Origin of the sequence: Companilactobacillus sp. HBUAS59699 (genome assembly GCF_036913575.1) — a bacterium.
GTDB lineage: Bacteria > Bacillota > Bacilli > Lactobacillales > Lactobacillaceae > Companilactobacillus.
Genome location: NZ_JAYKTV010000001.1, coordinates 519,044 through 576,714, shown reverse-complemented (window position 1 = coordinate 576,714; position 57,671 = coordinate 519,044). Strand labels below are relative to the sequence as shown.

Here is a 57,671-nt window from a genome sequence, read left to right as displayed (position 1 = left end):
TCGTTGCTCCAGCTTTTCCTTGCAAAACATTTAGTTCTTTAAGGACCGCAACGGAAATCGAAACGGATGTTGCCGCAAAAATAATACTTAAAAATAAACTTTCGGAGTTTGACATTTTATAAAATATCCCTATACCATAAGCCATAGACATAGGAACGATGACACCGATTATTGCGACCAAAAAGCTCGGTTTCAAGTATTTCTTGAGAAGTTTTAAATCACTCTCAATACCAGCAATGAACATCAGAATAATAACCCCAATTTCGGAGAAAAAATGAATAAATTCGTTCGGCTGAATCCAATTTAGAATTGCCGGTCCTAGCACAATTCCCACAACGAGCTGTCCGATGACCGCAGGTATACCAATTCGAGAAGAGTAGTGGCCCACCAGAGTAGTTACTATTAAAATAAGTACCAAAATACCTAAAAATTGCATAATAAATAACCTCCAAAAAAATAAGCCTCAAAATAGATCTTCCTAGCTATTGAGTTGGGGAGAAATACTTTGAAGCTGTTATAACCGATGTGCACAATCCGTGTTTTTTAATATTAACATATTAATTTTATTGTGAAAACCTTGAAGCATCGCCGATGGAAGCGCAAACTCAATTCACAATATTTTTTCTAATTTTTTATTTCAAAAATTTTGTGATTAATATTGTATTAGCGCCAAGTAATAAATTTCACAAATTGGAATATTAAAAAAGCAGGCTCAAAAAAATTTTTTGAACCTGCTTTTGGCATAATTATTGCTATAACATCTGCATTGGTCCGCCGTCAATACCCTTTGTAAGAGTCATTTCCGTGTCTGGATCAATATTTGTTTCTGATTTAAGAATTTCTGATAAGTGGCGTTTTAAATCTTCTTCGTCCATTTTAGATTTTAAATGCCATGCATCATTGTCACCGTTAGTTGTGATTTTTCCCAACTTATCAATACCCTTAATATTTCTTGGGTCGATCAAGTTTTCAGGTGAAGTTTTTATTTCGATAAAGTAATTTGTATACCAGTCAAAAAAGTTCATAAATTCTTTCATGAGGTCCCCTCCATAAAGCTTTTTGTAAATATCCCTGTATTTATTATAATAGAGTAGTTTGATAGAGATGGGGAATTTTTTACAAAAATCATAATAAACTTTTTGGGAGAGAATAATAATGAATCTTGAGTATAGACAAGTTACTGAAATAAGTGAAGATGATTACAAATTATTGTTAGATGCCGATCCTTACAAAGAAATCGTTGATAGCTACATTAGCCGTTCGACAGTTTTTGAGGTTTCTAACGTTGATAAGTTAGTAGGGATAGTCGCAATGTTGCCAACAAGACCAGAGACTCTGGAAATTGTTAATATTGCCGTGGCTCCTGAACAACAGAACCTAGGTATTGGTACATTGATTTTACAAAAGATGATTACCAGTGCTAAAGCTGCAGGGTATAGTACTTTAGAAATCGGTACAGGTAGTAATTCTTATCAACAGTTGCACGTTTATCAAAAAGTTGGATTCAGGATGAATTGGATCGATCATGATTTCTTTGTAAAGAATTATCCTCAAAAAATTATTGATAAGTATTTGACTTTTGATGGGTTTGTTTTGAGGGACATGGTAAGGTTGACTATGAAATTGAAATAGAGGGATGGACGGGCCGCTTCCGGTCAGCAGTAATTCCATCAGTTGCGGGACCAGTTCGAGCCAAAAAGCGGTCTCGAACTTCGCTTGACTGCTTTGCTAAGACCGCAAATCAGTCAAGACGTCCGTGCTGTAAATGCGGAAAAACCACCCGCATTAACACCACAATCGCTACTGATTCCATTACTGCTGACCTCCAGCTAAATATATTGTATTTAAAAAGTCTCTTTGTCAAATCGTATTGATGAGTGATTTTGGGCTTGAAAACATCCCTTAAATGAGATACTTTTTTATGCGTATATGAGTATAGTTCTTTTGATGTGGTTTTTATACAAGCTTTTAGCAATTAGTAAATCATATGCAATTTTAATACTAATATTTGTTCATCTTTGTTTAATGAGTATTATTCTTATATTCAAAATACCAAATATTGATGAAAAGAGAAATCACGATTAATAAAATACCAAATAATGTTCCCTTTGTGGAAATCGTTTTTTTTGATTCAATTGCATAATTTAAATTACCAATATAAAATAAAACAGCGGATTGCATTATAAAAGAAATATAATGATTTTTGAAATAATTCAATAAGTATTTTTTTGATTTAGAGAAATTCATAATATACCCTCCCAGTGTTTTATATACTATAATTATGGGATTTGTTGCACCGGTAAATACTGTTTATGCTTCCAACGGCATGAATAACAATGAAAATATAGAAGAACCAAATAAACAATTAGGAAATTAAGCATTGGATAATGAGACGTTAACATTACAAAGTATGCTAGATAATTCGAATATGAATACGGCAGAGAAAATTGTAGTAACAAATTCATTTTTGAATGGATTAAAAGATGAATTTAATACTAGATTTATGCCAAGATGACGATATTATACTATTCATCAAGATTTATCAAAAGAACAAGTTAAGAAAGTAGCGAATAGTGGTAATAAAATTGCAACGTTGGGTGGATTGCTTCCAGGAAGTATTGGAACATCCGCAGGATTAATTTATGGAAATTATTATGGTATGTTCACTACTGCTGCTATTAATGGTTGGGGAATTAGAATTTCAATAACATCTGATTCTTACAATCCACTAGTACAGGTACTACATTTAAAGTGTCTTATTTGAAATGAGTTTCGTCACTTAAATTCTAACATGAGAACAGTGATGTTCTTTTGCTTTGCTTAAAAAAGTTGGTATTAATTATTCATCAATACCAGAAAGTATAGAACCTTTAAAAATGCGTATCACTGAAATTAATCGTGATACGCATTTTTTGTTTGATTATTTTGATCAGATAGAAAGTATAAGAATTACTTATTACGCGGTAATAATCTAATGTGGAGCCAATTCAAAAGTAATACAAGATTAGCTGAGGATGGACAACAATGGAATCCGCCGTGCACGTTTACTTAGCGATTTATCGCTTAGTAAACTGGACGTCCTGGAAGACTATAGGCTTCCAGGCGAGGTTGAAAACGTAGTTTGAAACCGGTCCGACGGCAGATGGAATTGTTGCCCACCCTCAGCGGCAAATACCCCGAACAAACAACGAACAAACAGTGAACAAGCAAATTACATAGTTGGTTCGATATCAGGATCTTGGTCGTCTTCATTATCGTTTTTCTTATGCAAGTTACTGTGACGGTAACCATAACTAAAGTAAATAATTAAACCGAAGGTGAACCAGGCAGCGAAGACCATCCATGTTACAGCTTGTAATTGTGTCATTAAAACAACACACATGATGAATGAAACTATAGGAATAACAGGATAGAGCGGTACTTTGAATCCAACTGGCAGTTCATCGTAGTTATCTAATTTTCTTAAGAAAACAACTCCGATCGAAACGGTTGCGAAGGCAAACAGTGTACCGATGTTTACTAATTCAGCGATCTTATCCAAAGGAATGAACATTGAGACTAAACTAGCTAATATTGCAAAAGTATAAGTATTAAATACAGGTACGTGGGTTTCTTTGTTTATTCTGGATAGTGGTTTGGGAAGCAAACCATCACGACTGATGGCAAAAATCAAACGGGTTCCACCATATGACATGACTAATAATACAGTTGTCATTCCAGCAACAGCACCGAATGAAACGATACCAGCGACCCAATTTTGATTCATTAATTGTAATGCGTATGCGACTGGATCAGCTACGTTTAATTTGGTGTAATGAACCACACCAACTAGTACGGCTGCCACAGCCGCATAGAGAACAGATGCGATAAGTAGTGATGAAACGATTCCTATTGGCATGTCTCTTTGAGGATTTTTCACTTCTTCAGAAGCAGTTGAAACAGCGTCGAAACCAATATAAGCATAGAAGGCCACGGCTGATCCTGCTAGCACACCTTTAAATCCAAATGGTAATAGTGGGCTGTAGTTTTTAGGTTTGATATAAAATATCGCTACAACAATGAATAAGACAATAACAATGACTTTGGTGGCAACTAAGATCGAGTTTAATTTGGTTGATTCTTTAATACCCTTGGCCAAAATAAAACCGATTACGAGAGTAATAATACCGGCTATGACATTTATACCGCCACTTTTACCCGGCGTGCCCATTGAAACTGATAGAAAATCAGGCAAGTTGATACCAAAACCGGAGAGCAAACTTTGAAAGTAAGCCGACCAGCTTACAGCTACAGATGAAACGGCGAAGAGGTACTCTGAGACTAGCGCCCATCCGATGATCCAAGCAATTAATTCTCCAAAAACGGTGTAAACATACGCATACGCGCTTCCAGCAACGGGAATCGTTGAAGCAAATTCTGAATAACACATGGCTGCTAATGCACAGACAGCAGCTGATAAGATATACGCGAACATTGTTCCAGGACCGGCATAATTTGCCGCAATTATTCCTGGAGTTATGAAGATACCGGCACCAACGATTGCACCAACTCCCATGGCGGTCAATCCCCAAGCATTAAGATCACGACTTAATTCATCTTCAGACTTGGTGTATTTTATTTCGAATTTCTTTTTAGCTAACAACTTTGCAATTTCCATAACGCCTCCTCCTTATATTTTTTATCAGCTAGATTATAATTGGTATAAATTGTGAAAGTCAATCAATATGGATTATATATATATTTATAAAAATGATTTCATTTGCCTTGTATAAAAGATTAATGTATACTATCGGTGGAATTTGAAAAGAACTTTATTGTGAAAATAAATTAAATTATAAAAATTGGTATAGCATATATGAGGTAATTATTTTGAAGAATATAATACGCATTTCAATTGCTGGGGCTAATGATTTAAAGATTTTTGAATTAGTAAATAATTTTCAGGATAACAAATTTTTCTTTGATCTGTATGGTGTCGGTGAAGCTGAATACGATTTTGGGGCAAATGTAAATTATATAGCTGCCGATTCTGATGAGGAAGTGGCAAAATTGGCCGTCGCTGATGTCTTGAACGGTACGGATATACTCTTCAAAGGATTGATTCAAACACACACGCTTTTGAAAGAAGTGTTGAAAAAAGAATATAATCTCGTTGATCAAAAACTACTGTCACATATTGCGATAGTGGAGGTTCCATTATTAGGGCGACCGATATTACTTACAGATGCTGCGATGAATATTGATCCGAATTTAGATCAGGAACGTTTGATAATTGACAATGCCATTAAGGTTGCTCATTCAATCGGAATTTCTCAACCCAAAGTATCGCTACTCAGTTCAGCTGAGAATATTAATCCTAAGATGCCATCTTCAGTTAAGGCACGAGATTTAACTGATTTTTACAGTAGTAAAGAAATCGATGCTACAGTTTATGGACCATTATCTTTGGATATTTCCTTGTCAAAAGAAATATCCCAGGAGAAGAATTTTACTGGACCAATTCAAGGAGATGCGGATGTCCTAGTTGTTCCTAATATTGACGTTGGTAATGTCCTTTACAAATCATTGACGATGTTTGCGAATGCCAAGGTTGGTGGAATAGTTGTTGGTGCTAAAGTCCCAATAGTGTTGACGTCACGCGGTGATTCGTTAGATAACAAAATATTATCTTTGAAATTTGCTTTAAAAACTATTTAAAGTGGGTGTAAGGCTATGGTCAAAACAATAATTATTAATCCTGGATCTACCTCGACTAAGATTGCTATGTTTGATAATACTGATTGCCTTCTTAACAAAAATATTGAACATAATAATTCTGAAATACTTAAGTTTCACACCTTAATAGAGCAGGAGCCGTTCAGAATCAAAAAAATAGAAGAATATCTCGATTCTGAAGGTGTTGATCTAAATCAAATTGATGCTTTCGTAGGAAGAGGCGGCTTAATGCGACCGATACCAGGTGGGACTTATGAAGTTGACACTATGATGGTTGATGATCTTAGCTCGGGAAAATTTGGCATTCATGCATCGAATTTAGGCGGGATAATTTCAGATTATTTTGCTAAAAAATTCAATAAAAAAGCTTTTATTGTTGATCCGGTAGTTGTAGATGAATTTGAACCAGTGGCATATCTGAGTGGGTTCAAAGGATTAGAGCGACGAAGTGTTTTTCATGCGTTGAATCAAAAGGCGGTCGCCAGAGAAGCTTTGAAAAAAATCAATAAAAAATATCCTGAATCCAATGTAATAGTTGCACATCTGGGTGGCGGGATCAGTATAGGTGCTCATAAGCAAGGTAGAGTAGTAGATGTTAATAATGGTTTAGACGGTGAAGGGCCATTTGCACCGAATAGGACGGGTCAAGTAAGTGTAATGAGCGTGGTGGACTACATTTTTGAACACAATGTTGACCGTGAAACTATGAGAAAGAAAATCACCCAAACCGGTGGACTAGTTTCGTATCTACAAACCAACGACCTGCGTGATGTTGAAGAAAAAATCGATTCCGGTGATAAGTATGCCCAATTAGTTTTTGACAGTTTGGTGTATCAAATATCAAAAGAAATAGCTAAACAAGCGTCAGTCTTGAATGGAGTAGTTGATTTAATAGTTTTGACTGGTGGATTAGCTTATTCGAATTTATTGGTTAAAGCGCTATCACAAAAAAATAAATGGATTTCAAATGTAGTAGTTATACCGGGTGAAATGGAAATGCAGGCATTGAACCTAGGAGCACAACGAGTACTTACTGGAACTGAAGATCTTAAAAACTATCAAAAAGAATCGGAGGCTTTAGCTAATGCCAAAAGAATATGATCTAGTTGTTATTGGTGGCGGAATCGGTGGATATTCTGGAGCAATTAAAGCTGCCAAAGCAGGACTGAATGTTGCCTTAGTGGAACGAGATTTAATCGGCGGGACTTGTTTGAATCGTGGTTGTATTCCTACCAAAGCTTATCTCAAGAGTGCACAGGCAATCCGTGAATTTGAAGGTATCTCAGAGTTTGGAATTGAAACGGACGCCAAGTATAACGTAAAATTTTTGAAGGTGAAACAGCGTAAGGAAGAGATAGTTGGTAATCTGCGCAATGGAGTACAGTCACTGATAAAAATGAATAAGATCGACTACTTTCAAGGTGAAGGCAGTGTATTAGGAACTTCCATTTTTACCCCTAAATCGGGATCAGTTATGATCAAGCCACAGGGGGATGCGGATGAAATAATTCTGACTCCGAAGAATGTCTTGATTGCCACAGGTTCACGACCAGCCAGTTTACCTAATATTCCGGTTGATGAAAAAAACATTTTAACTTCCAATGGGATTTTGGAATTAGAGAAATTGCCTAAGTCGATCGCAATCATTGGTGGAGGAGTGATCGGCGTTGAATGGGCATCGTTACTACATTGGATGGGTGTCGACGTGTCAATAATTGAATTTCAAGATCGATTGATAATCAATGAAAGCCAAAAGGTTTCGGCTCAACTTAAGAAGGAATTTGAAAAACAAGGAATCAAGATCCACTTGTCAACTAAGGTGGAATCAGTTGTTATAAAGGATGGTCTAACAAAAGTTACTGCAGAGGCTGGTGATAAAAAAATCGAAATTGATTCAGAAAAGGTCTTGATGGCAGTCGGAAGACGACCAAATGTTGAAGATATTGGTTTGGAGGCTGCTAATGTTGATTTTGATAAACACGGAATAAAGGTAAATGAATACTATCAAACTAGTGCCGAAAATATTTATGCGGTTGGGGATGTAATTCCCACACTTCAACTAGCCCACGTGGCTGCTGCAGAATCAGAACTAGCGATTGATAAGATCCTCGAAAAAAATGTCGTTCCCTTGGAATACGAAAATATTCCTCGAGGTATTTATACTTATCCAGAAATTGCCAGTGTCGGTATTACTGATGGTAGTGATGGTCATGAAGGTAAGGCAAAACATGGACAATTCGATTTTAAATTCAATGGTAAATCAATGATTATGAATGAATCGATTGGTCAAGTGGAAGTCTTTTCTGACAAGGATAGCGATGATTTGATCGGTGTTAGTATCGTTGGTCCACATGCGACTGACTTGATAAGTGAACCTTCGTTAGGCATTTATCTGAATGCTACGCCGGGTGAATTAGGCTCTACAGTTCATCCTCATCCGTCATTATCAGAAGTTATTATGGAAGCGGCTCGTGATGTAGATAGTAATTCTCTCAATAAATAATCGATAGGAGAATAGCGATGAAACTAAAGGATAGTAAATTAAACAAAGATCAATTGCTCCAAGCTTATCGAATGGTAAAAGAAGCACGTATGCTTGATGAACGCCTTTGGCAACTTAATCGTATCGGTAAATCAACATTCAATATTTCAGGTCAAGGCGCAGAAGTCGGACAAGTAGCGATGGCTTTGGCCTTTGAACCAAGCAAGGATTACTTCTTACCATATTATCGTGATATGGCTGCAGCGATGGTTTGGGGTATGAGCGCCAAAGATATTTTGATGGGATCGCTCGGTAAAGAAGCTGATCCATCTTCACACGGACGCCAAATGCCAAATCACTATGGAGATCGTAAGCACAATATTGTACCTTTCAGCTCAACAGTCACAACTCAATATCCAGTCGCTACTGGTGTAGCGTTGGCAATGCAAATTGACGAGAGTGATGCCATCGCCTTGACCGCAACCGGTGAAGGTTCAACAGCTGAAGGAGATTTCCATGAAGCTTTGAATTTTGCAGGTGTACAAAAATTGCCAATGATATTTGTAATTGAAAATAACGGTTATGCCATATCTACTCCTAATTCAGAAGAATTTGGTGTCAAAGATCTGTCCATACGTGCCAAGGGTTATGGATTATTAGGCAAACAAGTTAACGGTCGTGATTTTGCGGAAACATTTTTAGCCTTTAAGGAAGCTGCTGAAAATGCTAGAAATGGCAAAGGTGCCACGCTGATTGAAATGTTGGTAGATCGATTAACAGCACATTCTTCGGATGATGATCAGCGTGTATATCGGACTCCAGAAGATATTTCAGAAATGAAAGAAAACGACTGTGTTGGATTAATGGAACAACAGTTGTTGGCTGAGAATATTCTCAATCAGGATGAGCTTGATTCTATTAAAGAAGAATTAAGTGAAAAGATAAATCAAGCTACTGAAGAGGCTGAAGCAATGCCTAATCCAACCGCTGATCAATTAATGACGCATATTTATGGAGAGGAGTAAGAAAATGTCTGAAAAATCTTATTTAGAAGCATTGAATATCGCCATTGCTGAAGAAATGCAACGTGACGAAGGAGTAATGATTTTTGGAGAAGACGTTGGCGGAGTTAAAGGTGGCGTGTTTGGAGTAACCAAGGGATTAGCTGAGAAGTTCGGAGATCAACGTGTTTTCAATTCCCCTCTAGGTGAATCTGAGATTGCGGGATTGGCAGTTGGACTAGGAGTAATGGGTCACCATGCAATTGCAGAATTCCAATTTGCTGACTATATTTTGCCAGCCGTCAACCAGATAATGTCAGAGGCTACAAAGATGCGCTATAAATCTGCTGGCGATTGGACAGCACCGATCGTAATGCGGACTCCTTATGGTGGAGGTGTTAGAGGTGGATTTTATCATTCACAATCTACTGAAAAAGTCTTTGCTGGTCAGCCGGGATTGAGAATTGTAACTCCTTCAACGGTTTATGATGCCAAAGGTCTATTGAAATCAGCCATCAGAAGTGAAGATCCGGTTTTGTTCTATGAACATAAGAAGTTGTATCGTTCAATCAAAGAAGATATTCCAGATGATGATTACACAGTGCCATTAGATAAGGCCAATGTAATTAGAGAAGGTGATGACGTGACGGTGATTGCTTATGGAATGATGCTGCAGTTTGCATTGAAAGCTGCCGAAGAATTGAGCAATGAATTCTCAGTTGAAGTAGTCGATCTAAGAAGTTTGTACCCAATCGATAAGGAAACAGTCTTGGAAGCAGCACGTAAAACCGGGAAAGTATTACTGATCACCGAAGATACCAAAGAAGGAAGTGTGGTGAATAATGTTTCAGCGATCATTGCTGAAGAAGCACTATTTGATCTGGATGCACCTATAAAGATTTTGGCTGGACCAGATTCACCAAGTATGCCATATGCTAAAGAATTAGAAGATGCATTTCTAGTAAACCAAGCAGATGTAACTGAATCTATTAGAGAATTAGCTGAATTTTAGGAGGTTAAACTTATGTCAGAACTCGTAATAAAGATGCCACCGCTAGGTGAGAGTGTGACCGAAGCAACTGTTTCTCAATGGATGGTTAAACCTGGCGATAAAGTAAAAAAGTATGATCCAATTCTAGAAGCAATCTCTGATAAAGTCGTAACAGAAATTCCTTCTAGTGACGATGGAGTGGTAACTGAACTGTTGGTGAATGAAAATGACGTAGTTCCAATTGGTGCTGACATTTTGAAAATGTCTACCGATGGATCAGCTGCAGGATCAGGGAACCAAAAAGAAGAACCGTCAGAAGAGCCAGCATCTTCTGCAGCATCATCACCAGATAAGTCCGCACCGAGATTCTCACCGGCGGTTTTAAAAATTGCAGGTGAAAAGGGAATTGATTTGAGCCTAGTAACTGGAACTGGTAAGAATGGCCGTATTACTAGAAAAGATGTTCTGAATTATCAACCTCAGGCTGAGTCTAAGCCGGCACCTGAAAAAGCCGCTCCGAGTCCAGAACCAGTAGTATCGCCAAACATTCCGGCCCCTGATCCAAAACCGGTATCAGTTGATACTAATGATATAGTTACTAAAGCTGGACCAGTACGTAAGATGATCGCTCAAAATATGTTGAAGAGCGTTCACGAAATACCGCAAGCATGGACGATGATTGAAGTCGATGTAACAGGATTAGTTAAATTACGAAATAGTTTGAAAAATAAATTTAAAGAACAAAACGGCTTCGGACTATCCTACTTCCCATTCTTCGTCAAAGCCGTAAGTACGGCACTTAAAAATAATCCTAAGCTCAACAGCAGTTGGCAAAATGATGAAATTATTCAGCACAGGGATATTAATATTTCAATTGCTGTAGCAACGGATGATGCCTTATTTGTACCAGTTATAAAACATACTGATAGGTTATCGATTACCGGTATTGCGGCTGAAGTCAATCGTTTAGCAACGGGTGTAAAGAATAATACATTGAAGGGATCTGATAGTGAAGGAGGAACGATAACAGTGAATAACACTGGTTCCTTTGGTTCAGTAGAATCAATGGGTATCATCAACTATCCGCAAGCAGCAATTTTACAAGTAGAAGCAATTAGAAAAGAACTAGCAATTTTAGATGATGATACATTTGGCATTAGAAACAAAGTCAATCTATGTTTGACCTTGGATCATCGTATTTTAGATGGTTTAGCAGCAGGTAAGTTTTTGAATGAAGTAAAGGCAAATCTTGAAGCAATTGATCAAAATACAAATATTTATTAATTCGGAGGAACTAGCCATGAACTTATTTGAAGTAATGACACATGATGATTATGAACAAGTTGTATTCTGTCAAGACAAGGTATCAGGATTAAAAGCAATTATTGCTATTCACGATACGACCTTAGGACCAGCGCTTGGAGGATGTAGAATGTGGCCTTATGCTACTGAAGAAGAAGCATTGAATGATGCCCTTCGTCTAGCCAAAGGGATGACTTATAAGAATGCTGCTGCCGGACTGAACATTGGTGGTGCCAAGACGGTTGTTATTGGAGATCCAAAAAAGGATAAGAGTGAGGCATTGTTTAGAGCACTAGGACGTTATATTGAAAGTTTGAATGGAAGATATATCACTGCTGAAGATGTGGGAACAACCGTAGATGATATGAATGCAATCTATATGGAAACAGATCATGTTACCGGAACTAGTGATGCTCAAGGAGCATCGGGTAATCCTAGTCCTGTTACTGCTTTGGGAGTTTACTATGCAATGAAACGTACTGCTAAAGAAGCCTTCGGTGATGACAACTTAACCGGTAAGACTGTAGCCATCCAAGGTGCCGGAAACGTTGCTACTGGTTTAGCAAAGCATCTGAATGACGAAGGTGCTCACATTATTGTTACTGATATCAATCAAGAAGCCATCGATAGAATGGTTAATAATTTTGGAGCTACTGCCGTTGCCCCCGATGATATTTATGATGTTGAAGCTGATATTTTTGCTCCTTGTGCTTTAGGTGCAATCTTAAATGACGACACTATTCCAAGATTAAAGGTAAAGGCTGTATGTGGTAGTTCCAATAATCAATTGTTAGATATTGAGAAACATGGACAAATGCTAAAGGATCGTGGAATTGTCTATGGACCTGATTTCATCGTTAATGCCGGAGGAGTTATCAATGTGGCTGATGAACTGAAGGGATATGATCGTGAACGTGCTCTAGAAAAGGTAAAGACAATTTACGATCAAATGGATAAGGTTTTTGAAATTTCTAGGCGTGATGATATTACAACAGCTGAAGCTGCGGATAGATTAGCTGAAGAAAGAATCAATTCGATGCTTAATGTGCGTGGTAATTTCTTGCAAAATGAGAAATCATCTTTAAAAACAGTTTAATTAGATTATATTTTCCGCTTCCGGGCAGCGGTAATTCCATTACTGCTGTCTTCCAGCTATAAAAGAGGAGTGTTACGTTAATTTGTCGTAACACTCCTTTTCGATTGGACATTAAATATTTACAACACCTATGTTTAATTTTTTCAATTAAATGATAATTTGTGAATATATTCATGTTAAATCTTAAGCTTTAGATGTCGTACAACTAGTAAGTCTATTTCTTGCCAACCATTGTAAAACGTCCTAACCCTTTGATACCATATAATTATAATATGGTGTTCAAATATTATAATTATGGGCAAATTGGTGAGAATGAATATTTCAGTACCAAAGGCGCTGAAGAATTTGATGTTAATCAATCCAACGAAGATCAAATAAAGTATGCTAACTATACGCCAGATCTACCAATCTACAATGGAAAAGATATAGTATTTTTTACTGGTCATTCAGATAGAGATAATAGTGGTGAAATCAAACTTTATAAAAAGGTAAACAACAAATTAGTTTACACTGGAGAAAAAGTAAATGCAGCTAAGGGATTCTCTATGCAGTATTGGAAAGCCTTTCATAAAAATATAAAAAGTCTTATACTATTCTTGGGTTTTGAATGGATATTGAATTATTCCTCGACTTCTTTCTACCTATCCGCTACACTTGGTTAATTTCGATTAGTGCCGGGATTATAAGGAAACAAAAAGCTACCTAAAATTGTATACCCACTATAAATCCTAGTTTAGTTTATTCAATGAAGGAAGTGACATAGAATGATGTATTCGTATTTGAAATTAGGCCCTAGAGATGGAATCTTGCTGATTTCAGTTTTCATTATGTTAGTTTTAACACTAGTTTTTAAATGGTCGGTATGGGAATTTGTGTCTTCTGTTATTGCAATCATTATTGCGTTCTTAGCAGGAAGTATGAAACCAAATAAGAAGGACGTGCTTGCTTTCTTGAAAAAATAATTTGAATTGGGACAGGATAGCCTGAATTTTTGTATATTCCAAGCCCATTCTTACTTAAGTTTGATTATAAAAATAATAGAGTTACTTATCTAACTTGAGATCTACGTCAGTAGTGTTGGTAGATCTAAATCACACCAGAAGTACATCATTTGATGTACTTCTTTTTGTTTATAAAACAAAAAAATTCAATCCCAATTTGTCAGAAAAATAAATCTAGTTGACTACCATCAGCGGCATACGAAAATACTATCTTGAAATAATTACTTTGACACACACAGTAATTGGTGTTAAATTATATTCATCGAAAGGAAGACAGCAAAATGAAACCAATGATTTCAAAAGATATAATTCGTGGTCATACAACAACTATTGTGCTTAACATCTTGAGCCAAGGTGACAGTTACGGTTATGAAATAACCAAGACGATCAAAAAATTGAGTCATGATGCCTACGAGCTTAACGAGGCAACACTCTATACCGTGTTCAGAAGATTAGAAAAAAATGGTGATATTCAAAGCTACTGGGGTGACGAGAGTCAAGGTGGTAGACGAAAGTATTACAAAATAACTCAGCAAGGAACTGAGACTTTAAAGAATAATGTCAAAGAGTGGAATTTTGCTAAGCATGTGATCGATGATTTGATTTTAGGAAGGATCGAATAATTATGAATAAAAAAATTGTAGAATTAGTAAAAACAAAATTGTCAGAAATATTTGAAGATTATCCTCATAATCCTGATATTCATGAATTGGCTGAGGAATTGAAGTCTGATCTTATTGCGTCTGCTGAAGATAAGTTAGTAGATGGAAAGTCTGAAGAAGCTGCGGTTGAAGAAGCCTTTGAAGAATTCGGCGATATCAATGATCTGATCGATGAGGTAATGCAAGATGATCAGACTGAAAGTCAAAATGGTCATCACATAGATATCGACCCGTCGGGAATCACGGTTGATGGCGGGGAAAAATTAAAAATCAACAAGAATGGTGTTTTCGTTAATCGAGGTAAGTCATTCAAAGCAGATGGCAGCGGTGTAACTATTGGTGATGGCAAGATTTTTCGTGCCGATGAAAATGGTGTGAAGTTGGGAAATATGACGATTGATGGTCGTGGAATCAACTTTGATCAAAACAAAAACAATGTCAAAGATACTTTTTCAAAATTTGATGAACAATTCGATCATCATGTTGATACTGAAATTTATGTTGAAACCCTTGATTTGGTAAATGAAGTAGCGTTTGATACTGATGAGATTGATCGACTAGATATAAATTACAATTCAGCAACTGTCCGTGTCCTACCGATCGAAGGTGACCAAGTAATACTTCGTGAATACATGTCACGTACTAATCCAGATTATTTCGCTAGAACTAGGAATGAAAATGGAACTTTGATCATTGCTCAAGGTCGCTATCCAAGATTCTTGCATCTGAAAGTTAGAACTCAAATCTTGATTCCACAAAAATTTGCCGGCGATATGCGTATTTCAACAATTGCTGGAAATCTTCATGTGACGGGAATCAATGGTCTGGGTATAGTCAAAGCCACGATTAACAGTGGTAATGGATATTTCGATAATATCTCAGTTGAGAACCTATCGATCAGGAATCAATCAGGTAGAGTAAGATTAGAAAATATCAAAGCTAATAATGCATTAGAATTATCCGCTCACAGTGGTTCAATCAGGCTCAATAACGTTCTAGGACGTGTGTTTGACATCAACGCTCACAGTGGTGCGATACGTGGAGAAGGATTATCTGGCAGTGGTAAAATCTATGATCATTCCGGAACGATTGCTATCGAGATCAGAGAATTGACCGGTGATATAATGGCAGAATCACACAGTGGAACAGTCAAGATGCACATGGTGAATGATAATTATAACTTCGATCTTCAAACTAAAAGTGGGACGGTACATGCTCCTCAAGCTGCCATTTTAAAGCATGATACACTCGACTTTAAGGATGGACACGTTGGTAATGATCCAATGTATACAGTTAGTGGCAAAGCAACTTCAGGTACAGTCAAATTATATTAAAAAATAATTGCGTCTAGTTTTTGAAAACTGGACGTTTTTTTTGTATATTTTGTCAAAAATATCTATATTCTGATTTTTATGTTTTCATATAATTATTTTCAAATAATTATTTATCCAAATTAGTTGACAAATTTAAACAATAAAAATTGTGCTTTTCAAGCTTTTAAAATTCAACCTAATATTAGATTATGATTAGACCAAAATTAGTTATTAATCTATTATGTGCTGTTTAATAATGTTTGAAATTTAAAAATAAATTAAAAATATTTTAATTTACCATTGTAATTTCATCAAAATAATCGTAATGTATAAGACATTCTACAAGATAAGGGGAGATTTATATGCAGGAAACAAAAAGTAAATGGCATATGCCATCGGCATTTACCATACTGTTTATCCTAATAATTCTTGTAGCAATTTTAACCTGGGTCATCCCAGCCGGAGAATATGCTACTACTAAGGCAGGCAATATCATTGCCGGGACATACCGAAGCCGAAGTAGCAGTCCTCAAGGCCTATGGGATATTTTCGAAGCTCCAATCAACGGAATGGTTGGTACTGATTCAACTGACGGTGCCATCTCAGTTTCATTATTTATTTTGGTTATTGGTGGTTTTTTGGGAGTCGTCAATAAGACTAAGACACTTGATGATGGGATCGGTTCTGCCGTTACTAAATATGCTGGTAGAGAAAAAATTCTAATTCCATTTTTGATGACATTATTCGCCATCGGTGGTTCTACATTTGGGATGGGCGAAGAGACGATTGCCTTCGTTCCTATCTTGATCCCAGTAATGTTAAGCGTTGGTTATGATACTCTTACAGCGATTTCTATTTCATTGATCGGTTCACAAATTGGTTGTATGGCCTCGACCATCAATCCTTTCGCTACTGGCGTTGCTTCAGAAACGATTCATATTTCACCTGGTGCCGGGATGGTTCCTAGATTGATATTCTTTGTCTGCACGGTCGCAATAGCAATCGCCTACGTTATGCATTATGCAGCTAAGATCAAGAAGAATCCGGATCAGTCATTAGTTTTTGAACGTCATCAGAAGGATCTGGAAGAATTCGTTAAGAGCAATGAAGATTCTAACGTTGCTAAGTCACTATCAGGCAAGCAAAAGGCGGTTCTAGTGGCCTTTGTTCTAACCTTTGTGGTTATGATCACTAGTTTGATTCCTTGGTCCAGTTTGAATAGTAATTGGACAATGTTTGATAACTTTAATAAATGGTTAGTCAAAGTTCCATTCCTAGGTGCTTTGATTGGTAAAGATATTTTGCCACTAGGTGATTGGTATTTCGTTGAAATTACGACATTGCTGTTTATTGCATCAGTGATTGTAATGTTTATTTTTCATATGTCAGAGGCGGATTATATCGATGCCTTCATGAATGGTATGAAAGATCTTTTGGATGTTGCGATTATCGTTGCTGTTGCCCGTGGTATTCAAGTTGTCATGAACAATGGATACATTACCGCAACAGTTCTACATGCAGGTGAAGTAGGATTACATGGACTATCATCTGCAGTATTTATTATTTTGACCTATATTTTTTATATTCCAATGTCATTTTTAATTCCTTCTAGTTCTGGTTTAGCTGCCGCTACAATGGGAATTATGGGACCAATCGGTAAGTTCTCAGGCGTTGCAGGATCGTTAGTCGTTACAGCTTATCAATCGGCTTCAGGTTTTGTTAACTTGATCACACCGACTTCGGCAATCGTTATGGGTTCATTAGCGATTGGACACGTTAATATTGTTACTTGGCTGAAATATATGTGGAAGTTATTAGCAATTTTATTCGTCTTTACATGTGTATTTTTAGCAGTCGCCACTATGTTTTAAAAAAAAAATCGTTTATCTCAATTGCGAGATAAACGATTTTTTATTGGACGTGAGAATCTATATAGCTCATGGCATTCATCAAACGAGCGGGTAGATTTTTGTGATCATGTAGTTGGTCCCATGAGAGGTCCAAAGGTATTTGATTATTTTTGAGTTTTACTACCATATTCAGGGGTTTTCTTAGCCAAGTGAATATCGGCTGTTTTTGATTTTTGAAAGTAGAAACATCTACTAATGAATACGTATCATTTTCTGATTGGATTTCAAAACCATTGATTTGCGAATAACTAATGAATTGATGATCGGAATTCTTTCCTAAAAAAATCATCTTTAGTTTAGAACGATAAGAACTCATATCATAATAGGTAATTCCGTGTGCTTCCAGTGCCCAATAGCTGTATAGGAATGGCAGGTAACTCGGATAGTAGATGAAGAGAGCTATGAAAAGAATTATTAGAAAAATCGCCAGACCTGTTTTGTAATTAATTAAAGAACCACCACAGCCTAGAAGTGCACTTATTAAAATACTTCTAATTAAAGGACCGTGATTTATTTCTTGACCAAAGATTATCGTGCTGTCCATTTTATCACCCGTATTTTGTAATAAATCTATTGTAGCTTTTTGCAATCGTTTTCACAATAAAAATTAATTTCATATAAATATTGAAAGAAAAAGATAATATATATTATAAAAAAATAAACTTTTAAAACCGTTGTAATCGCTTAATTTATTGTATATGCTTAATTAAGAACGAGTATAGGGAGGGTACAACATGGAAAAAAAGGCAAAGAAATTTAGTATGCCTTCGGCGTACACAATTCTATTTTTCTTGATTATTGTAGTTGCTATACTGACATGGATCATTCCAGCCGGTGAATATGCTACAACAAAAGCAGGAAACATTATTGCGGGTACGTACAAAGCACGTGCAAGTAGTCCTCAAGGTATTTGGGACGTATTCTTAGCACCTATCAACGGTATGGTTGGTACAGACTTAACCGAAGGTTCGATTTCCGTTTCACTGTTTATTTTAGTTATTGGTGGATTTTTAGGAGTTGTCAACAAGACCCGTGCATTGGATGACGGTATTGCTACAGTTGTTAGAAAAAATGCCGGTAAAGAAAAAGCTCTTATTCCCATTTTAATGACATTATTTGCTATTGGTGGATCAACATATGGTATGGGTGAAGAAACAATCGCATTTTACCCAATTTTGATACCAGTTATGATCAGCGTTGGGTATGATTCGATTACAGCTATTTCACTTGCTTTGATCGGTTCACAAATTGGATGTTTAGCATCTACGGTTAACCCATTTGCAACAGGTGTTGCTTCTCAAACGATCAACATCTCACCTGGTGATGGATTAATTCCACGTTTTATTTTATTAATTATCACTACAGCAATCAGTATTATTTTTGTTATGCGTTATGCTGACAAAGTTAAAAAAGATCCAAGTAAGTCATATGTATTTGAACGTCGTCAAAAAGACCTCGAAGAATTCTCAACTGCTGACAAGTCAATTGATGACAAGCTATCTAAGAAACAAAAGGGTGTTCTATGGCTATTTGCTTTAACATTCGTAATTATGATTTTAGGTTTGATCCCTTGGACAAGTCTAAATTCAAGTTGGACATTCTTTGATGACTTCACAGCATGGTTCACTAAGATTCCATTCTTAGGTGCCTTGATTGCGCAAGACTTTGCTCCACTAGGAACATGGTACTTCACAGAAATCACAGCTCTATTCTTCATGATGTCAGTAATCATTATGTTTATGTTCAGAATGAAAGAATCAGATTATATCACAGCCTTCATGAATGGTATGAGTGAATTCATGAGTGTTGCTATTATCGTTGCTGTTGCCCGTGGTATTCAAGTTATCATGAACAATGGTTACATCACAGCTACAGTTCTACACGCTGGTGAAACTGGATTACAAAACCTTTCATCAGGTATCTTTATTGTTTTGACATATATCTTCTATATTCCTATGTCATTCTTGATCCCATCAACATCAGGATTAGCTGCTGCTACAATGGGTATCATGGGACCTCTAGGTAAGTTCTCAGGTGTTGACGGTTCATTAGTTATCACAGCTTACCAAGCTGCTTCAGGATTAGTTAACTTGATCACACCAACATCAGGTATCGTTATGGGTGCTCTAGCAATTGGACACGTTGATATCGTTACATGGTGGAAGTATATTTGGAAACTAATTGCAATACTGTTTGTCGTAATTGCGGCATTCTTGGTTATAGTTTCAATGATGTAATAAATTAGATTCAAAAAATTGGAGGGGGTTTCAAAATGGAAACATTTATCACAGACAAAGTTCAAGAAGATGCAATTAAGGAATTGAGCAAGGTTATTGCCGTTCCATCATATTGCGAAGACGCTGAAGAGAATGCGCCTTTTGGACCTGGACCAAAAAAGGCTTTGGACACTGTTCTAAAAGTTGCTGAATCAATCGGTTATAAGACATTTGAAGATCCAGAAGGATATTATGGTTATGCCGAAATTGGTGAAGGCAAGGAAATCTTTGGACTAGTTTGTCACATGGACGTTGTCCCAGCCGGAAATCTTGATGCTTGGAATACTAAACCATTCGAAATGGTTGAAAAAGACGGCAAGTTATTCGGTCGTGGAACTCAAGATGATAAAGGTCCTAGTGTTGCTTCATTATTTGCTGTAAAGGCAATTATGGATGCTGGACATACCTTCAATAAGAAGATTCGTTTTATCTTTGGTACAGATGAAGAGACACTCTGGAGATGTATGGCACAATACAACAAGAAGGAAGCACCTATTGATATGGGTATTGCTCCTGATTCAGAGTTCCCATTAACATATGCTGAAAAAGGCCTACAACAATCATACTTAACAGGACCTGGTTCAGATGAACTAAACTTGAGTTTAGTCAATGCATTCAATGCCGTTCCTGGTAAGGCTATCTATGATGGACCTAAACAAGACGAAGTTATGGCTGCTCTTAAGGCTCACAACTTTGACGCTGAAAAGGTAGAAGGTGGAATTGAAGTTAAAGGTAACTCAGTTCATGCTATGAACGCTCCTCAAGGTACTAATGCTGTTGTTAGATTAGGTATTGCACTTGCTGACGTCTTCCCAGAAATTCAAGTACTCAAGTTCTTGAAGAAGTTTGGTGAGGATGCTAATGCAACTAATCTATTGGGTGATGTTTCTGATGATGTATCAGGTAAATTAACATTCAATATTTCAAGCTTGGAGATCAGCCCAGAAGGCTCACGTCTACAAATCGATATGAGAATTCCTGTAAAGATCGATCATGATGAATTGATTCAAAAGGTTGCAGATGCTGTTAAACCATTTGATATGAAATATGAAAACTTTGACTATGTTGCTCCATTGTACGTACCAACAGATACAGACTTGGTTAAGACTCTTATGTCAACATACCAAGATGTAACTGGTGATACAGAATCTAAACCAGCTATTTCAGGTGGTGCTACATTTGCTAGAACAATGAATAACTGTGTAGCCTTTGGTGCAATGTTACCAACAACACCAGACTTCATGCATCAAGCAAATGAAAACTGGAGCAAGGCAGATATGCGCAAGGCTATGGAAATCATTGCTGAAGCAGTATATCGTCTATGTGTTTAAGATTTAAGTTTTGTAATATTCACATGAGTGTTATAAAATATTTTATAATTAGAAATTGGAACCGCCTCGGCGGTTCTTTTTTATTTGTTTGAACTCTCAAGACATAAAATTTGTCTTATATTGATAAATTGGTTAGTTTAGGGGTAAGAGGAAACGTTGCATTTTTTCAAAATGTCGATTCATTTGTCAAGAAAGGATATTGCAAGAATAGCTTGCGGGTGAATTTTTATGTTCAATTTTAATACACAACCAAAAAAATATAAGTTCAAAGGCGACATGACTGTACCGGGGGACAAGAGTATTGCCCATCGAGCAATTATCTTAGCTTCCTTGGCTAAGGGAGTCACTCAAATTAGTAATTTTTCGTTTTCCGAGGATCTTTCTACAACTGTCAAGCTGTTTCAAAGTCTCGGCGTAAAGATGTACATAGAACCGTCAAACAAAGATATGATAATTAAAGGATCTAATCGTAATTTCAATCCAGTGACGCATAATTTGAATTTGAATAACGTTGGAGAACTTCAGAGCTTAATAATGGGGATGCTGGCGACCATACCAGATACATATACACTCCAAGGTGGAGAGTTTTTGAGTAAGCGACCATCAGATAACCTTGCGGTCTTGTTATCCGACATGGGAGCCGATCTCACTAGGCTATCAGATGATTATTTGCCACTTCAAATTACTGGGTCAGATAATCTAAGAGGAATAACTTATCAGCAAGATATCGCTAGTGCTCAAATCAAAAGTGGCTTGATCTTCGCCAGTTTGTACGCTGACTCTGAAACAGAGATTCTTCGCAAAATGCCTACACGTGATCATACGGAAGTGTTAGCTAATTACTTCGGTGCGGATATAGTGACTAATCCAGATGTGATTATAGTAAATCCCAAGAATACTAATTTAACCGGTCAGAGTTTAACGATACCAGGAGACTTCTCGTCAGCTGCTTTGTATATTGCAGGTGCTCTATTGTCCGAAGACAGTGATTTGACATTACACCGCGTGGGTCTTAATTCTACGAGAACGGGCTTATTAGACGTTGCTCGTCAAATGGGAGCTAAGGTTGAAGTAGAAAATCGTTCAACTAACAGTGTGGAACCTTACGGAGATTTAATTGTGAAGAGTCAGAAGCTTCACGGTACCACTATTGCCGCTAAACAAGTACCATTCATAATCGATGAGATTCCAATCATTGCTTTGATGGCATCTCAAGCAACTGGTACGACGATTATTGAAGATGTTCATGATGTTCATCTTCAAATCAGTGATCGTATTAGAAATATGCGTGTGGAATTAGCCAAATTGGGAATCGTTATGGAAGTAAACGATGATTCGATCGTTATTCAAGGTAATCAGCCGATTCGTGTTAAAGACGATGTTGACAGTCACAATGACCATCGAATAGCTATGATGTTGTGTGTAGCATCTAATCTAACGGCAACACCATTCCAAATAAAAAATATTGAAGCTATTGATATTTCATATCCTGATTTCATTTCTGATATGAGGAAGGTATTAGTGGGAGCGTAGTTTTACGCTTCTTTTTTTTGTTACATTGACGTATGATTAATGTAACGAAAAATATGTAAGGGGTTACTAAAATATATGATCAAATTTATTGGAACTGACCTAGACGGGACATTACTCAATAGTTATAGTCAAATTCCAGTGGAAAATGTAGAGGCTATTCGACGTGCCGTTAAGGCGGGGATGGTATATTCAATTTGTTCTGGTAGAACATTGCATTCAGTTAATAAGTTTTTCAAAGATGATTTGAAAGTTGCTGGGTATAAAGCTGTTCTAAATGGTGCTGTCGTTGTTGATCCTGAGGGGAAGAGGATTGTTGACCAGCCTTTATCACACGATATTATTGAGGAAATCTTGAAAAGATCAGAGTTTAACAAGTTCAAAATTGTGTTAGATGGTCTTAACTATACTCAAGTTTACGATCCAACCAAAAACTGGACGACTTACTTTGAGGGAAGTAGTCGCCACAATTTGCACGCTGATACGATCGATGACTTACGCAAAAAAAACGATGATCCAGATTTTGAAATTTATAAAGTTTGCTTTAGTACTACACCGCAGAGACTGCCGGAATTACGAAAGAAATTAGAGTCATTTACGTCACTTCCGGTGACGATCAGTCGTTCTGGTAATGATTATTTTGAGATCAACGCTCAAGATGTGACTAAGTTATCCGCTTTGCAAAAGATTTCGGAGTTTGAGAATATTCCCATGTCACAATTTATGTGCTTTGGTGATTATGGCAATGATTATGATATGATCCGCGAAGTTGGGTATGGTGTAGCGATGGATAATGCTATCGAAAAGGTCAAAGATGTTGCTTGGAAGATCACTGATACTAACAATCAAAATGGTGTCGCTAAGATGATTGATCGTGTTCTTGAGGGGGAGTTTGGTTAAGGAAATTACGCTTCTGGTCGGCAGATCAATTTATCTACTACAAAAAACAGTGTTTCGTAACAATCTGGATATATTATCTATTCGTTGTCATGGAACACTGTTTTATTTTTTAGGTGATGAATTGCAGTTACTATTTAGTCTAGAAACAACACAAATTTAACTGTGGATAGCCAACAAATCCTAGCCGTATCATACTCAGATAATCAGTAACTGTACCTTTTGTATGATGTTTTTTAGAAAAAACATCTTGCTAAATACCATGACACGGACTACAATCAAATTGTTCATGAAAACGCTTCAACAATAATGTTTTTTATAAAAAACGTTATTAAAATGATTACAAAGGGGTTTTGATCGTGGCTGAAAAAACTATTATGTTGTGTTGCGCTGCAGGTATGTCAACGACTTTATTGGTCTCAAAAATGCAAAAGGCTGCTGAAGCTGAAGGAATAGATGCTGAAATATTTGCAACCTCAGCTGCTAATGCCGATTCCAAATTGGACGAAAAGAATCCAGATGTACTTTTATTGGGACCACAAGTTAGATACTTGGAAGGACAATTTAAAGATAAATTAGACATACCAGTTGAAGTAATTGGTATGCAGGATTATAGAATGATGAATGGTGAAAAAGTCTTTAAACGTGCGATGTCTATGATGAAAAAATAAAATTTCTATTTTGTAGAGGAAATTACAATGTCAGAAGATCAAAATGATGCGCAATTGGAAGTATGTATGGGATTGATCATCAATGGAGGCAGTGCAAAGAGTTTTGCCTTTGAAGCGATAAAAGCGGCCAAGAATAACCAGTTTGATACCGCGATTGAGAAGTTAAAAGAGGCTGACAAGTACTTGATTGAAGCACATAATGTCCAAACACAAATGCTTAAAAATGAAGCAGATGGTAAATCTGCAGATATTTCATTGATGATGGTTCATGCACAAGATCACCTTATGACTGCTATAACATTTAGAGATCTTGCAGGTGAAATAGTTGATCTATATAAAAAATTAGATTCTAAAAAATAATTCTGACGTATTAGGGCTGGGAGAGTCACTACCCAGCTTTTATTTTTTGCCATTGGGATATAAATTCGATAAAAGAGGTGTGGTTCATGTTTCCCTATCAAAAGGTTCACGAATTAAATCGATTAGAATTGATCGTTTATAAATATATTGTTGGCCATTTTAAAGAAGTTGAAAATATGACAATCAGAGATTTGGCTAACGAAGCACAGGTTTCGACCACTACGGTATTGCGTTTTTTGAAAAAAATGGGTTATGGTGGTTTCTCAGAATTTAAATTTGCTTTAAAGCAAAGTAAGAATCAGCCAGTCAGAAAGTTCAATGATAGTAGTGTAGAACCGATTCAGAATTTTTTTAAGGTGGTTACACAAGAAGGAACCTTTGACGAAAAAATTAATCGTGCAGCACAGATGATCAATGCGGCTGATTTGGTATTGTTCTTCGGCGTTGGTAATAGCGGCAAAATTGCACAGTATGGATCTAGTTTGTTATCGAGTTATGGCATATATTCCTTGCCGATTGCAGATCCTTTTCAACCAGAGCCGTTAGCTGACCGTGACTTTTCCAAGACATTGTTGATCGTAGTTTCTATTTCTGGAGAAACACAACACACACTGCAGCAAGCCAAGTATTACAAGAAGAATGGTGCGGCAACGATTGCTTTAACTGCCAATTCGTATTCTACATTGAATCAAATTGTTGACTTTCCAATTTCTTACGATGTACCGCAAATTAGAAATGGACAAATAAATGTTACGACACAAGTTCCTTTGGTTTATATGCTGGAACAGATTTCAAGCAATGCCTATCACAAAATTAATGAAAAACCACAAAATAACTTTGATAATGAAACTACTAAACAAGATTAGAAATGTATTTATCTTGCTAGATATTTCGCAATCAGTTAATTTATAAATAAAATAATATGGAGGAATATTATGGCAAATTACAGTTTGGGAATTGAAGATTTTGATAAGTTTTATGATCTGTATCTATATTCCTTCAATCGAGAAGATAGTGAACAGAAGCGAAATGCACTGCTGACTAGATACAAGCATTCTCTAGTTTATGGGATTATGAATGGAAACAAATTAGGAAGTGGACTGTTTAGCATTCCTTTCACCGTCAATTTTCACGGTGTCACTTATCATATGAACGGAATCGGTGATGTAATGAGTGCACCTGAGTTCGCTGGTCGAGGTGGTGCTGGTAAGCTGATAAATGCTGCACTGGAGGATATGTATAAGAATAATGTGACCTTGTCATACTTAGCACCGTTCTCATTTGAATTTTATCGTCAATTTGGGTATGAACATGTCTTTGATCATGTTGTAATGAGCATCCCAAGCAATGAGTGGACGCATATTAAAGCCCCCAAGGCTGGTCGAGTTGAACGCATGAATTTGGACGAAGTACCTGAAGCTGCCCGAAAACTCTACAATGACCATAATTCGCTCGGTGGAGTTATTCGTGAAGACTGGTGGTGGGATCATATGGCCTACAAACATTCAGATTGGTTCGCTGCTCTTTACTTTGAGGATGACGACACTTTAGGCGGTTACTTGTTCTACTCTAAGGATGGACCAACTTTGAAGATACATGAATGGTTGACCAAGGATCCTGATAGTTACCGAGCTCTAGCTAATTTTATTACTAAACATCAGTCTACGTTTGATAAATTTGAATATGAGTCTGACGATTCAGAAGTTAAGTCTGATCTATTAGAAGAGCCAAAGATAGCTGATGTTAAAACTGTTCCGTATATGTCTGCGAGAATTGTTAATTTGAAGAGCTTTGTTATGAAATATCCATTCATCAAATACAATCTCGATCCCATCGTAATTGATGTGAAAGATTCATTGTTATGGAACAATCATCGTTGGAAGTTATCGATCGATAAGGGAACTGTTAAGTTTGAGAAGACTAAAGAACCGTATAATATTCAGATCAGTATTGAAAATTTAACTAAAGCTATGTTTGGAACTCGGCAATTAGATTCGTTAGCACACTATGGAGCGGTTCAAGGTGATGCTGTTTCAATTGATCGCTTGAGTCATGCTTTAGTGATTGAAAAACCACAATTAAGAGATTATTTCTAAAAAACATCCCAGAATCAAATGATTGATTCCGGGATGTTTTTTAAACTGCTTTAGTTGCAGATACTTCTTTTATTTTTGGCATTAATAAGTTTAACAGGATAGCAGCTACTGCAGCTACGGCAATAGGTGAGCCTAGTAAGTATTGTATGATCTGTGGAGCTTGCTTAATTACGTTAGCTGGTAATAGCACTAGAGCTAACGTAAGGATGATAGGTAGACCGATGATATAAATATCACGATCCGTCGTGTGCAAGCTACGAATAACATTTAGACCATTTAACATGATAGTTACACAGATTATGGCGAAGACTCCACCGATAACTGGTGCAGGGATGGCAGCTAGGAAGGCTGATAATTTACTAAAGAATCCTAGAACAGAGAACCAAATACCAGCAAACAAGAAAACTCGCTTACTTGCGACACCAGTAATAGAAATAACACCAGCATTGGTAGAATATCCAGTAACGGGTGTGGTACCAAGTAGAGCGGCGAATAAACAACTGAATCCCTCACCAATGATACCCATATTCCATTGTTTCTTACTGATTTCGTGATTTGTAACAGCTCCCATCGCAAACCAAGTACCAGTTGTTTCGGTTGTGATTACCGCGTAAATGATAATGAAGGTAATAATTGCTGAAGGGGAAAAATTGATTCCATAGTGTAACACAGTTCCATTTGGAACGCTGAACCAAGCGGCATCGTAAACTGTTTGCCAATCGAACAATCCCATCATAGTTGATACGACTGTACCGACACCAAGAGCCAAAATAATTGAACCAGTTCTGAAAAATCGTCTAACTTGAGGGAATCGATTACTTATACCTACTGCGATCAATAATGTTAGAGCAGTGATTGAAGCTAGAATAATATTGTTATTGATATTTCCAGTAGCTTTAAAAATATTGTCATTTAAAGCTGAAGGAATCAGCGATAGACCAACGCAGGTGATAATGGTTCCACCAACTAATGCGGGAACTAGCTTACTGATTATCTTCTGGAAAACTCCAGTCAATCCTAGAATAATTAAGATAATAGCTCCGATCAGTAATGAACCGATCAGTGTTCCCATTCCATTACCCTTTAGTCCACCAGAAGCTAGAACAACTCCAGCAGCGGCTCCTAAAGGTACGAAGGACGGTCCTTGAGATACAGGCATTTTCATGAAGACGTAAGTTTGAAGAATAGTTCCAATTCCAGCGGCTAGGAAAGTTGACTGTAATAGGCTCATCTGATCGCCAACTCCCATTGCCATCATTCCTGCCAATATAATTGGGGGAACGTAAATATCCATTGCTAAGACGTGTTGCAGACCTAAGAATCCAGCTTCTCCAAAGCCAACCTTGTCATCAGGTCCGACTAATAAACTGCTTTTATTTTCCATTATTATCTCCTTGATTTATTACTTGTTTTCCAGAAACGTAAACTTCGTTAATTTGATTCTTAGTAGTGTGATAAATCAAACGTTCGAATATATCATTTGCGTTGTTAGACATAATATTAGAGTATTGGTCGTTAACGATTTGTAAATCAGCTTTGTAACCAGCCCTTATTTTTCCAGTTGGTATACTTAATGCGTTAGCACCGCCAACGGTTGCGAGATAAAAAGCATTCACAGCGGAAATTCTAGAATTTTTAACGCCGCTATCCTGTAGCATTTGTGACGACATTATAGCTTGTTGCATATTGCGATAAATACTTGGTGAATATCCACCGGATAGATCAGTACCCATACCGACTTCAACACCCTTATTGTGGGCATGTTTAGTTGATAGAACTGAGTCACCAAAGTAGACATTGGAGATAGGACAATGTGCTATTGCTGTATTTCTTTGTTTAAATAAATCAAGATCAGAATTTTGAAGTTGTGTTCCATGTGCCATGACTGACTTGTTTGTTAGAAGTCCAAATTTGTCAAGAACTTCAGCATCCCTTTGATGGAATCTGTCAATAGCATAGTGATCTTCCCAAATACTCTCACTACAGTGAGATTGAATAGGGAGATTATATTTTCTTGCCAGCTTGCCTAGTCCTTGTAGAGTTTCATCGGTACAACTTGGCACAAATCTTGGAGTAATAACTGGTACCAGTTCAGAGCTAGTTTTTTTCTGCAACTGCTGAAGTTGTTGAATAAATACTTCGGTTTGTTCAAGTGCTTCTTTAGAAGAACTGTCACGATAAAAATCTGGAGTTTGGTCTGGATTATCCATCGCTACTTTTCCTATAAAGGCTCTTTGTCCTGATTCGGCACAAATTTTTGCCAAAATCAAATTGGCATCAACATGAGTTGAGCCAAAATACAAGACACTAGTTGTTCCGTTAGCTAATAATTCATGAACTAAACTTTTATAAGTTTTCCTAGCAAAATCAAGATTCTCATACTTTGCCTCCAATGGGAAAGTATAAGTTTGTAACCACTCATTCAATGGTCTGTCTAAAGCAAGACCAGCCTGTGGCCACTGTGGTGCATGAACGTGTAAATCTGTAAATCCTGGTAGCAGATAACTGCCATTTGGTATGGGATGAAGAATGTTGTGATTTGCAGCAGTTTGTTTGACCGATTTAAAATCCGGTTCATCAACAGATATTACACGATCTATCATTCCTGATTGATCAATACATGTGAGAACTTTGGGTGAAAAATCCGCCTTGTCAAACGATGCTGCAGAAAAAACAGCTCCCTCAAAAACAATTTGATAGGTGATAATCTAACACTTCCTTATTTAAGTTGTTATTAGGTTAACATGAATAATTAATTTAATAAAGAGAGAATTGTTCGGAAATAAATTAAATTAATTAATGATTTACTAATATAATTAGCAATGATTTTAAAGCTTACACAATTATTTCAATAAATTTCCCGAAATCTCTCAATGAAGTATAATGAATATGTTAATGACTCGTACAAACTATGGAGGTTCACAATGAAAAAGATTATCAATAGTGTTGAGGATATAGTTCCAGAAATGATCTCGGGATTAGTTAAAACCAATTCTGACTTGGTAAGACAAATTGATGGAACTACTGCTGTAGTGAGAAATGATAAGAAGTTTTCAGAAGGTAAGCAAGTAGGCGTTGTATCTGGTGGAGGGAGCGGCCACGAACCGCTTCACGCTGGATTTGTAGGAGACGGTATGTTATCAGCAGCCGTTGCGGGTGAAGTATTCACCTCACCAACACCAGATCAAATTTATGAAGCAATCACTGCTGTAAATCAAGGAATGGGTGTTTTATTGATCGTTAAGAATTACTCTGGTGATGTGATGAACTTTGATATGGCAAAGGAAATGGCTGAAGCTGATGACATTAAAATTGGTACGATAGTTGTCGATGATGATATTTCAGTTGAGAATAGTGAATTTACTCAAGGTAAACGTGGAGTTGCTGGAACGGTTTTGGTTGAGAAGATAATTGGAGCTGCAGCTAGATCAGGTATGTCACTAGATGAGCTTGTAAAGTTGGGCCAAGCAGTTATTGATAACACTAAGACTATCGGTATTGCACTTCATGCTGCTACTGTTCCTGCGGTTGGTCATCCTGGATTTGAATTGGAAGATGATCAAATTGAATATGGAATTGGAATTCATAATGAACGTGGTTATTCTGTAGAAAGAATTAAACCAGCTAAAGAGTTGGCACATGAACTGATTGAAAAGATACTCAAGGAATTTGATGATAAATCCGGTGAATTTGCAGTTTTGATCAACGGAATGGGCGGAACACCATTGATGGAACAATATATTTTCGCTAACGACGCCTTGGATGAATTGAAAGATAAGGGAATCAACGTTAAGTTCAGTAAAGTTGGTAATATGGTTACATCCCTTGATATGCAAGGAATTTCGTTGACAATTATGAAAGCAAATACCGACTGGATCAGTAAGCTTAAAGAACCAGTTACAACTATTGGATGGTAATCAGAAAGGATGTCACTATGAAATTAGAATTAGCACAAGCTCGTAAATGGATCGATTTATTTGTGGAAAAAATCGAAGCTAACAAGTCTGAATTGAATGAATTGGACACTGCCATTGGCGATGGTGATCACGGTACGAATATGGATCGTGGAGCTAAGGCAATAGCAGACTCTTTTGAAAAGAAGAATCCTGAGAATGTATCTGATCTGTACAAAGCCACGGCTTTTGCGATGATCCAAAAAGTTGGTGGTGCATCGGGACCACTGTATGGTACAGCATTGTTAGATATGTCAAAAGCTGTCAAAAGTGAAAATATTGAACTGGCAGATTTGATCCAAGTAGGAGCAGACGGAATTAAACGTCGTGGCGAATCGGATGTAGGTATGAAAACAATGATCGATGTTTGGCAGCCACTGGCTGATGATCTTAAATCAGGTCATCTGACACACTCTGACGTTAAAAGTGCCTTAAATTCAACTAAGGATATGGTTGCTACTAAGGGAAGAGCCAGTTATTTGGAAGAAAAATCTAAAGGACATCTTGATCCCGGCTCACAATCAAGTGCCTACTTATTCGATTCTTTGATCGAAGTGATAGGAGAGAATAGCTAATGAAATTTGGAATAGTTATCGTTTCACATTCGAATAAGATTGCTGAAGGTGTCAAAGAGTTGATCTCTGAAGCAGCTCCAGATGTATCGATAACCACTGCTGGTGGGACGGATGATAATGAGATTGGATCCTCAATGCAGAAGATTCAAACAGCTGTTGATGATAATACTGGGGATGAAATTTTAGCTTTCTATGATCTAGGCAGTTCAAAAATGAATTTGGATATGGTTACTGAAATGAGTGACAAGACAATTCATCGTTATGATGTTGCTCTAGTCGAGGGAGCTTACGCTGCTGCAACGATGGCTCAAGTGGATTCACCACTTGAAATAATCGAAGGTAGTATTAAAGACATGAAAATAAAATAATTATATAATAGGTCTAAAATTAGAATTGTATTCTGATTTTAGATTTTTTTATTTAAGGAGAAAAATATGAGCAAAATAGTCGGTATTACCGCAGATGTACTTTTGGAACCTACGTCTGTAATCAATGAAAATAAAGCTGATTTTGTGCCAAGACCAGCAGTCACTGCAGTCTTAGAAGCCGGAGGTGTCCCCGTAAGTTTGCCATATTTCACCAAAGACTCATTAGATAAACTAGATGATCTATTATCAGTGTTGGATGGAATCATATTTACCGGCGGACCAGATGTTGATCCAACATTTATGGGAGAGGAACCTATACCAGAATTAGGCACGACTAATCGAAAAAGAGATATTTCGGAGATTTCGTTGGTGAAAAGAGCCGTTAAGAAACATATCCCAATTTTAGGAATCTGTCGTGGGGCGCAAGTAATAAATGTTGCGCTGGGTGGTTCGTTATATCAAGATTTAGCAACACAGTTTGATGAACCAACATTGATAATGCATCATCAAAAAGCTTCAGGTGATTTGCCTGTTCATCACGTTAAAGTATTAGAATCAGTTCTGCAAAAAACAGTAGGTGATGAGGTATTTGTGAATTCACGTCACCATCAAGCAATCAAGGAACCAGCTCCTAGCGTTAAAATAGCCGCTATGGCTCCAGATGGGGTGATCGAGGCAATTGAGAATAGTGATGCTAGTGTTCAGGCAGTTCAGTGGCACCCTGAAAATATGTGGCAGGATTATCCTGAAGAATTACAGTTATTTAAGGACTTCATTGGAAGACTTTAAAAAATATGCAAAAATCAAAAGCATAGTTATGATATATTAAACGCCTAATATAACTATATTCATGGTAGAATATAAATTAATTGACAGTGTGCCAATTAACACATGATTTAGGAGTTGTGAAAAATGGTTAACATTTTTACAGAAGGATTTCCACAAGATGAAAAGCAAATGGCTGCTAGCCACATAGCCAATGAGGGTGAGAGAAAATATTTATTAGATGAAATACCTGACTACGCTTCACTTATCAATGCCGGCTTGAGAATTCCTGGTCCAATAAAGAATAATGAATATTTAAGTGAAATATTTGAATGTGGATTTAAGGATTTCATCAGTAACTTTGATATAAAAAAACGTGTAGTTTGGGATGTTGCGACTGGACCCGAGGCTTTTGCAATTGTTAATTCAGATGCACAAATAGTTAAAACTGCGGCAGTAAAATTTGAAAATGAAAATCCTTTAGGTGAAATATTTGATATTGATGTATACATTGTCCATGGCGATACATTAGGCTCACTAAATAGAAAAGATCTTCATCTTCAACCGCGAAAATGCTTAATTTGTGATAAAACAGCTGAAGAATGTATTCGTGAACGCAATCATAGCGTTGAAGAACTTCAAGCTCATATTAGTAAATTAATTAATGACTATAAAAAATAAAATTCAAAATAAGCAGAGTCTCTAATCTGATTGGATTAGAGATTCTGCTTATTTTTTTCTGCTATTAATATGAATGTAAAATATTTTTAATTTTTTAAATTTATTAATGCATGATATGATATTAATCATGCTGGAGTTGTCGATATCAGAAATACAAAGGGGAAAATAAAAAATGGGTATGTACCTTATAATTAATATTATAGGTCTTGTAGTTTTTCTTGCTATTGCATTTTTGTTCTCGAAGGACAAAAAGAACATTCAATGGAAGTCAATTGGAATTATGATTATTCTTAATTTACTTTTGGCTTGGTTTTTAACAAGTTTTGGGATCGGGCGTGCAATTGTTTCTGGCGCCGCGAATGGATTTAATTGGTTAGTACAGGTTGCTTATGTCGGTATTGAGTTCGCATTGCCAAGCTGGGTACACGTTAAGAGTATGGATTTTGTTACGAGTGCTTTACTGCCAATCTTACTGATTGTGCCATTATTTGATATTTTGACATATATTGGTATTCTACCCTTCATTATTAAATGGATCGGTAAAGGCTTATCCTTTATTACGGGTCAGCCAAAGTTCGAATCATTTTTCGCTGTAGAAATGATGTTTCTAGGTAATACTGAGGCGCTGGCAGTTTCAAGTTTACAATTGAAGCAAATCAAAGCACAGCGTAATGTTACATTGGCAATGATGTCAATGAGTTGTGTAACTGCTTCAATAATCGGATCATATATTCAAATGATGCCAGGTAGATTTATTTTGACGGCTATACCGATCAATATTATAAATTCTATTATTGTAACTAGTTTACTAAATCCAGTCACAGTTACTCCGGAAGAGGATACAATTGCTAAGCTTAGTGGCGAAGGTGATAACGGTAAAAAAGAACCGTTCTTCTCTTTTTTAGGTGATTCCATCTTAGGAGCTGGTAAGCTTATCTTGATCATTGCAGCAAATGTTATTGCTTTCGTGGCTTTAGCAGCTTTGATCGATAAAATTTTGCAATTGGTAAATCCTTGGCTTACCTTAGAACATATTCTTGGTATCATCATGTATCCTTTTGCATGGTTGTTGGGATTGAATGGACATGATTCGTTCCAAATGGCTCAATATATGGGTACTAAGCTAGTGACTAATGAATTTGTTGTTATGGGAAAAGTTACTAAGATTATCAATGATTTTGATCCGCATTTTAGAGCGGTTTTAACAGTATTTATTACATCATTTGCTAATTTCTCAACTCTAGGGATGATTATCGGATGTTTCAAAGGAATTGTTAATAAAGAAAAAAATGACGTTATTTCAATGAATGTCGGCTATATGTTGTTATCAGGTGTTTTGGTATCACTATTATCAGCCGCATTTGTTGGATTATTCGTTTGGTAATAAAAATGACATCTTCCAGGATGGACTAGCGAGCCTATGGTTCGCTTTTTTTGTAGTTGGTGGTTTTGCTTGCCGCTTCCGGTCAGCAGTAATTCCATTAGTCGGGACCGATTTGAGCCAAAAAGCGGTCTCAAATCTCGCTTGGATGCTTTGCATGGACCGCAAATCATCCAAGACGTCCAGTGCTGTAAATGCGGAAAACCACCCGCATTAACACCACTTTCGCTACTGATTCCATTACTGCTGACCTCCAGCTAAATTTATCGATTCTAAAAAATAATAGCACGTAACGATTATTTGGATGTAAATCTATCCAATAGACGTTACGTGCTATTTTTATTGTTTAAAATTAGATAATAAGATTGCTACTAGTAATGGAGGCTATTCTAGTACTATCACAATTTTAGCTGAGGATGGTCAACAATGGAATCCGCCGTAAAAGTTTACTTAGCGATTTATCGCTAAGTAAACTGGACGACTTTGAAGACTACAGGCTTCAAAGCGAGGTCGAAAACGTAGTTTGAGACCGGTCCTACGGCAGATGGAATTGTTGACCATCCTCAGCGGCACCCAAAGATCTAATTTTCTAACCATTTAAATACTTTGCCGATATTACCAACCCAAGTGACCCAAGAATGATCACCATCCACTGGCATCCAAGTATAATTTTCTCTTAAGTGAATAGTGAGAAAGTTTTTGAACATGATGTTATCTTCACGCATGTAGTCTTCGTCACCACAGAGTGTGAGAACTTTTTGTCGAGGTTGTATTCGATTGAAGATGGTTGCTAATTGATTATTATGGATTTTTTCTGCAGTACCGAAGATACTGTCAAAAGTTTGTTTGTCCATCGGACATTGAGGATTATTTCTGAACCTTTCGATATCAGTTATTGGTGACAAGGCTGCAATTTTACTGAATTTATCAGGATTAGTAAAACCGATTTTCAATGCTCCGTAACCGCCCATGCTAGAGCCGACGATGTAATTATCTTCAGGCTTTGATGAAATAGGGTACATTTCTTGTATCTTGGGGATCAACTCTTTAGTAAAGAATGAGTAATAGGGAATGAAGTCAGAATCTGTATAGAAAGCATTTCTGGCTTCAGGCATTATTACAGCCCAATTGTGTTCACGAGCCAGCTTCTCGATATTTGCATGTCTGATCCAAGCGGTATCGTCACCGGTGTATCCATGTAATAGCCAGACTGCTTTATAGGGTTCTTTTTCTGAGTCAGGTATTACAATTGTTGTTTTGAAGTAAGTATGTAAGTAATCGGTACGATAACTCATATTTATTAATGTCATTTATAAACCTCGATTGATTGATATGTTTATAATTTTAAATCAGTTTAATTATTTATCAAATATAAAGTAAGGATGTTTAATGAACTATTCAATAATAATCCTGAGGGAACACACTTAACTTGTCAAGAAATCAGCAAAACCAAAATAAAAGCCGCTAAATCGACAATGCAATCTAACAGCTCCTAATTTTATAAAATTAATTATTTATTTAACCAGTCAAATACTTTGTCAGCATTTGCAGACCATGTATTCCAGGAATGATCTCCGGAAACTGGCATCCAATTGTAATTGGTGCCCAAATTGTCAGTAAGGAAGTTCTTCAATTCGACATTATCATCGTGCATGAAGTCCTCGTCACCACAAAGGTGCAGTACTTCTTGCTTAGGATGGAATTGGTTAAATATGTTTATTAGTTGATTTTGTTCGATTTTTTCAGGTGAATCAAAGATTGTGTCGAATGCCTCTAAAGGCATAGGGCTCTTAGGATTGTTTCTGAAGTTTTCAATGTTAGCGACAGGTGACATGGCTGCAATTTTACTGAATTTATCAGGATTAGAAAAACCAATTTTGAGTGCACCATATCCACCCATGCTTACACCGCCGATATAGTTGTCTTCGGCTTTGTCAGATATAGGTAATAAGTTTTGCATCTTAGGAATCAATTCTTTAACGAAGAAGCTGTAATAAGGAATGAAGTCAGAATCAGTATAAAATGCGTTTCTTCCTTCGGGCATGATGACCGCAATTTCGTTTTTTTCTGCTAGCTTTTCGATATTCACATTACGCATCCATGTTGTATCGTCAGCAGTGTACCCGTGAAGTAACCAGATAGCTCTGTAATTTTTCTTACCGGTATCGGGAAGTACTACGGTAGTTTTAAAGTATGTATGGAGATAGTTAGTACGAAAACTTGTACTTAATAGTGTCATAAATTGCCTCCGTTATTGATTTTTATTCATATTCAATATTGATTCTAAAATTAAATATTGTCAAGGAATGTCAAAATAAGCCCTTAGGTTACATAACATAAGTTATTCGAAGTTATTTTGAGTGTTTACATTATTATTTATAATAATAGATATAAAAAGTTTAATTGGAAAATTTGAGCGTATATCGTTAATATTAGGAATAGATTCTCATTCAAATTGAGGTGAATATCGGTAATGAGACGAACATATTATGCGGTTAAGGTCAAACGTATTGATGGCAAGATACTTCATTTTCGATTACCCAATGATCTCCAAAGGGCAATGACAGCACACCATAAAGAGTCTGACGATTGGAAGTCTGTCTTGAAGGGGGCTTTGATCAATATTGAGATGGCTCCACATAGAACAAGTGCACAACCACCGATCACTGTAGCTTTGGTTAAAACTGTTTTTATTATCGATAAGAGCTTTATGAGTACTAGAAGTCAATTTGTTAGTAAAGATAACTGGGAAGGAACAGAGAACATTCACCAGCTATACAGTTATTTACGGCATGATTATTCATTTCTGAACAGGCTAGAGATCATTAATGATATTAAATTTTGGAAAACTGGTAAACGGAATAAAATTGTATGGATACTGACCTTATTTAGAACAAAATTACATTATCGCAGAATAAAAAGAGCCCGGAAAAATTAATTTCCGGACTCTTTGTTGCTATATATAAATATATTCTTATTGGAGGATGAATTTTTATATATTATAGAAAGTTAACGATTTGCATCAAGATTGGAACAACGATAACGAATAACACAGTTGAGGTTGTGACCACATTAGTAGCGTATTCAACGTCACCATGTGATTGTCCAACTAGGATGGGCAGTACAGCTAGTCCTGGGGCAGCTGCTTGAATTACTAAAGTGCTGCTTTCTAGACTAGGTAGTGGATTGCCCATTGATTTACCTAATAAGACAAATCCAATCATGATTGCAGGGGCAAAGATAAATCTACCCAGCAATGCTAGAACAGTATCATGGTCAAAGCCGATTGACTTCAATCCAGCATCGGCGAGGATAATACCAATGTAAATAAGTGACATTGGTGTAACAATTCCACCGACCATATCAAGGGTCTTATCGATCCATGCAGGAACGGGAATTGCTAGGAGTAAGAATACTAATGAGATCAAGAATCCAACGAGGGGAGCAGGTAATAACTTCTTCCAGTTGAAATCCTTCTTAGTACCTTTTTCAACTGTTGGATCATCAGCTGAGATGAATAATACACCGACAGCCCAAGTTGAAATTGTATTCATAACATAGTAAACAAGGAAGTAAGGCAAACTCTTTGTACCGAATAATGCCATGTTCAGTGGTAGTCCAATGAAAATTGTATTTGCATTGGCAAACATGTTGATAAATGTTCCACGACGACCTTTTTTAATACGAAATACTTTGGTCAAGATCCATGCAATTAGGTAACTACATGCAAAGCTGGCAAAGGCAAAGATTAATCCGCCTGTCAAAGTAGATAATTTGTCACGTGTTAAGTATTTCAACACTGAGACAAAGATTGATGCAGGTAAAGCAATCTTCATAATAATGAATGAAATATTGCCTTTGAATTCGTCACCCAGACGTCCTGAATTTCTTAACCAATATCCTAGAGCAATAACGATTACGATTTCAGCAACACTTTCTAGTGATGTGATAAATGCTTCCATTAATAAAATTCCCTTCTCTATAAACTGTAACTAATTAATATTTAGGTTCCCATTTGATGTCATCGATGGCTTTTTTAGCATCCTTGGCATCTGTTAGTTTTTCATCGATAGCTTGTTGAGCAACACCCAGAGCCACTGTCATACTGAATTGATCTAGTTTTGAAACTGGAGGTAATACAGCAGCCCCAGCTTCATTTGGATCAACGATTCCACCTAGTGAGTGGGCAGCCTTGTTGATCATGCCATCGCTAAGTAATTTGGCATTCACAGCCATAGCACCGAGACCCAAACCAGGGTATACAAGAGCGTTGTTAGCTTGGCCAATGTAATAATTGACACCATTTAGTTCAACTGGTTCTGCAGGAACACCTGTTGCAACTAGTGCCTTTCCATCAGTCCACTTGATCAAATCTTCTGCTGTTGCTTCAGCAAGCTTAGTTGGATTTGATAGTGGGAAGATAATAGGACGTTCTGTGTGAGCAGTCATTTCTTTGATGATTGGTTCTGTGAAGGTACCAGGTTGGGTAGATGTACCAACTAAAATAGTAGGGTGGATCGCCTTAACAGCGGCTTCAAGGTTAGTCAGTTCGTCAGCGTTAGTGAATTCACTACGGCTTCTTGTGAATGGCTTTTGTTCAGGTGTCAATCCTTCAGTATCATCGAATAATAAGCCTTGTTTATCTACTAGATAGAAGTGCTTCTTAGCTTCTTCTTCTGATAGTCCAGCTTCGACCATAGCGTCATAGATGCGCTTAGTAATACCAGCTCCAGCAGTTCCAGCCCCGAATGACATGTAGACTTGATCAGTGAACTTTTCTTTTGAAATGTTCAAGGCACCCAAGATACCAGCAAGCGTGATAATACCTGTACCTTGAATATCATCGTTGAAGGTCAAAATTTGATCTTTGTATTTGTTCAAAATATTGGCAGCATTGTCGCGACCGAAGTCTTCAAAATGAAGATACATATTTGGGAATAATTCTTCGGCTTTAGTTACAAACTTGTCAACGAAATCGTAGTATCTGTCACCTGTGATACGTTCGTGATGATTACCTAGATACAAGTCATCATTCAATAATGATTGATTGTTTGTACCAACATCAAGAACGATTGGTAAAACTGATTTAGGATCGATTCCAGCAGCAGCTGTATAAACCATGATCTTACCAACTGAGATATCGACACCTTGAAGACCCCAATCACCGATACCAAGGATTCCTTCACCGTCGGTTACAACAATCAATTTAATATCACGATCACCGGCCGCGTTTTTTAGTGTTGCCTCGATTTCTTCTGGATCATCAATCGATAAGTATGCCGCATTTTGTGGATCTAAGAAGAAATGACTGTAGTTTTCAATTGTTTCAGCGATAGTTGGATCATAAACAACTGGCATAAAGTCATAAACGTGTTCACTGAATAACTTGAAGAACAATGTACGATTCTCATTGAATAAATCCATCAAGTACATGCGCTTTGCTAATGGAGTTGGCTTTGTACCATATTGTTCGTATGCTTGTTCCACTTGTTGATCAAGTGTTTGAACGAATGGTGGTAGTAAACCTTCTAGATTGTTAGCCTTTCTTTCCTCTTTCGTAAATGCAGTTCCTTTATTCAAAAAAGGATTATTTAATAAATCTAAACCTTTGTATTCTTTCATAAAAATGCCTCCTGAATTAACTTTCATTTAACTTTCGAGTGCTACTATATACTCTTATAAAAAAGATAGTCAAATATGTTATAATTGATAAATAAAATTTATAAGTGAGGGATATCAATGAATGCAAAAGATTGGCAATACTTCCAAAAACTTAGTGAATTAAAAAATTTTTCTGATACAGCACGTCACTTCGGCGTCAGTCAGCCTACAATAACGTATTCATTAAAAAGATTGGAAGATGAATATGGAGTTCAGTTAGTTGAAAGAAAGAGCTATGCAAATTCACTTCGTTTGACGTACGCTGGAAATCAATTGTTGAAACATGTTAATCGAATTATTAGAGAAGACTATTTAGCAAAGTCAGATCTTAAGAGATTAAAGGATAAGAAAATAAGAATAGGTCTACCGCCGATTATTACGAATTATTTATTGCCTAATGTTTTTGATCAGCTAAAAGAGAATAACTTTTTAGATGAAATGGAGCAGGTAGTAGATGGATCAAAAGAGTTATTGGCAGAATTAAAAAATGGCCGTCTTGATATTTCCCTATTGGGAACTACAAGGCTGCCAGAAGACGCCGAACTAGAGTATAAAATAATAAAAGTACATCATTTTAATTTGATTGCTTCTAAGAAGCGAAATTTTGGTGATTCCATTGATTTGAGTGATTTATTAAAAGAAGAATTTATTTTGACTGATAATAATTCAGTTCATAGACAAGTTTTTAAGAGATTTACTGACAAATACAATGTTCTACCAAATGTTATTTTTGAAACATCTGATTATAATTTGTTACTTAATTTAGTTAAAGCTGATAAGGGTATTAGTTTTATCGCTGAAACAGCCAGTTCATTGGAGGAGGGGATACAAGAAGTAAAGGTTAATAACCTTGAACTGCCGCCATTTTATATTTTGTTAGTGTATCGTACTAATACTTTAAAGACTCCGATTTTCAGCAAAATAATCGATATTTTCAGTGATGGTTGCAAAGATTAATAAATTTTTAAATAATAAAATATTAATACTTTGCGGTATACGGTATAGTCCAATTGCGGTACAATTAATTTACCGATTGGTAATTGGGGATCGATCATGTTCCGTAGCTGGGAACAATGCAAAATTGAAAATTTATTGAAGTAAATATCGTGCAATCTATTTTATCCAAACCTCTCAACTCCTCCATCATTTGCCGATTTTATTCATTGATTTTCACAGAGTGAAAATATTTACATTGAGTCTAAAACTTTCGTTTGTGGGATAGTCATGTTCAATTTAATATTTTTCCTGAGAAGCTGGCTATTTCAGCTTCTTTTTTGCTTTTAATATTAAAAGTTGACAAAATGGCAAGATATTAGAAAATCATATAAATAATTGAGCAATATATTAAAAGAATAGTCTAGATCCCTTTTATATCAAGGATTCTAGACGCTGAAAATCTCAATTTTAGTATTTATAATTAAAAACGTATTACAAAAATATATATCTTTATGATATATTACTTGTTGGAGGGGACATCCTACAATTCCTCTCCTTTGATAATTTCATGTTTATAACAGAGAATTCTGTTAATGGATGGTAGTTCCTCCCTGAGCTACCATTTTTTTGTACTTAATTGTAATTTTTATCAAATAATATGATAACATGTGGTTGAGGTATGCGGTTATGTCCCATCCTCATTGCGCAGAGAGTGACCTCCCCGGGTCGCTCTTTTTTGTTTTAATTTTTTTATAAATTTGCTTTATCCATTAAGAACACGTATTTTTAGCACCTTGATTTATGGTATAATTTTAAACAATAAGCTGTTTAGGAGTTTTTAGCATGAAGTACACTGAGAAACAACAAATAGAAATTGCCAACTATGCCATTGCACATGACAATGACTTTAAAGCAACCGGTGAAAAATACGGAATTTCATATCAACAAGTATCCGCATGGGTTAGAAAGTATGATAAAAAGGCTAAACCAAGTAAGAAGAATACTAAGACTGAGAAAAAATCATCAACAAAAGAAGACGAACCAAAGGCTAGCGCACTTGATATTTTAAGCAGACGCGATCCAGTTTTGGAAGCTCAATTAGAGGATGTTAAACGTCGTTTAGGATTGATCAAATAAATAATGAAGAAAATTATTTTTGTTTGTTTGGGTAACATCTGCCGTTCAGCAATGGCAGAAATGATGATGAGACAATTAGTGTCTGAAAATGGACTAGATAGTGAGATAGATGTTCAGTCTCGGGCAACGTCAACTTATGAAATAGGAAGCAAGCCTCATCCAGGTGCTGTTGATGAGTTAAAGAAGCACAAGATCAACATTTCTGATCATCATGCACAACAGATAAGCCGACAAGACTTTGATGAAGCTGATGTTATTATTGGGATGGATCATCAAAATATTACTGATCTAAAGAGAATGGCACCGAAAAATGATGTGAGAAAGATACATTTGGCGTATCAAGTTCTTGATCAAGATAAAGTGATTGAAGATCCGTGGTATGATCATAAGTTTGATCGTACTTATCATCAATTAAAAGAAGTATTACCAAAGTGGCTAGAGATATTGAAAGATGAAAAGAGTGATGGAAATTAATTTCCATCACTCTTTTTTGGTTCTGATAGCGTATGAATCGAGTAATATTCGACTAATGACTTGTAAAGGTAGTCTTGATCTAACCTCATAGTCTGGAAAGTAAGACGTTTGAGATTTATATCCAAATAATGATAGCTCTGAGTAAGGGATGATGGAACCTTCCTTATTGGTAGTTATAGTGATAGTACTGACATCATTTTTAAAAACGTTTTTTGCTGCAGCAACTAATTCTTTAGTTTCACCATTAAGAGTTATAAAGATTACTAGGTCTTCACGTTTGATTCGTTTACTCATTGTTACGATGATATTTGGGTCGGTACTTAAAACACAATTTTTACCTAATAATTGTAATTTGACCAACATCTCTTGCGCTATGAATTCGGAGAATCCTCTAGCAAAAATATAAATATCATTTGAATTTTTTATTTTTTGAACTGAATCTTCAATAGTACCGATATCCAGCATATGGAGCGTATTATCAACTTCATAAGAGTCGCTAGATAAGGAAACCTAGTACTTCAGTGCTAGGAGGAATTATCGTCTTGAGCGACTGCCTTTATTAATATTTGTTACTTTGCCCTTTATTTTTGATTATTGGTAGTATTTGGCAGCTTCTTCTAATACTAAATGATATACTGAATCTATCCTAATGAAAGGACTAGACCAGATGAGCAAAACCATGTCAGAACTACCTTTTCACTATGGTTTGAAGATGAAATGTTATCCGTCTTTCAAACAAAAACAAGTAATTGAACTCAATATCAATGCTTCTAGATTCGCATATAATGAAATGGTTGCCATTGATAAAGAACTGTATATGTTGTCTAGGTGTAAGCTACCAATCAAGCAAGTAACTGATCGTATTGCTTATCTTAAACAACGTAAGTCTACTAAGTATATCTTCGGGTTACATACCTGGCTTGGTGCTAATAAGGTTGGTACCGATGTGGTAAATATGTCTAAACGTACCTATCAAACATCGTGGAATCTGTTCCGTAAAGTACATTCTCATGGAACACCTAACTTTCACAAGAAACGATATGGCGGTAGTTTCCAGTTACCTAATAGATATTCCAGTAAAGTTACACCCAATATGTTGAATGGAAATATCAAGTTTCTAGATAATAAACATATCCGAATAGCTCCACTTGGTACCATACGTGTATCTGGTTCACAAAAACGATTGCTTCAACGTAATCAAAATATTCGTATTGGCACCGTGACTGTCTCGAAAGATTCAATCGGTAACTACTACATATCAATGCAATTGGGTTCCAATCAACCATTCGTTGACAAACCAGCTAAAACTAGTTCAAGTATCGGAATTGATCTTAATACTGATAATTTCTTAACTGATTCAAATGGTGATACTATTGGTAATCCAAGATATTATCGCCGTATCCAAGGTAAACTAGCCAAAGCGCAACGAAAGTTATCTTTGAGGCAAGTTCGTGCTAAGAAAGAACATCGTAAACTTATCGATTCTAAGAACTATCAGAAACAACGTTTACTAGTATCCAAATTACAAAAGTCAGTCATGAATCAACGTTCAAACTTTTTAAACAATCTTTCAACTACACTTATCAAGAACCACGATTTGGTAGTTGCGGAAGACTTATCAAGTAAGAATATGTTGAAGAATCACGCTTTAGCTATGAGTATTTCCGATGTTGGTTGGAGAACATTCCTAAAACAACTGGAGTATAAAGCTATGCTATATGGTAAAACTTTTGTAAAAATCAATCCTTACAACACTACTCAGACGTGCTCTGATTGTGGTTACTTGATGAAAGATAATGAGCATCTGACATTGAAAGATAGAAAGTGGACGTGTCCAAACTGTAATACATTCCACATCAGAGATCACAACGCTGCAAGAAATATTTTGGAAAAAGGATTGAAAGAAATAGCTTAAATAAACAGTCCGTTCGGCAACTTGCGGACTATAAAGACCTTGGTAATTACCATGTAAGACCTAATCTGATTAGGCAACGGCGTATCTAGGTAAATTGTAATGTACGCACTCTTAGGATTACGTATTCTTGCAAACTCGGTACTTTAGTGCCGAGTAGTTGACATTCATTTTTCAGAATAGCTTGTTTAATATCATGATCTACCCGTTCGAGGTTTTCATATTTGGGACTGTTTTGTCGATTAACAAGTAGCTTTTGGCGGAAGTTAGTGTATCCTTCGTAGCCCATCTTTTTCATAGTCCTAACGATAGTAGCAGTTGAAACATTAGCTTGTTCACTCAATTTGATTATCGATAATGCTGGTATTTCTTCTAAATGATTTTGAATATATTTCCATAAGTATGATTCAGAATTACTTAATTTTTTTGTCATTTATTTCACCCAAGATTGTTATGATATTTTCAATTATAGACGTATTAAGTGAATTTTTTGAAAACATTTACATTTTTTTACCTGTATCATTAATTATAGATAGTCAGAAAGGGGCAACGACATGATATACACATGTACTTTAAATCCGGCAATTGATTTATTCATCGAAACTGATCAATTGAAACCGGAAGTTGTCAATCGTACTAATAATTACGATATTATTCCAAATGGTAAAGGTGTTAATGTTTCATTTATTATGAAAATGCTGGGGGTAAATAGTACTGCTCTTGGTGTTGGTGGTGGATTCACAAGTAATTTTATTGAGGTGTCACTACAGAAAAAGGGTATCAAAACTAATTTTACTCATATCGACGGGATTTCAAGAATCAATGTTTTCACGCGTGTTTTGAATCCTAACAGTGAATATAAGCAGGTAAATAAAGGACCAGAGGTCAGTGGCGACAAAGTTCAAGAATTTTTAGATATTGTCAAGACGTTGACTGAACAAGACAAACTTGTAGTATCGGGAAGTTTTTCGACTGGTATTGCACCAAATATAATTGTTGAAATAGCCAAGATGGCTCAAAAGCAAAATTTTGATTTGGTAATTGATACCAGTTATCCAGAAGTATTGAATACATTAAATTATCGTCCTTTCCTATTAAAACCAAATGACGAAGAATTGTTGTCTTGGTTTAATGCGGATCATACGGATGATTTAAATGAATTGGCTAGTTATGTTAAGAAGGTTCTAACTAAAGGCGCTCAAAATATTCTGCTTTCTCTTGGTTCTAAAGGTGCAATGTTTGCGAATGACCAAGGAATTTGGTTTGGAAATGCACCAAAGATCGATGTTGTTAATACCGCTTGTTCAGGAGATACCATGTTAGGTACATTTTTGGCAGGGATGGAACAAAATATATCTGTTGAAGATAATTTGAAGAAGAGTATCGCTGCGGCAAGTTCTACTGCTGCAACTTCAGGATTGACAGATTTTACTAATTTGGAAGAATTATTGAAACAAATTAAAATTTCGGAAGAAAATTTTTAATTAGTTATTGAAATTGTTTAAAGAATAGTTAAATAAGACCACGATACAAACTAAGTATCGTGGTCTTATTTGTTGTGTGGTAAGGTTGTACTAGAGGTGTTTCAATTGACTTTACATTTAGATATTATGACGATAATTATAAGATTACTTTTAGCAACAGGAATCTCAGGAGTTATCGGTTGGGATCGGGCTCACAAACATCGACCCGCCGGAATCAGAACACATATCTTAGTTTGTCTAGGAGCTTGTATCGTTGCGATGATTCAAAAAGAAATTGGATTTAATGCAATTGCAGTTGCCCGCCAATATCCTGCTTATAAGGGCATTATTAGGGCTGATGAAGCAAGACTGATTGCTCAAGTTATTAGTGGTATTGGTTTCTTAGGTGCCGGAACTATTATTGTTGAGCATCATTCAATTAAGGGACTTACGACTGCCGCCAGTCTGTGGGTTGTTGCCTGTATAGGATTGGCAGTTGGTATGGGTAACTACACGATTGCCATAGCCAGTTTTGTAGTGGTCTACGGTGTAGTAGCATTCTTGAAGCAAATCGTTCGTGTCAATCCTTTGAAAAAAGTAGAAATTCAATATTTGAACAAAACCAAAGGCAAGAAATTTATTTTGAATTATTTTGACGAACATTCTATTAGTGTTAAAAACGTTAATTTCAGAGCTAATAAGGCAGTGGATGGATCATATACATATACCAACGTTTACGAGATAAAATTGCCTCATAATATGAAGTATATCGATGTAGTACAAGGTATATCAGCTGGGGATGGCATAACTAAAGTTCAGCTTATAAATCTTGGTTAAAAAATTAATATATCAATATAAAATTATTTAAATCATAAGAAACATTGATTTAAGATTCCCTGTTTGATAAAGTTTTTAGTATTGGGGGAATTTAATGGTAAAGAGAATCGCGTTTATTTTACTGTTTTTATTTCTTTGTGGGGCTTTTATATTAAATATTGATAGTTTCGGAGCAGAGGTTCAAAAGGTTAAGCAGAATTCGCACGACTTGTCGAGTCAATTGACAGAGTCAGAATTTAAAACTGAACAAGATAATTATGTTTACGTATCGTTTGATAACTTGTATGAGAATCCACAAATTTATAAAAATACTAAAATTTATCAAAAGGGATTAGTCTTAAAATCTGATGAAGATTTTGCAATAGTTTCCCTAGATCGAAATGATCGTTCCAAAGATGTCAAAGTCAGTTATGACTTGAGTACTTTATCTAAGGGAATATCCAGACTTGAAGCGGGGAATGAAATTCGAGTTTTTGGAAAATTTAACGATGTTGAGAATTTTACTAACAGTAAAGGTAGAGAAGTTATGCGACCAGTCATCAAGGCTAACTTTATTCAAGTAACTAATTCTTAAAAACAAGACAAAAAAACACCTGTCAATTTTATTGGCAGGTGTTTTAACTATCAAAAGGGTTTTTATATTTGTAACGGACGGTAATATAAATGGCATTACTCTTCAATGTAGGATGAAGAGTTGAAATATGAGAAGTTATTTTTTACTTTTAGAATCTTTATCGTTTTTAGAAGATTTCTTGTCCGCAGAATCTACTCGATCTACGTTTTTTTTGACATCATCGGGAAGTGAAGCAAATTTGTCAAACAAACTACCAAAATTCTCTTCGCGTTTCACTGTTAAGCCCATCGGTATCAGCCCCTTTCAGGTTTATTATTATTTATCTTTTAATTAACTACATTATAAGTCCTTTTTCCAAAAATCTCAAATTCTTGCAACTTTTTTTTGATTAGGTAGAATAGAAAGAGCTATTACTAACTATTATCGTAACTTTGAAGGGGGATATTTTTTGGCAACTGAATATCTTGAACATAAATTAAGCCTATTACCAGCTCGTCCCGGTTGCTATTTGATGAAAGACATAAATTCCAAAATCATTTATGTTGGTAAGGCCAAAAATCTCAAAAATCGTGTACGTTCTTATTTTAAAAGTTCACACGAAGGTAAGACTGAACGGTTAGTATCCGAAATTAGAGATTTTGAGACGATCATTACTTCGAATGACAAGGAAGCATTCTTACTTGAAATCACATTGATCCAGAAACATCAGCCTTATTACAATATCAAATTAAAACGAGGTACTGGTTATCCTTATATAAAAATAACTAATGAACGTGATCCCAAGATGGAAATCACCGGTCAAGTAAAAAAAGATGGTGCATATTATTTTGGACCATATCCGAATGTTTGGGCAGCTTCTAATACACTAAACTTCTTACAAAAAGTTTATCCATTGCGTCGCTGTCAAGGACATCTAGGTCGTCCTTGCTTGTATTATCATATGGGACAGTGTCTAGGAGCTTGTTTCCAAGAAGTTCCAGAAGAAAAATACAATGAACAAATTGAAAAAATTAAAAAATTTCTTGGCGGTAATGTAGGCGAAATCAAATCTAAACTTGAACAAAGAATGGAAAAGGCTTCTGAAAATTTAGAATTTGAACGTGCAGCAGAATTGCGTGATCAAATTAAATATATTGAGACTACAGTTGAGAAACAAAAAATCATTTCTAACGATAGTACACCACGAGACATATTTAATTATTATGTTGAAAAAGGTTGGATCTCAATTCAAATTTTCTTCATTCGACAAGCAAGATTGATGAAACGTGAGAAGAAAGTCTTCGCATGTATCAACTCACCAGAAGAAGAATTATCGACCTTTATTTTGCAATTTTATAATCGACGTAATCAGGTCATGCCCAAAGAAATATTAGTTCCTAGCAATTTAGACAAAGATACTTTGTCAGAAGTTTTGAATGTACCATTCAGAACTCCTCAACGTGGTCAGAAGAAAGATCTAATGGATATGGCGGCTGAGAATTCTAAGTTAGTCTTGCAAGAGAAGTTCAGATTAATGGAATTAGATAACCGTCAGACTTATGGAGCTCAAAAGCAGATTTTTGAGGCAATCGGATTGCCATATGGTCACGTGATCGAATCGTTTGATCATTCGCATATTCAGGGAACAAATCCAGTTTCGGCGATGGTTCAGTTCGTTGATGGTCGACCGGAAAAGAGTAATTATCGTAAGTACAAGATCAAAGGTGAAGTTGAGCATCAGTCAGGTGCTGATGAAGCTGCTAACACGCGTGAAGTAGTTTATCGGCGTTATTCTCGGGTCCTTAAGGAGGAAGGAAATCTTCCCGACTTGATCCTTATGGATGGTGGGATCATTGAATTGCGTGCGGTGATGGATGTTCTCCAGAATGAATTGGGAATAAATATTCCTGTCGCTGGTATGGTTAAGGACAATCATCATAATACTTCACATTTGATTTTTGGCGAGAATGGAGAAGTAGTTCCATTGGATCGTAAGAGTCAAGGATTCTACTTATTACAACGAATTCAAGATGAGGTACATAGATTTGCGATTACCTTCCAACGTAAGACTAGAAGTAAGAATGCTCTGTCATCCAGATTGGATGGAATTCAAGGTGTTGGTCCAAAAACCAGAAACAAATTGTTAAAGAAATTTGGTTCAGTTAAAAAGATGAAAGATGCCTCGATCGATGATTTAACAGCATTAGGTATTTCTAAGACAACCGCTCAAACAATCAAAATCACCTTAGCAAGTACGGATTTTCATAAAAAATATAGTAAAGGTTAAAAAAATATTAAAGCAATGTCAAACCAAATCATTAAGCGGTTGGTGGACATTGCTTTTTTATTTTGAGTTAAGTTATTCAAAAAGTTCTATTGACAAAATTAATGAAAGAGGTTACATTTTATTTGCGCAAACGTTTGCTTAAATTAAAAAGTTAATAGAATAGGAAGATGTATTTTGGAAAAATGGTGGAGTAATGCAGTAGTATATCAAGTTTATCCAGCTAGTTATCAAGATAGTAACGGAGATGGAATTGGCGATTTACCTGGTATCACTAAACGACTAGATTATATTAAAAAATTAGGAGTAGATATTGTTTGGTTGAGCCCCATCTACAAATCTCCTCAAGTTGATAATGGTTATGATATTTCTGATTATCGTGCCATTAATCCAGATTTTGGTAATATGAGTGATTTTGATAAATTACTTGAGAAAGCTCACAGTCTTGGTTTGAAGATCATGATGGATCTTGTTGTAAACCATACTTCAGATGAGCACAAGTGGTTCCAAGAATCACGTAAGGGCAAGGATAATCCATACCGTGATTATTATATTTGGCGTGATGGTAAAGATGGCAAGGCACCTAACAACTGGGGTTCTTTCTTCATGGGCCCTGCCTGGAAATATGACGAGCAATCAGGCCAATATTACTTACACTTGTTTGCCCCACAACAACCAGATCTGAATTGGGAGAATCCCAATGTACGTCATTCTGTCTACGACATGATGAACTGGTGGGCTGATAAGGGTGTAGATGGTTTCAGAATGGATGTTATCAATTATATTTCTAAACCAGAAGGCTTACCTGATGCTATTAAACAAAAAGACGAATTATACGCTAACCCAGAACCATTAGTTGCTAACGGTCATCGTATCCATGAATTCTTACAGGAAATGAATAAGAATGTCATGAGCAAGCATAAGATGGTCACTGTCGGTGAAGCACCGGCCGTTACTACGGATGAAGCTAAGAGATATTCAAACTTAAGTGGTAATGAACTGAATATGGTTTTCCAATTTGAACATATGGGATTAGATGGAAATAAGAATCCCGCTTTAGGACGTTGGTCAGACCGTAAAGTATCACTAACTGATCTACGTAATAATCTAACAAAATGGCAAAAATCATTGTACGGCGAAGCTTGGAACTCACTATACTGGAACAATCATGATCAACCTCGTGTTGTATCAAGATTTGGTAACGACAGCACTGAAGAATATCGTGTCTTAAGTGCCAAGATGTTAGCTACAATGTTACATTTCCAACAAGGAACACCTTATATTTTTGAGGGTGAAGAAATCGGTATGACAAATGCCTACTTCAAAAATTTAAGTGACTATGTGGACTTGGATTCAATCAATTCATATCACCAAATCGTTGATGAACAACACTTGTTAGATGGACCAACTATGTTGAAGTATATGGGAATGCACAGTCGTGACAATGCCCGTACTCCTATGCAATGGGATGCTAGTGAAAATGCAGGATTTTCAACTGGAAAACCTTGGGAACATATGAATCCCAAATATAAAGAGATCAATGTCGAGCAGGCATTAAATGATAAGAATTCTATCTTCTATTATTATCAAGAACTTATTAAATTGCGTCACACAATGCCAGTGATCACTGATGGTAAATACGACTTGGTTGATGGAAATGATAGTGATCCAGAAGTTTATGCTTACACGAGAAAAGATAAGGATACTACTTTATTAGTAATTCTTAACTACACGGATAAGAAGTTAACTAGATCATACGATATTCCGAAAGATGCTAAGTTATTGATCGGTAATTACTCAGATGATTCAGGTGATGATCTTCGTCCATATGAAGCCAAGGTTTATCAATTTTAGTTAAAAGAAGGAATTATTATTATGAAAGCCGAAAATGAAAAATCGACTGATACATTAGACACGTCAAAACAAAGTAAAAAAACTTTTGGTTTCGATAATGCACTGCCTAAGTTACCAATGAAGACGATTTTTGCGATGACATTTGGTTGTATCGGTGTCAATATGGCCTTTACATTACAAGGCTCACAAATGAGTAGAATCACACAAACAATTGGTGTCAATCCTAATAGTTTAGGTTGGTTCTTCTTATTACCTCCATTGTTAGGGATGTTTGTTCAGCCTTTACTTGGAAAATATTCAGATAGTACTTGGACACGCTGGGGAAGAAGAATCCCTTACCTATTAGTAGGTGCACCTATTACTGTTATCGTAATGATCATGTTACCATTTACCGGATCGTTTGGGTTTGGTTACGGATCTATGACGGCGCTAGTGTATGCGGCCATTGCGATTGCTCTGATGGATCTATTTAGTAACGTCTGTTTGGCACCTTACAAGATGCTGGCAGGTGATATGGTTAATGAGGATCAAAAGAACTTGGCATGGTCTTGGCAACAAATCTTTAGTTACGCCGGTGGTATTTTAGCCGCTTTGCTTCCATTCATTCTTACTAAGTTAGGAATGACAAATACTGCACCAAAGGGACAAGTTCCGGCTACAGTTATTTGGGCATATTTGATCGGTGCCGGAATGTTATTGATCACTAGTTTGGTAACTATTTTTAATGTTAAAGAATACGATCCAAAGACATATGCTAAGTATCATAAGTTAGATACACAAAAGAAAGTAGAAACACCTAGTTTATGGAAGTTGTTGAAGAGTGCACCACGTGCATTCTGGGAGTTATCAGTTGTGCAATTGTTCAGTTGGATTGGAATCATGTACACATGGACATATGCAACAGGTGCCATGGCAAACAATATTTGGAATACAACTAATCCATCATCAGCCGGTTTCCAAGCTGCTGGTAACTGGTATGGTGTTATGACAGCCTTTTATAGTGTTGCTGCTCTACTATGGGGCTTGTTCTATGCCAAGACTAAGGCTAACCAACGTAAATTGTGGTATTCTGTTGGACTATTCGCTGATGCAATTAGTATTATTATAGTAGCAACAACTCACAGCCAATGGATCGCATTGTTAGCATTTGCCCTATACGGTATTGGTAATTTTACAATCAATACATTACCATTTACTATGTTAACTACTTCATTGGATGGTAAGAACAATGGATCATATCTAGGTCTATTCAACATTGCTGTTTGTTTACCACAGATCATCGGTTCATTAGCCAGCTTCGTCATCTTCCCAATGGTTGGTAACAGCCAAAGCATGATGATGATAATCGGTTTCGTAGCCATGGTTATCGGTGGGTTCTCAGTAGCAATTGTTCATGAAGGAAAATAAAAACAACTTTGGATCGAATTGATAGGAGACGGTTAGATGTCAGCAACGATTAAAGATATAGCACGTAAGGTCGGAGTGGCACCTTCAACCGTTTCTCGTGTTTTGTCCAACAAATCGAAATATTATACTTCTGAGACTGCTGAAAAGGTCAAAGAAGCGGCTCGTGAATTGGGTTACAAAAAAAATCAGGCAGCAGTTGAATTAGTCAAGAAACAGAGCAATGTTATTGCTGCGGTTGTCAGTTCAGTAAAGACTAACTTTGCTGGACAGATCATTGACGGAATCCAAGCAGAAGCTTCTAAGAATGGTTATAACTTGATCGTAGTTTATTCAAATAGTGCAAGTGCCGAGGAACAGAAGAAGGCACTGTTGACCGTAATTGAGCGACCAGTAATGGGCATACTATTACTGTCGATTGCGTTGTCAGACGATAATATGGATCTGCTGAAAGAATCTGATATTCCATATTGCTTTTTGTCGATGGGATTTGAGGATGATCGGCCATACGTTAGTTCAGATGATGAAAAAATAGGCTATGAAGCTACTAAATTTTTGATTGATAGGGGACATCGAAAAATTGGATTAGCTGCTATTGATGGGTTTCCATATACTGGCAGATTACGTTTAGCCGGATATAAAAAGGCATTGAGTGAGGCAAATATCATACCTGATGATTCTTGGGTTCAATCGGGTGATTACAGTTACAGTGCCGGGGAAGCCGCGATGAAAGCTTATGGAAAAGGCACTGATTTGACAGGAATCGTAGCCGCAAGTGATTTGGCAGCAATCGGTGTTTTGAATCAGGCTCGTAATCTGGGTCTGTCTGTTCCTGATGATCTGTCGATCGTCAGTATAGATGGAACAGAGATGTGCCAAATTGTTCAGCCGCAATTGACTAGCGTATCACAGGATTTTTATGAAATGGGAGTTGTTGGTGTTCAGCGCATTGAGGAAAGTGTATTAAACAAAAAGAAGTTATCTAATAACCAACAATTAGTTGCGATTTATATTGATGAACGTGATTCTACTAAGTTAGTTTGATTTTTGGATTGGTGGGTTTCCGCTTCCGATCAGCAGTAATTCCATCAGTGGCGGGACTGATTTTAGCCATAAAGCGGTCTAAAATCTCGCTTTCTTGCTTTGCACAAACCGCAAATCAAGAAAGACGTCCGTGCTGTAAATGTGGGAAAACCACCCGCATTAACACCATTTTCGCTACTGATTCCATTACTGCTGACCTCCAGCTCAATATTTATTGATTATAAAAAATGCATATCATGACAAGTGGATAAATAATATATCCGAATTGCCGTGATATGCGTTTTTGTTTTGTAGATTATTATTTTGTCGCTAAGTAGATGTTAACTGAAAAATAACACAAACTTAGCTGAGGGCGGACAACAATGGAATCCGCCGTAAAAGTGTACTAAGCGATTTATCGCTTAGTACACTGGACGTCTTGGAAGACTACAGGCTTCCAAGCAAGGTTGAAAACGTAGTTTGAAACCGGTCCGACGGCAGATGGAATTGTTGCCCACCCTCAGCGGCAATATAACAACAAAAACTATTGCACGCTCAATTGGTTCTTACTACTTACAGCCCCGTCAGTAAAGGTAATAACAATATTAGCCCCAATTTCACCTTTAACATCAGAGGTGTAGGAATAAACTTTTGATGTAGTATTTTCGACTGAAGTTTCGGAGTAACCATTTGGTTTACCCAGCAAATTCACGACATCTTGTTCAGATTGACCGTTTTGAATTTGATTGTATAGATCAAGGGTTATTTTTTTGTTGCGCTTTACTTTTAGTCCAGAGATAGACTTGCTGATAGCGTGATCGTTTACGAAACCAACAATCAGAGATGCACCTAAATCACCGTTGGCAATCTTTTTCCAAGTGTATGAAGTTGCTTGAACGTCTCCAATCGTACTATCTGAGTTAGAGGCGTAATTACCGAATAGTTTTTGTAATGTTGCCAATGACATACCATCGGATTGGCTTAAGTAAATGCCGTTGTAATTGTCTAATCTGATTCCGCCTTTATCCTTGTTATTAGTATTATTTTTCTTAATAGGTTTTGTTGTTTTAGAGGAGGATTCTGTTTTATCACTTGAATTATTATTTTGGTAAATATAATACCCAGTTACACTTAATGCGATCAGAATAGTAATCAGTAACCAAAACCACCATTTTTTAAAGAACGGCTTCTTCTTTCGATGTTGACTACGGTATTGTGCACGAGTCATCGTAATTGTATTCATCTAACAATCCCCCCAATGTTCCTATTACCTAATTTTATAATACCAGTAACTGAAGGTAAACTGACAATGGGATATTAATAGTAGAAAAAAGCATCCACGATTAGGTGAATGCTTTTTCAAAGTTATTTTTCAGCTTTTTTAGCTGGTTTCCATAATCCGTAAATAACACCTGAGATAACAGAACCAATAATAACAGCTAATAGATACATTAGTGGCTTATTAGCAAGTGGTGTAACGAAGATACCACCGTGAGGAGCAGGTACGTTGACACCCCATAGTTGTGTTAGACCACCACCGATTGCTGAACCGATAACACTTGAGACGATAACGTGAAGTGGATCTCCAGCAGCGAATGGAATAGCACCTTCAGTGATAAATGAAATACCAAGAACGTAGTTAGATAGACCAGCTTGTCTTTCTTGCTCAGTGAACTTGTTCTTCCAGAATGTTGTAGCAATGGCAATTGCTAGAGGTGGTACCATACCACCGACCATAACAGCGGCCATCAAAGCACCATCTTGTGTAGCAGTAAATGTACCAATGGCGAATGTGTAAGCAGCCTTGTTGAAAGGACCACCCATATCGATTGACATCATTCCACCAAGTAAAGCACCTAAGATAACAGCATTACCAGTACCCATTGATTCAAGGAATGCAGTAATAGCATGGTTAACAACGGCAAAGATAGGATCGATGGCAAAGTACATAATAGCGCCGACGATTAGTAAACTTAGAACAGGGTATAGCAGAATGGGTTTCAAACCATCCAATGACTTAGGAAGGTTCTTGAGTGCCTTCTTAAGGTAGACAACAGTCCAACCTGCAATGAAACCAGCAAGTAGACCACCGATGAATCCGGCAGGACTCTTAGATGAAACAACTGAAGCAGTAGCTTGTGATGCCATGTAACCACCAACGAAACCAGGTAGTAAAGCAGGACGATCACCAATTGATACAGCGATATAGGCAGCTAAAACAGGGATCAAGAAGCTAAATGCATAGTTACCAACGTTGTTGAAGAACAAGAACCATTGTGAATGTGCTCCAACTGAGTTTTCAAGTAAGAATGAGATGGCCATCAAAATACCACCACCAACAACGAATGGAAGCATATTTGAAATACCATTCATTAAGTCAGCATAGATTTTTGACCATAGTGACTTAGATTCTGTTGATTCTTCGTCTTCTGCAGCTCCACCTTCGGAATGGAAGACAGGAGCTTTTTGTTCAGTAGCTAAGTTGATCAATTCTTCAGCTTTGTTGATACCATCTGAGACAGGACGGTTAACTAAGTGCTTGCCATCAAAACGTGGCATATCAACTTTTTTATCAGCAGCGATAATAACACCAGCTGCACGTTTGATCTCATCTGATGTTAACTTATGCTTAACACCCTCAGAACCATTTGTTTCGACTTTAATGTCAACACCCATTTTTTCAGCTTGTTCTTTAAGAGCAGCTTCAGCCATGTATGTATGTGCAATACCAGTAGGACAAGCTGTAACGGCTACGACGAAAGGTTTTTCGTTGTCATTTGAGCCAGCAGCGGCAGCAGCTTTTGCGGCTTTTTCTTTGGCAGCCTGTTTTTCTTCATCAGCTTTATCTTTAGCTTCCTTAGCAGCCATTGCATCATCGAATAATTTTTGAACTTCATCAGCAGTAGTTGCTTTTTTCAAGTTAGCAACTAGATCTGGGTTGATAAGTAGTGATGATAGTGCGGCAAGTGCTTGTAAGTGAAGATTGTCAGCACCATCTGGAGCAGCAATCATAAAGAATAGGTAAGCAGGTTGACCATCTAGTGATTTGTAGTCAATTCCCTTAGCACTCTTTGCAAATAATACGGTAGCACGTTGAACAGCTTTGTCACGAGCGTGTGGCATGGCGATCCCATCACCGATACCAGTACTTGTTTGAGCTTCACGTTTTAAAATATCTGACTTGTATAAGTCTTTGTCGTTGATAACACCGACTTGATAATACTTGTCGACCATTTCCTCAATAGCTTCTTCTTTAGTAGTAGCTTTAAGATCCATGATCATGGCGTCTTTAAGTAATAATTGTTTTAGATCCATGAATAAGTCCCTCCCTTAACTTAATTCCGTGATATTAATTGCTTTATAAACTTCATCAATTTTTTCTTTAATAGCGATATCTTGACTGAAAGCTGTGGCAGAACCACAAGCAGCGCCGATGTGGAAACTTTCGATCGGATCGTTAGTTTGCATGAATGTTCCAGCAAAACCAGCAATCATAGAATCGCCAGCACCAACTGAATTGATAACAGTTCCCTTAGGTGCATTAGCTTTGTATGTATGGTCCCTTGTTACTAGTAGGGCACCATCTCCGGCCATTGAGACAAGAACATGCTTAGCACCTTGCTCTAACAACTTTTTGGCATGATCGATTATTTCTTGATCAGAATTGAAAGTTGTTTTGAAGAGGTCGGCTAATTCGTGATTGTTTGGTTTAACGACTAGGGGATGCAAAGGCAATGTGTCTAACAATGCTTGTCCAGTAGTATCGATAACAAAAT

56 protein-coding genes (2 of these 56 running past the window's edge) are annotated in these 57,671 nt (G+C 36.6%); 39 read left to right on the top strand and 17 right to left on the bottom strand.

Features of this window, described 5'->3' with window-relative positions:
• On the bottom strand, positions 1-436 hold the start of the coding sequence (locus U8519_RS02910) for a cation:proton antiporter (RefSeq protein ID WP_334328823.1). 785 nt of this gene lie to the left of the window's left edge; only the first 436 of its 1,221 coding nucleotides appear in the window; the start codon lies at positions 434-436; its stop codon lies off the left edge, out of view.
• Positions 437-752: 316 nt separating this feature from the next.
• Positions 753-1,037 (bottom strand): hypothetical protein, encoded by a 285-nt coding sequence (locus U8519_RS02905; protein ID WP_334328822.1) that lies wholly within the window; start codon positions 1,035-1,037, stop codon positions 753-755.
• 118 nt (positions 1,038-1,155) lie between these two features.
• Between U8519_RS02905 and U8519_RS02900 the strand changes: the two genes are divergently transcribed.
• Positions 1,156-1,632 carry a GNAT family N-acetyltransferase gene (locus U8519_RS02900; RefSeq protein ID WP_334328821.1) on the top strand — a complete coding sequence of 159 codons (477 nt, stop codon included), beginning with the start codon at positions 1,156-1,158 and terminating at the stop codon, positions 1,630-1,632.
• A 390-nt stretch (positions 1,633-2,022) separates the two neighbouring features.
• Here U8519_RS02900 and U8519_RS02895 read toward each other — a convergent pair whose 3' ends face one another.
• Together U8519_RS02895 and U8519_RS02890 are read right to left on the bottom strand one after the other, a co-directional pair.
• Positions 2,023-2,247 carry a hypothetical protein gene (locus U8519_RS02895; RefSeq protein WP_334328820.1) on the bottom strand — a complete coding sequence of 75 codons (225 nt, stop codon included), beginning with the start codon at positions 2,245-2,247 and terminating at the stop codon, positions 2,023-2,025.
• 964 nt (positions 2,248-3,211) lie between these two features.
• Positions 3,212-4,657, bottom strand: a complete 1,446-nt coding sequence (locus U8519_RS02890; protein WP_334328819.1) for an APC family permease — start codon at positions 4,655-4,657, stop codon at positions 3,212-3,214.
• A 212-nt stretch (positions 4,658-4,869) separates the two neighbouring features.
• Here U8519_RS02890 and U8519_RS02885 point away from each other — a divergent pair, with 212 nt between their 5' ends.
• The 12 genes from U8519_RS02885 (at position 4,870) to U8519_RS02830 (ending at position 17,434) form a co-directional block, all read left to right on the top strand.
• Positions 4,870-5,697 carry a phosphate acyltransferase gene (locus U8519_RS02885; protein ID WP_334328818.1) on the top strand — a complete coding sequence of 276 codons (828 nt, stop codon included), beginning with the start codon at positions 4,870-4,872 and terminating at the stop codon, positions 5,695-5,697.
• Between the two features lie 15 nt (positions 5,698-5,712).
• Positions 5,713-6,816 carry a butyrate kinase gene (gene buk / locus U8519_RS02880; protein WP_334328817.1) on the top strand — a complete coding sequence of 368 codons (1,104 nt, stop codon included), beginning with the start codon at positions 5,713-5,715 and terminating at the stop codon, positions 6,814-6,816.
• Positions 6,800-8,218 (top strand): dihydrolipoyl dehydrogenase, encoded by a 1,419-nt coding sequence (lpdA, locus tag U8519_RS02875; RefSeq protein WP_334328816.1) that lies wholly within the window; start codon positions 6,800-6,802, stop codon positions 8,216-8,218. Before buk ends, lpdA begins: the two co-directional genes overlap by 17 nt.
• Positions 8,219-8,235: 17 nt before the next feature.
• Positions 8,236-9,222: a thiamine pyrophosphate-dependent dehydrogenase E1 component subunit alpha gene (locus U8519_RS02870; protein WP_334328815.1), complete on the top strand. Its 987-nt coding sequence runs from the start codon at positions 8,236-8,238 to the stop codon at positions 9,220-9,222.
• A gap of 4 nt (positions 9,223-9,226) precedes the next feature.
• Complete coding sequence (locus tag U8519_RS02865; protein WP_334328814.1) at positions 9,227-10,210, top strand: alpha-ketoacid dehydrogenase subunit beta; 984 nt, start codon at positions 9,227-9,229, stop codon at positions 10,208-10,210.
• Between the two features lie 12 nt (positions 10,211-10,222).
• Positions 10,223-11,473, top strand: coding sequence for a dihydrolipoamide acetyltransferase family protein (locus U8519_RS02860; protein WP_334328813.1), 1,251 nt, complete (start codon positions 10,223-10,225; stop codon positions 11,471-11,473).
• A gap of 16 nt (positions 11,474-11,489) precedes the next feature.
• Positions 11,490-12,587: a Glu/Leu/Phe/Val dehydrogenase dimerization domain-containing protein gene (locus U8519_RS02855; RefSeq protein WP_334328812.1), complete on the top strand. Its 1,098-nt coding sequence runs from the start codon at positions 11,490-11,492 to the stop codon at positions 12,585-12,587.
• Between the two features lie 221 nt (positions 12,588-12,808).
• Entirely contained in the window at positions 12,809-13,249 is a 441-nt protein-coding gene (locus tag U8519_RS02850; RefSeq protein ID WP_334328811.1) for a hypothetical protein, read from the top strand.
• 102 nt (positions 13,250-13,351) lie between these two features.
• Positions 13,352-13,549, top strand: a complete 198-nt coding sequence (locus tag U8519_RS02845; protein ID WP_334328810.1) for a hypothetical protein — start codon at positions 13,352-13,354, stop codon at positions 13,547-13,549.
• 320 nt (positions 13,550-13,869) lie between these two features.
• Positions 13,870-14,211 carry a PadR family transcriptional regulator gene (locus tag U8519_RS02840; protein WP_334328809.1) on the top strand — a complete coding sequence of 114 codons (342 nt, stop codon included), beginning with the start codon at positions 13,870-13,872 and terminating at the stop codon, positions 14,209-14,211.
• 2 nt (positions 14,212-14,213) lie between these two features.
• The gene (locus tag U8519_RS02835; protein ID WP_334328808.1) at positions 14,214-15,584 is read left to right on the top strand and encodes a DUF4097 family beta strand repeat-containing protein; all 1,371 of its coding nucleotides are present in this window, start codon (positions 14,214-14,216) and stop codon (positions 15,582-15,584) included.
• Positions 15,585-15,925: 341 nt separating this feature from the next.
• On the top strand, positions 15,926-17,434 hold the full coding sequence (locus U8519_RS02830) for a YfcC family protein (RefSeq protein ID WP_334328807.1): 1,509 nt from the start codon (positions 15,926-15,928) through the stop codon (positions 17,432-17,434).
• Positions 17,435-17,474: 40 nt separating this feature from the next.
• Here U8519_RS02830 and U8519_RS02825 read toward each other — a convergent pair whose 3' ends face one another.
• The gene (locus U8519_RS02825) at positions 17,475-18,062 is read right to left on the bottom strand and encodes a hypothetical protein (protein WP_334328806.1); all 588 of its coding nucleotides are present in this window, start codon (positions 18,060-18,062) and stop codon (positions 17,475-17,477) included.
• Positions 18,063-18,207: 145 nt separating this feature from the next.
• On the opposite strand from U8519_RS02825, the gene U8519_RS02820 reads away from it, so the two are divergent.
• From U8519_RS02820 to U8519_RS02785, 8 genes are all read left to right on the top strand, one after another.
• The gene (locus U8519_RS02820) at positions 18,208-19,710 is read left to right on the top strand and encodes a YfcC family protein (protein WP_334328805.1); all 1,503 of its coding nucleotides are present in this window, start codon (positions 18,208-18,210) and stop codon (positions 19,708-19,710) included.
• Positions 19,711-19,745: 35 nt separating this feature from the next.
• On the top strand, positions 19,746-21,080 hold the full coding sequence (locus U8519_RS02815; protein WP_334328804.1) for a M20 family metallopeptidase: 1,335 nt from the start codon (positions 19,746-19,748) through the stop codon (positions 21,078-21,080).
• 228 nt (positions 21,081-21,308) lie between these two features.
• On the top strand, positions 21,309-22,613 hold the full coding sequence (aroA, locus tag U8519_RS02810) for a 3-phosphoshikimate 1-carboxyvinyltransferase (protein WP_334328803.1): 1,305 nt from the start codon (positions 21,309-21,311) through the stop codon (positions 22,611-22,613).
• Between the two features lie 75 nt (positions 22,614-22,688).
• Positions 22,689-23,510, top strand: coding sequence for a Cof-type HAD-IIB family hydrolase (locus U8519_RS02805; RefSeq protein WP_334328802.1), 822 nt, complete (start codon positions 22,689-22,691; stop codon positions 23,508-23,510).
• A gap of 356 nt (positions 23,511-23,866) precedes the next feature.
• The gene (locus U8519_RS02800) at positions 23,867-24,178 is read left to right on the top strand and encodes a PTS sugar transporter subunit IIB (protein ID WP_334328801.1); all 312 of its coding nucleotides are present in this window, start codon (positions 23,867-23,869) and stop codon (positions 24,176-24,178) included.
• Positions 24,179-24,205: 27 nt separating this feature from the next.
• Entirely contained in the window at positions 24,206-24,538 is a 333-nt protein-coding gene (locus U8519_RS02795; protein ID WP_334328800.1) for a PTS lactose/cellobiose transporter subunit IIA, read from the top strand.
• Between the two features lie 86 nt (positions 24,539-24,624).
• Entirely contained in the window at positions 24,625-25,404 is a 780-nt protein-coding gene (locus tag U8519_RS02790) for a MurR/RpiR family transcriptional regulator (protein WP_334328799.1), read from the top strand.
• 69 nt (positions 25,405-25,473) lie between these two features.
• The gene (locus tag U8519_RS02785; RefSeq protein ID WP_334328798.1) at positions 25,474-26,634 is read left to right on the top strand and encodes a GNAT family N-acetyltransferase; all 1,161 of its coding nucleotides are present in this window, start codon (positions 25,474-25,476) and stop codon (positions 26,632-26,634) included.
• A 40-nt stretch (positions 26,635-26,674) separates the two neighbouring features.
• Here U8519_RS02785 and U8519_RS02780 read toward each other — a convergent pair whose 3' ends face one another.
• Together U8519_RS02780 and guaD are read right to left on the bottom strand one after the other, a co-directional pair.
• Positions 26,675-28,018, bottom strand: coding sequence for a uracil-xanthine permease family protein (locus tag U8519_RS02780; protein ID WP_334328797.1), 1,344 nt, complete (start codon positions 28,016-28,018; stop codon positions 26,675-26,677).
• The gene (gene guaD / locus U8519_RS02775; protein WP_442892118.1) at positions 28,008-29,327 is read right to left on the bottom strand and encodes a guanine deaminase; all 1,320 of its coding nucleotides are present in this window, start codon (positions 29,325-29,327) and stop codon (positions 28,008-28,010) included. Before guaD ends, U8519_RS02780 begins: the two co-directional genes overlap by 11 nt.
• Positions 29,328-29,558: 231 nt before the next feature.
• On the opposite strand from guaD, the gene dhaK reads away from it, so the two are divergent.
• The 6 genes from dhaK (at position 29,559) to U8519_RS02745 (ending at position 34,360) form a co-directional block, all read left to right on the top strand.
• The gene (gene dhaK / locus U8519_RS02770; protein WP_334328796.1) at positions 29,559-30,551 is read left to right on the top strand and encodes a dihydroxyacetone kinase subunit DhaK; all 993 of its coding nucleotides are present in this window, start codon (positions 29,559-29,561) and stop codon (positions 30,549-30,551) included.
• A gap of 17 nt (positions 30,552-30,568) precedes the next feature.
• Complete coding sequence (gene dhaL / locus U8519_RS02765; protein ID WP_334328795.1) at positions 30,569-31,162, top strand: dihydroxyacetone kinase subunit DhaL; 594 nt, start codon at positions 30,569-30,571, stop codon at positions 31,160-31,162.
• Complete coding sequence (dhaM, locus tag U8519_RS02760; RefSeq protein ID WP_334328794.1) at positions 31,162-31,530, top strand: dihydroxyacetone kinase phosphoryl donor subunit DhaM; 369 nt, start codon at positions 31,162-31,164, stop codon at positions 31,528-31,530. The genes dhaL and dhaM overlap by 1 nt, the downstream gene beginning before the upstream one ends.
• Positions 31,531-31,596: 66 nt before the next feature.
• Entirely contained in the window at positions 31,597-32,319 is a 723-nt protein-coding gene (locus tag U8519_RS02755) for a gamma-glutamyl-gamma-aminobutyrate hydrolase family protein (protein ID WP_334328793.1), read from the top strand.
• Positions 32,320-32,442: 123 nt separating this feature from the next.
• Positions 32,443-32,976 (top strand): citrate lyase holo-[acyl-carrier protein] synthase, encoded by a 534-nt coding sequence (gene citX / locus U8519_RS02750; protein WP_334328792.1) that lies wholly within the window; start codon positions 32,443-32,445, stop codon positions 32,974-32,976.
• Positions 32,977-33,154: 178 nt separating this feature from the next.
• Positions 33,155-34,360, top strand: a complete 1,206-nt coding sequence (locus U8519_RS02745; protein WP_334328968.1) for a NupC/NupG family nucleoside CNT transporter — start codon at positions 33,155-33,157, stop codon at positions 34,358-34,360.
• Positions 34,361-34,938: 578 nt separating this feature from the next.
• Here the strand turns inward: U8519_RS02745 and U8519_RS02740 are convergent.
• A complete protein-coding gene (locus tag U8519_RS02740; RefSeq protein WP_334328791.1) occupies positions 34,939-35,667 on the bottom strand; it encodes an alpha/beta hydrolase in 729 nt (242 codons plus the stop codon).
• Between the two features lie 200 nt (positions 35,668-35,867).
• Entirely contained in the window at positions 35,868-36,596 is a 729-nt protein-coding gene (locus U8519_RS02735) for an alpha/beta hydrolase (RefSeq protein WP_334328790.1), read from the bottom strand.
• 234 nt (positions 36,597-36,830) lie between these two features.
• Between U8519_RS02735 and U8519_RS02730 the strand changes: the two genes are divergently transcribed.
• Entirely contained in the window at positions 36,831-37,295 is a 465-nt protein-coding gene (locus tag U8519_RS02730; RefSeq protein ID WP_334328789.1) for a DUF7679 family protein, read from the top strand.
• A gap of 61 nt (positions 37,296-37,356) precedes the next feature.
• Here the strand turns inward: U8519_RS02730 and U8519_RS02725 are convergent, their stop codons facing one another.
• Positions 37,357-38,319 (bottom strand): AEC family transporter, encoded by a 963-nt coding sequence (locus tag U8519_RS02725; protein WP_334328788.1) that lies wholly within the window; start codon positions 38,317-38,319, stop codon positions 37,357-37,359.
• 34 nt (positions 38,320-38,353) lie between these two features.
• Positions 38,354-39,979 (bottom strand): malolactic enzyme, encoded by a 1,626-nt coding sequence (locus U8519_RS02720; protein ID WP_334328787.1) that lies wholly within the window; start codon positions 39,977-39,979, stop codon positions 38,354-38,356.
• Between the two features lie 117 nt (positions 39,980-40,096).
• On the opposite strand from U8519_RS02720, the gene U8519_RS02715 reads away from it, so the two are divergent.
• The 3 genes from U8519_RS02715 (at position 40,097) to U8519_RS02705 (ending at position 42,565) form a co-directional block, all read left to right on the top strand.
• The gene (locus U8519_RS02715; protein WP_334328786.1) at positions 40,097-40,975 is read left to right on the top strand and encodes a LysR family transcriptional regulator; all 879 of its coding nucleotides are present in this window, start codon (positions 40,097-40,099) and stop codon (positions 40,973-40,975) included.
• An 822-nt stretch (positions 40,976-41,797) separates the two neighbouring features.
• On the top strand, positions 41,798-42,091 hold the full coding sequence (locus tag U8519_RS02710) for a helix-turn-helix domain-containing protein (RefSeq protein WP_334328785.1): 294 nt from the start codon (positions 41,798-41,800) through the stop codon (positions 42,089-42,091).
• A 3-nt stretch (positions 42,092-42,094) separates the two neighbouring features.
• Complete coding sequence (locus tag U8519_RS02705; RefSeq protein ID WP_334328784.1) at positions 42,095-42,565, top strand: low molecular weight protein-tyrosine-phosphatase; 471 nt, start codon at positions 42,095-42,097, stop codon at positions 42,563-42,565.
• Positions 42,566-42,571: 6 nt separating this feature from the next.
• Here U8519_RS02705 and U8519_RS02700 read toward each other — a convergent pair whose 3' ends face one another.
• Positions 42,572-43,030 (bottom strand): SIS domain-containing protein, encoded by a 459-nt coding sequence (locus U8519_RS02700; RefSeq protein ID WP_334328783.1) that lies wholly within the window; start codon positions 43,028-43,030, stop codon positions 42,572-42,574.
• Between the two features lie 202 nt (positions 43,031-43,232).
• Between U8519_RS02700 and U8519_RS02695 the strand changes: the two genes are divergently transcribed.
• On the top strand, positions 43,233-44,480 hold the full coding sequence (locus U8519_RS02695) for an RNA-guided endonuclease InsQ/TnpB family protein (protein ID WP_334328782.1): 1,248 nt from the start codon (positions 43,233-43,235) through the stop codon (positions 44,478-44,480).
• A gap of 85 nt (positions 44,481-44,565) precedes the next feature.
• Here U8519_RS02695 and U8519_RS02690 read toward each other — a convergent pair whose 3' ends face one another.
• Complete coding sequence (locus U8519_RS02690; protein ID WP_334328781.1) at positions 44,566-44,910, bottom strand: MurR/RpiR family transcriptional regulator; 345 nt, start codon at positions 44,908-44,910, stop codon at positions 44,566-44,568.
• A gap of 121 nt (positions 44,911-45,031) precedes the next feature.
• Between U8519_RS02690 and pfkB (U8519_RS02685) the strand changes: the two genes are divergently transcribed.
• From pfkB (U8519_RS02685) to U8519_RS02675, 3 genes are all read left to right on the top strand, one after another.
• A complete protein-coding gene (gene pfkB / locus U8519_RS02685) occupies positions 45,032-45,961 on the top strand; it encodes a 1-phosphofructokinase (RefSeq protein ID WP_334328780.1) in 930 nt (309 codons plus the stop codon).
• A gap of 105 nt (positions 45,962-46,066) precedes the next feature.
• Positions 46,067-46,777: an MgtC/SapB family protein gene (locus tag U8519_RS02680; protein WP_442892111.1), complete on the top strand. Its 711-nt coding sequence runs from the start codon at positions 46,067-46,069 to the stop codon at positions 46,775-46,777.
• Positions 46,778-46,871: 94 nt separating this feature from the next.
• Positions 46,872-47,351, top strand: coding sequence for a hypothetical protein (locus tag U8519_RS02675; protein WP_334328778.1), 480 nt, complete (start codon positions 46,872-46,874; stop codon positions 47,349-47,351).
• 135 nt (positions 47,352-47,486) lie between these two features.
• Here U8519_RS02675 and U8519_RS02670 read toward each other — a convergent pair whose 3' ends face one another.
• Positions 47,487-47,639, bottom strand: coding sequence for an SPJ_0845 family protein (locus U8519_RS02670; RefSeq protein ID WP_155832091.1), 153 nt, complete (start codon positions 47,637-47,639; stop codon positions 47,487-47,489).
• Between the two features lie 160 nt (positions 47,640-47,799).
• Here U8519_RS02670 and uvrC point away from each other — a divergent pair, with 160 nt between their 5' ends.
• The 4 genes from uvrC to U8519_RS02650 all read left to right on the top strand — a co-directional run bounded on the left by uvrC (position 47,800) and on the right by U8519_RS02650 (position 53,916).
• The gene (uvrC, locus tag U8519_RS02665) at positions 47,800-49,617 is read left to right on the top strand and encodes an excinuclease ABC subunit UvrC (RefSeq protein WP_334328777.1); all 1,818 of its coding nucleotides are present in this window, start codon (positions 47,800-47,802) and stop codon (positions 49,615-49,617) included.
• Between the two features lie 174 nt (positions 49,618-49,791).
• Positions 49,792-51,468 carry an alpha-glucosidase gene (locus tag U8519_RS02660; RefSeq protein ID WP_334328776.1) on the top strand — a complete coding sequence of 559 codons (1,677 nt, stop codon included), beginning with the start codon at positions 49,792-49,794 and terminating at the stop codon, positions 51,466-51,468.
• Between the two features lie 21 nt (positions 51,469-51,489).
• On the top strand, positions 51,490-52,875 hold the full coding sequence (locus U8519_RS02655) for an SLC45 family MFS transporter (RefSeq protein ID WP_334328775.1): 1,386 nt from the start codon (positions 51,490-51,492) through the stop codon (positions 52,873-52,875).
• Between the two features lie 36 nt (positions 52,876-52,911).
• On the top strand, positions 52,912-53,916 hold the full coding sequence (locus tag U8519_RS02650; protein WP_334328774.1) for a LacI family DNA-binding transcriptional regulator: 1,005 nt from the start codon (positions 52,912-52,914) through the stop codon (positions 53,914-53,916).
• A 523-nt stretch (positions 53,917-54,439) separates the two neighbouring features.
• On the opposite strand, the gene U8519_RS02645 is transcribed toward U8519_RS02650, so the two are convergent.
• The 3 genes from U8519_RS02645 to pfkB (U8519_RS02635) form a co-directional block, all read right to left on the bottom strand.
• The gene (locus tag U8519_RS02645; protein WP_334328773.1) at positions 54,440-55,138 is read right to left on the bottom strand and encodes a DUF3862 domain-containing protein; all 699 of its coding nucleotides are present in this window, start codon (positions 55,136-55,138) and stop codon (positions 54,440-54,442) included.
• 122 nt (positions 55,139-55,260) lie between these two features.
• Positions 55,261-57,210: a PTS fructose transporter subunit IIABC gene (locus U8519_RS02640; protein WP_334328772.1), complete on the bottom strand. Its 1,950-nt coding sequence runs from the start codon at positions 57,208-57,210 to the stop codon at positions 55,261-55,263.
• Positions 57,211-57,225: 15 nt separating this feature from the next.
• A protein-coding gene (gene pfkB, locus U8519_RS02635; protein WP_334328771.1) for a 1-phosphofructokinase crosses the window boundary here: on the bottom strand, positions 57,226-57,671 show its end. It continues 478 nt past the right edge of the window; 446 of the gene's 924 nt are visible here — the last part of the coding sequence; its start codon lies off the right edge, out of view; it ends in the stop codon at positions 57,226-57,228.

What these genes read in the sequence shown, in the direction of transcription:
- U8519_RS02890 (WP_334328819.1), bottom strand. Translation starts at nt 4,657, where the DNA reads ATGGAAATTGCAAAGTTGTTAGCTAAAAAGAAATTCGAAATAAAATAC.
- U8519_RS02790 (WP_334328799.1), top strand. Translation starts at nt 24,625, where the DNA reads ATGTTTCCCTATCAAAAGGTTCACGAATTAAATCGATTAGAATTGATC.
- U8519_RS02720 (WP_334328787.1), bottom strand. Translation starts at nt 39,979, where the DNA reads ATGAAAGAATACAAAGGTTTAGATTTATTAAATAATCCTTTTTTGAAT.
- U8519_RS02700 (WP_334328783.1), bottom strand. Translation starts at nt 43,030, where the DNA reads ATGCTGGATATCGGTACTATTGAAGATTCAGTTCAAAAAATAAAAAAT.
- U8519_RS02710 (WP_334328785.1), top strand. Translation starts at nt 41,798, where the DNA reads ATGAAGTACACTGAGAAACAACAAATAGAAATTGCCAACTATGCCATT.
- buk (WP_334328817.1), top strand. Translation starts at nt 5,713, where the DNA reads ATGGTCAAAACAATAATTATTAATCCTGGATCTACCTCGACTAAGATT.
- lpdA (WP_334328816.1), top strand. Translation starts at nt 6,800, where the DNA reads ATGCCAAAAGAATATGATCTAGTTGTTATTGGTGGCGGAATCGGTGGA.
- U8519_RS02705 (WP_334328784.1), top strand. Translation starts at nt 42,095, where the DNA reads ATGAAGAAAATTATTTTTGTTTGTTTGGGTAACATCTGCCGTTCAGCA.
- U8519_RS02655 (WP_334328775.1), top strand. Translation starts at nt 51,490, where the DNA reads ATGAAAGCCGAAAATGAAAAATCGACTGATACATTAGACACGTCAAAA.
- U8519_RS02745 (WP_334328968.1), top strand. Translation starts at nt 33,155, where the DNA reads ATGTACCTTATAATTAATATTATAGGTCTTGTAGTTTTTCTTGCTATT.
- dhaM (WP_334328794.1), top strand. Translation starts at nt 31,162, where the DNA reads ATGAAATTTGGAATAGTTATCGTTTCACATTCGAATAAGATTGCTGAA.
- U8519_RS02865 (WP_334328814.1), top strand. Translation starts at nt 9,227, where the DNA reads ATGTCTGAAAAATCTTATTTAGAAGCATTGAATATCGCCATTGCTGAA.
- U8519_RS02835 (WP_334328808.1), top strand. Translation starts at nt 14,214, where the DNA reads ATGAATAAAAAAATTGTAGAATTAGTAAAAACAAAATTGTCAGAAATA.
- U8519_RS02805 (WP_334328802.1), top strand. Translation starts at nt 22,689, where the DNA reads ATGATCAAATTTATTGGAACTGACCTAGACGGGACATTACTCAATAGT.
- aroA (WP_334328803.1), top strand. Translation starts at nt 21,309, where the DNA reads ATGTTCAATTTTAATACACAACCAAAAAAATATAAGTTCAAAGGCGAC.
- U8519_RS02860 (WP_334328813.1), top strand. Translation starts at nt 10,223, where the DNA reads ATGTCAGAACTCGTAATAAAGATGCCACCGCTAGGTGAGAGTGTGACC.
- U8519_RS02815 (WP_334328804.1), top strand. Translation starts at nt 19,746, where the DNA reads ATGGAAACATTTATCACAGACAAAGTTCAAGAAGATGCAATTAAGGAA.
- U8519_RS02795 (WP_334328800.1), top strand. Translation starts at nt 24,206, where the DNA reads ATGTCAGAAGATCAAAATGATGCGCAATTGGAAGTATGTATGGGATTG.
- U8519_RS02895 (WP_334328820.1), bottom strand. Translation starts at nt 2,247, where the DNA reads ATGAATTTCTCTAAATCAAAAAAATACTTATTGAATTATTTCAAAAAT.
- U8519_RS02725 (WP_334328788.1), bottom strand. Translation starts at nt 38,319, where the DNA reads ATGGAAGCATTTATCACATCACTAGAAAGTGTTGCTGAAATCGTAATC.
- pfkB (WP_334328780.1), top strand. Translation starts at nt 45,032, where the DNA reads ATGATATACACATGTACTTTAAATCCGGCAATTGATTTATTCATCGAA.
- U8519_RS02650 (WP_334328774.1), top strand. Translation starts at nt 52,912, where the DNA reads ATGTCAGCAACGATTAAAGATATAGCACGTAAGGTCGGAGTGGCACCT.
- U8519_RS02695 (WP_334328782.1), top strand. Translation starts at nt 43,233, where the DNA reads ATGAGCAAAACCATGTCAGAACTACCTTTTCACTATGGTTTGAAGATG.
- U8519_RS02730 (WP_334328789.1), top strand. Translation starts at nt 36,831, where the DNA reads ATGAGACGAACATATTATGCGGTTAAGGTCAAACGTATTGATGGCAAG.
- U8519_RS02735 (WP_334328790.1), bottom strand. Translation starts at nt 36,596, where the DNA reads ATGACACTATTAAGTACAAGTTTTCGTACTAACTATCTCCATACATAC.
- U8519_RS02780 (WP_334328797.1), bottom strand. Translation starts at nt 28,018, where the DNA reads ATGGAAAATAAAAGCAGTTTATTAGTCGGACCTGATGACAAGGTTGGC.
- U8519_RS02785 (WP_334328798.1), top strand. Translation starts at nt 25,474, where the DNA reads ATGGCAAATTACAGTTTGGGAATTGAAGATTTTGATAAGTTTTATGAT.
- U8519_RS02740 (WP_334328791.1), bottom strand. Translation starts at nt 35,667, where the DNA reads ATGACATTAATAAATATGAGTTATCGTACCGATTACTTACATACTTAC.
- U8519_RS02840 (WP_334328809.1), top strand. Translation starts at nt 13,870, where the DNA reads ATGAAACCAATGATTTCAAAAGATATAATTCGTGGTCATACAACAACT.
- U8519_RS02670 (WP_155832091.1), bottom strand. Translation starts at nt 47,639, where the DNA reads ATGGGCTTAACAGTGAAACGCGAAGAGAATTTTGGTAGTTTGTTTGAC.
- U8519_RS02640 (WP_334328772.1), bottom strand. Translation starts at nt 57,210, where the DNA reads ATGGATCTAAAACAATTATTACTTAAAGACGCCATGATCATGGATCTT.
- U8519_RS02645 (WP_334328773.1), bottom strand. Translation starts at nt 55,138, where the DNA reads ATGAATACAATTACGATGACTCGTGCACAATACCGTAGTCAACATCGA.
- U8519_RS02845 (WP_334328810.1), top strand. Translation starts at nt 13,352, where the DNA reads ATGATGTATTCGTATTTGAAATTAGGCCCTAGAGATGGAATCTTGCTG.
- U8519_RS02675 (WP_334328778.1), top strand. Translation starts at nt 46,872, where the DNA reads ATGGTAAAGAGAATCGCGTTTATTTTACTGTTTTTATTTCTTTGTGGG.
- U8519_RS02755 (WP_334328793.1), top strand. Translation starts at nt 31,597, where the DNA reads ATGAGCAAAATAGTCGGTATTACCGCAGATGTACTTTTGGAACCTACG.
- U8519_RS02900 (WP_334328821.1), top strand. Translation starts at nt 1,156, where the DNA reads ATGAATCTTGAGTATAGACAAGTTACTGAAATAAGTGAAGATGATTAC.
- U8519_RS02870 (WP_334328815.1), top strand. Translation starts at nt 8,236, where the DNA reads ATGAAACTAAAGGATAGTAAATTAAACAAAGATCAATTGCTCCAAGCT.
- dhaL (WP_334328795.1), top strand. Translation starts at nt 30,569, where the DNA reads ATGAAATTAGAATTAGCACAAGCTCGTAAATGGATCGATTTATTTGTG.
- U8519_RS02830 (WP_334328807.1), top strand. Translation starts at nt 15,926, where the DNA reads ATGCAGGAAACAAAAAGTAAATGGCATATGCCATCGGCATTTACCATA.
- U8519_RS02905 (WP_334328822.1), bottom strand. Translation starts at nt 1,037, where the DNA reads ATGAAAGAATTTATGAACTTTTTTGACTGGTATACAAATTACTTTATC.
- U8519_RS02715 (WP_334328786.1), top strand. Translation starts at nt 40,097, where the DNA reads ATGAATGCAAAAGATTGGCAATACTTCCAAAAACTTAGTGAATTAAAA.
- U8519_RS02855 (WP_334328812.1), top strand. Translation starts at nt 11,490, where the DNA reads ATGAACTTATTTGAAGTAATGACACATGATGATTATGAACAAGTTGTA.
- citX (WP_334328792.1), top strand. Translation starts at nt 32,443, where the DNA reads ATGGTTAACATTTTTACAGAAGGATTTCCACAAGATGAAAAGCAAATG.
- U8519_RS02820 (WP_334328805.1), top strand. Translation starts at nt 18,208, where the DNA reads ATGGAAAAAAAGGCAAAGAAATTTAGTATGCCTTCGGCGTACACAATT.
- dhaK (WP_334328796.1), top strand. Translation starts at nt 29,559, where the DNA reads ATGAAAAAGATTATCAATAGTGTTGAGGATATAGTTCCAGAAATGATC.
- U8519_RS02690 (WP_334328781.1), bottom strand. Translation starts at nt 44,910, where the DNA reads ATGACAAAAAAATTAAGTAATTCTGAATCATACTTATGGAAATATATT.